Source organism: Paraburkholderia sp. SECH4, from assembly GCF_030511745.1.
GTDB lineage: Bacteria > Pseudomonadota > Gammaproteobacteria > Burkholderiales > Burkholderiaceae > Paraburkholderia > Paraburkholderia madseniana.
In genome coordinates this window covers 1-56,695 of the sequence record NZ_JALOCP010000023.1, presented here as the reverse complement: position 1 = coordinate 56,695, position 56,695 = coordinate 1, and the positions used below count along the sequence as shown (strand labels likewise).

The 56,695-nt window shown below is 61.4% G+C and carries 54 protein-coding genes and 2 pseudogenes; 36 read left to right on the top strand and 20 right to left on the bottom strand.

All coding sequences use genetic code 11. The features are described 5' to 3' along the window. Positions 1-717: 717 nt before the first annotated feature. From M0D67_RS26740 to M0D67_RS26710, 7 genes are all read left to right on the top strand, one after another. Entirely contained in the window at positions 718-1,191 is a 474-nt protein-coding gene (locus M0D67_RS26740; RefSeq protein ID WP_154565208.1) for a hypothetical protein, read from the top strand. Positions 1,192-1,330: 139 nt separating this feature from the next. Further along, entirely contained in the window at positions 1,331-1,693 is a 363-nt protein-coding gene (locus M0D67_RS26735) for a hypothetical protein (RefSeq protein ID WP_266240381.1), read from the top strand. Between the two features lie 92 nt (positions 1,694-1,785). Next, complete coding sequence (locus M0D67_RS26730; RefSeq protein ID WP_266240380.1) at positions 1,786-3,081, top strand: TolC family protein; 1,296 nt, start codon at positions 1,786-1,788, stop codon at positions 3,079-3,081. An 11-nt stretch (positions 3,082-3,092) separates the two neighbouring features. Further along, on the top strand, positions 3,093-4,643 hold the full coding sequence (locus M0D67_RS26725) for an efflux RND transporter periplasmic adaptor subunit (RefSeq protein ID WP_266240379.1): 1,551 nt from the start codon (positions 3,093-3,095) through the stop codon (positions 4,641-4,643). Next, on the top strand, positions 4,640-7,846 hold the full coding sequence (locus tag M0D67_RS26720; RefSeq protein WP_266240378.1) for an efflux RND transporter permease subunit: 3,207 nt from the start codon (positions 4,640-4,642) through the stop codon (positions 7,844-7,846). Before M0D67_RS26725 ends, M0D67_RS26720 begins: the two co-directional genes overlap by 4 nt. After that, positions 7,843-8,193 carry a copper-binding protein gene (locus M0D67_RS26715; protein WP_266240377.1) on the top strand — a complete coding sequence of 117 codons (351 nt, stop codon included), beginning with the start codon at positions 7,843-7,845 and terminating at the stop codon, positions 8,191-8,193. Before M0D67_RS26720 ends, M0D67_RS26715 begins: the two co-directional genes overlap by 4 nt. A gap of 140 nt (positions 8,194-8,333) precedes the next feature. Beyond that, positions 8,334-8,615, top strand: coding sequence for a hypothetical protein (locus tag M0D67_RS26710; RefSeq protein WP_266240376.1), 282 nt, complete (start codon positions 8,334-8,336; stop codon positions 8,613-8,615). Positions 8,616-8,655: 40 nt separating this feature from the next. On the opposite strand, the gene M0D67_RS26705 is transcribed toward M0D67_RS26710, so the two are convergent. Both M0D67_RS26705 and M0D67_RS26700 read right to left on the bottom strand, forming a co-directional pair. Beyond that, on the bottom strand, positions 8,656-10,617 hold the full coding sequence (locus M0D67_RS26705; RefSeq protein WP_266240375.1) for a hypothetical protein: 1,962 nt from the start codon (positions 10,615-10,617) through the stop codon (positions 8,656-8,658). Positions 10,618-10,908: 291 nt separating this feature from the next. Then, positions 10,909-11,064, bottom strand: a complete 156-nt coding sequence (locus M0D67_RS26700) for a glycine zipper 2TM domain-containing protein (RefSeq protein ID WP_266240423.1) — start codon at positions 11,062-11,064, stop codon at positions 10,909-10,911. A gap of 263 nt (positions 11,065-11,327) precedes the next feature. Between M0D67_RS26700 and M0D67_RS26695 the strand changes: the two genes are divergently transcribed. From M0D67_RS26695 to M0D67_RS26675, 5 genes are all read left to right on the top strand, one after another. Beyond that, positions 11,328-11,681 (top strand): YciI family protein, encoded by a 354-nt coding sequence (locus tag M0D67_RS26695; RefSeq protein WP_154565200.1) that lies wholly within the window; start codon positions 11,328-11,330, stop codon positions 11,679-11,681. A gap of 155 nt (positions 11,682-11,836) precedes the next feature. Beyond that, complete coding sequence (locus M0D67_RS26690) at positions 11,837-12,250, top strand: YciI family protein (RefSeq protein ID WP_266240374.1); 414 nt, start codon at positions 11,837-11,839, stop codon at positions 12,248-12,250. A gap of 62 nt (positions 12,251-12,312) precedes the next feature. After that, entirely contained in the window at positions 12,313-12,840 is a 528-nt protein-coding gene (locus tag M0D67_RS26685; RefSeq protein WP_266240373.1) for an SRPBCC family protein, read from the top strand. An 84-nt stretch (positions 12,841-12,924) separates the two neighbouring features. After that, entirely contained in the window at positions 12,925-13,332 is a 408-nt protein-coding gene (locus M0D67_RS26680; protein WP_154565197.1) for a VOC family protein, read from the top strand. Between the two features lie 4 nt (positions 13,333-13,336). Further along, a complete protein-coding gene (locus tag M0D67_RS26675) occupies positions 13,337-14,614 on the top strand; it encodes an RNA polymerase sigma factor (protein ID WP_171928969.1) in 1,278 nt (425 codons plus the stop codon). A gap of 16 nt (positions 14,615-14,630) precedes the next feature. Here the strand turns inward: M0D67_RS26675 and M0D67_RS26670 are convergent. The 6 genes and pseudogenes from M0D67_RS26670 to M0D67_RS26645 form a co-directional block, all read right to left on the bottom strand. Beyond that, positions 14,631-14,711, bottom strand: a pseudogene (locus M0D67_RS26670) (LysE family translocator); the annotation flags it as partial. 67 nt (positions 14,712-14,778) lie between these two features. Beyond that, entirely contained in the window at positions 14,779-15,357 is a 579-nt protein-coding gene (locus tag M0D67_RS26665) for a DUF4337 domain-containing protein (RefSeq protein ID WP_171928968.1), read from the bottom strand. 184 nt (positions 15,358-15,541) lie between these two features. Continuing rightward, entirely contained in the window at positions 15,542-15,718 is a 177-nt protein-coding gene (locus tag M0D67_RS26660; protein ID WP_171928978.1) for a DUF1427 family protein, read from the bottom strand. A gap of 55 nt (positions 15,719-15,773) precedes the next feature. Further along, positions 15,774-16,739, bottom strand: coding sequence for a zinc-binding alcohol dehydrogenase family protein (locus M0D67_RS26655; RefSeq protein ID WP_171928967.1), 966 nt, complete (start codon positions 16,737-16,739; stop codon positions 15,774-15,776). 272 nt (positions 16,740-17,011) lie between these two features. After that, on the bottom strand, positions 17,012-17,851 hold the full coding sequence (locus M0D67_RS26650; RefSeq protein ID WP_266240372.1) for a helix-turn-helix domain-containing protein: 840 nt from the start codon (positions 17,849-17,851) through the stop codon (positions 17,012-17,014). A 109-nt stretch (positions 17,852-17,960) separates the two neighbouring features. Further along, entirely contained in the window at positions 17,961-18,905 is a 945-nt protein-coding gene (locus M0D67_RS26645; RefSeq protein ID WP_266240371.1) for an AEC family transporter, read from the bottom strand. A 127-nt stretch (positions 18,906-19,032) separates the two neighbouring features. On the opposite strand from M0D67_RS26645, the gene M0D67_RS26640 reads away from it, so the two are divergent. Together M0D67_RS26640 and M0D67_RS26635 are read left to right on the top strand one after the other, a co-directional pair. Next, entirely contained in the window at positions 19,033-19,899 is an 867-nt protein-coding gene (locus M0D67_RS26640; RefSeq protein WP_266240370.1) for a LysR family transcriptional regulator, read from the top strand. A 174-nt stretch (positions 19,900-20,073) separates the two neighbouring features. Next, positions 20,074-20,610 (top strand): GNAT family N-acetyltransferase, encoded by a 537-nt coding sequence (locus M0D67_RS26635; protein ID WP_154565187.1) that lies wholly within the window; start codon positions 20,074-20,076, stop codon positions 20,608-20,610. Positions 20,611-20,732: 122 nt separating this feature from the next. Here M0D67_RS26635 and M0D67_RS26630 read toward each other — a convergent pair whose 3' ends face one another. Next, the gene (locus tag M0D67_RS26630; RefSeq protein WP_171928963.1) at positions 20,733-21,473 is read right to left on the bottom strand and encodes a GNAT family N-acetyltransferase; all 741 of its coding nucleotides are present in this window, start codon (positions 21,471-21,473) and stop codon (positions 20,733-20,735) included. 108 nt (positions 21,474-21,581) lie between these two features. Here M0D67_RS26630 and M0D67_RS26625 point away from each other — a divergent pair, with 108 nt between their 5' ends. Next, positions 21,582-23,141, top strand: a complete 1,560-nt coding sequence (locus tag M0D67_RS26625; RefSeq protein ID WP_154565183.1) for a PLP-dependent aminotransferase family protein — start codon at positions 21,582-21,584, stop codon at positions 23,139-23,141. 224 nt (positions 23,142-23,365) lie between these two features. Then, on the top strand, positions 23,366-23,698 hold the full coding sequence (locus tag M0D67_RS26620; RefSeq protein ID WP_154565181.1) for a hypothetical protein: 333 nt from the start codon (positions 23,366-23,368) through the stop codon (positions 23,696-23,698). Positions 23,699-23,886: 188 nt separating this feature from the next. On the opposite strand, the gene M0D67_RS26615 is transcribed toward M0D67_RS26620, so the two are convergent. Further along, positions 23,887-24,693 carry an aminoglycoside phosphotransferase family protein gene (locus tag M0D67_RS26615; protein ID WP_266240369.1) on the bottom strand — a complete coding sequence of 269 codons (807 nt, stop codon included), beginning with the start codon at positions 24,691-24,693 and terminating at the stop codon, positions 23,887-23,889. A gap of 6 nt (positions 24,694-24,699) precedes the next feature. Next, entirely contained in the window at positions 24,700-25,356 is a 657-nt protein-coding gene (locus M0D67_RS26610; RefSeq protein ID WP_266240368.1) for an Asp/Glu racemase, read from the bottom strand. Positions 25,357-25,505: 149 nt separating this feature from the next. Here M0D67_RS26610 and M0D67_RS26605 point away from each other — a divergent pair, with 149 nt between their 5' ends. The 4 genes and pseudogenes from M0D67_RS26605 to M0D67_RS26590 all read left to right on the top strand — a co-directional run bounded on the left by M0D67_RS26605 (position 25,506) and on the right by M0D67_RS26590 (position 31,345). After that, positions 25,506-26,306, top strand: coding sequence for a GNAT family N-acetyltransferase (locus M0D67_RS26605; RefSeq protein ID WP_266240367.1), 801 nt, complete (start codon positions 25,506-25,508; stop codon positions 26,304-26,306). 486 nt (positions 26,307-26,792) lie between these two features. Further along, the gene (locus M0D67_RS26600) at positions 26,793-27,095 is read left to right on the top strand and encodes a hypothetical protein (protein ID WP_266240366.1); all 303 of its coding nucleotides are present in this window, start codon (positions 26,793-26,795) and stop codon (positions 27,093-27,095) included. Positions 27,096-27,576: 481 nt separating this feature from the next. Continuing rightward, a pseudogene (locus tag M0D67_RS26595) lies at positions 27,577-30,670 on the top strand (acetoacetate--CoA ligase). A 90-nt stretch (positions 30,671-30,760) separates the two neighbouring features. Continuing rightward, a complete protein-coding gene (locus tag M0D67_RS26590; RefSeq protein ID WP_266240365.1) occupies positions 30,761-31,345 on the top strand; it encodes a flavin reductase family protein in 585 nt (194 codons plus the stop codon). A 40-nt stretch (positions 31,346-31,385) separates the two neighbouring features. Here the strand turns inward: M0D67_RS26590 and M0D67_RS26585 are convergent, their stop codons facing one another. Continuing rightward, on the bottom strand, positions 31,386-31,871 hold the full coding sequence (locus M0D67_RS26585) for a GNAT family N-acetyltransferase (RefSeq protein ID WP_266240364.1): 486 nt from the start codon (positions 31,869-31,871) through the stop codon (positions 31,386-31,388). A 347-nt stretch (positions 31,872-32,218) separates the two neighbouring features. Between M0D67_RS26585 and thrS the strand changes: the two genes are divergently transcribed. Next, entirely contained in the window at positions 32,219-33,433 is a 1,215-nt protein-coding gene (thrS, locus tag M0D67_RS26580) for a threonine--tRNA ligase (RefSeq protein WP_266240363.1), read from the top strand. Between the two features lie 192 nt (positions 33,434-33,625). Continuing rightward, the gene (locus tag M0D67_RS26575) at positions 33,626-33,850 is read left to right on the top strand and encodes a hypothetical protein (RefSeq protein WP_266240362.1); all 225 of its coding nucleotides are present in this window, start codon (positions 33,626-33,628) and stop codon (positions 33,848-33,850) included. A 770-nt stretch (positions 33,851-34,620) separates the two neighbouring features. Here the strand turns inward: M0D67_RS26575 and M0D67_RS26570 are convergent. Beyond that, positions 34,621-35,220 carry an NADPH-dependent F420 reductase gene (locus M0D67_RS26570; RefSeq protein WP_154562299.1) on the bottom strand — a complete coding sequence of 200 codons (600 nt, stop codon included), beginning with the start codon at positions 35,218-35,220 and terminating at the stop codon, positions 34,621-34,623. A gap of 102 nt (positions 35,221-35,322) precedes the next feature. After that, positions 35,323-36,057, bottom strand: a complete 735-nt coding sequence (locus M0D67_RS26565; RefSeq protein WP_007588950.1) for an SDR family NAD(P)-dependent oxidoreductase — start codon at positions 36,055-36,057, stop codon at positions 35,323-35,325. Positions 36,058-36,187: 130 nt separating this feature from the next. Here M0D67_RS26565 and M0D67_RS26560 point away from each other — a divergent pair, with 130 nt between their 5' ends. After that, the gene (locus tag M0D67_RS26560; protein ID WP_035538937.1) at positions 36,188-36,763 is read left to right on the top strand and encodes a TetR/AcrR family transcriptional regulator; all 576 of its coding nucleotides are present in this window, start codon (positions 36,188-36,190) and stop codon (positions 36,761-36,763) included. A 606-nt stretch (positions 36,764-37,369) separates the two neighbouring features. On the opposite strand, the gene M0D67_RS26555 is transcribed toward M0D67_RS26560, so the two are convergent. Together M0D67_RS26555 and M0D67_RS26550 are read right to left on the bottom strand one after the other, a co-directional pair. Further along, positions 37,370-37,570, bottom strand: coding sequence for a hypothetical protein (locus tag M0D67_RS26555; RefSeq protein WP_233469125.1), 201 nt, complete (start codon positions 37,568-37,570; stop codon positions 37,370-37,372). A gap of 257 nt (positions 37,571-37,827) precedes the next feature. Then, positions 37,828-38,211 carry a hypothetical protein gene (locus tag M0D67_RS26550; protein ID WP_171929349.1) on the bottom strand — a complete coding sequence of 128 codons (384 nt, stop codon included), beginning with the start codon at positions 38,209-38,211 and terminating at the stop codon, positions 37,828-37,830. Between the two features lie 242 nt (positions 38,212-38,453). On the opposite strand from M0D67_RS26550, the gene M0D67_RS26545 reads away from it, so the two are divergent. The 9 genes from M0D67_RS26545 (at position 38,454) to M0D67_RS26505 (ending at position 49,670) form a co-directional block, all read left to right on the top strand. Then, positions 38,454-38,906, top strand: coding sequence for an Hsp20/alpha crystallin family protein (locus M0D67_RS26545; RefSeq protein ID WP_266240361.1), 453 nt, complete (start codon positions 38,454-38,456; stop codon positions 38,904-38,906). A 24-nt stretch (positions 38,907-38,930) separates the two neighbouring features. Then, on the top strand, positions 38,931-39,338 hold the full coding sequence (locus tag M0D67_RS26540) for an Hsp20/alpha crystallin family protein (RefSeq protein ID WP_171929347.1): 408 nt from the start codon (positions 38,931-38,933) through the stop codon (positions 39,336-39,338). A gap of 396 nt (positions 39,339-39,734) precedes the next feature. Further along, positions 39,735-40,298, top strand: a complete 564-nt coding sequence (locus tag M0D67_RS26535) for an Hsp20/alpha crystallin family protein (RefSeq protein WP_266240360.1) — start codon at positions 39,735-39,737, stop codon at positions 40,296-40,298. 890 nt (positions 40,299-41,188) lie between these two features. Further along, positions 41,189-41,656, top strand: coding sequence for a hypothetical protein (locus M0D67_RS26530; protein WP_266240359.1), 468 nt, complete (start codon positions 41,189-41,191; stop codon positions 41,654-41,656). Between the two features lie 365 nt (positions 41,657-42,021). Further along, the gene (locus tag M0D67_RS26525; RefSeq protein ID WP_266240358.1) at positions 42,022-42,447 is read left to right on the top strand and encodes an organic hydroperoxide resistance protein; all 426 of its coding nucleotides are present in this window, start codon (positions 42,022-42,024) and stop codon (positions 42,445-42,447) included. Positions 42,448-42,531: 84 nt separating this feature from the next. Further along, on the top strand, positions 42,532-42,921 hold the full coding sequence (locus M0D67_RS26520) for a potassium channel family protein (RefSeq protein WP_154567449.1): 390 nt from the start codon (positions 42,532-42,534) through the stop codon (positions 42,919-42,921). A 150-nt stretch (positions 42,922-43,071) separates the two neighbouring features. After that, a complete protein-coding gene (locus M0D67_RS26515) occupies positions 43,072-45,576 on the top strand; it encodes a glucose/quinate/shikimate family membrane-bound PQQ-dependent dehydrogenase (protein ID WP_171929343.1) in 2,505 nt (834 codons plus the stop codon). Positions 45,577-45,651: 75 nt separating this feature from the next. Beyond that, entirely contained in the window at positions 45,652-46,686 is a 1,035-nt protein-coding gene (locus tag M0D67_RS26510; protein ID WP_266240357.1) for a porin, read from the top strand. A gap of 227 nt (positions 46,687-46,913) precedes the next feature. Next, on the top strand, positions 46,914-49,670 hold the full coding sequence (locus M0D67_RS26505; RefSeq protein ID WP_266240356.1) for a UPF0182 family protein: 2,757 nt from the start codon (positions 46,914-46,916) through the stop codon (positions 49,668-49,670). A gap of 1 nt (position 49,671) precedes the next feature. Here the strand turns inward: M0D67_RS26505 and M0D67_RS26500 are convergent, their stop codons facing one another. The 3 genes from M0D67_RS26500 to M0D67_RS26490 form a co-directional block, all read right to left on the bottom strand. Next, the gene (locus tag M0D67_RS26500; RefSeq protein WP_171929340.1) at positions 49,672-49,992 is read right to left on the bottom strand and encodes a DNA-binding transcriptional regulator; all 321 of its coding nucleotides are present in this window, start codon (positions 49,990-49,992) and stop codon (positions 49,672-49,674) included. A gap of 109 nt (positions 49,993-50,101) precedes the next feature. After that, entirely contained in the window at positions 50,102-50,950 is an 849-nt protein-coding gene (locus M0D67_RS26495; RefSeq protein ID WP_171929339.1) for an SDR family oxidoreductase, read from the bottom strand. Positions 50,951-50,990: 40 nt separating this feature from the next. Beyond that, positions 50,991-51,731 carry an SDR family oxidoreductase gene (locus tag M0D67_RS26490; protein ID WP_171929338.1) on the bottom strand — a complete coding sequence of 247 codons (741 nt, stop codon included), beginning with the start codon at positions 51,729-51,731 and terminating at the stop codon, positions 50,991-50,993. Between the two features lie 299 nt (positions 51,732-52,030). On the opposite strand from M0D67_RS26490, the gene M0D67_RS26485 reads away from it, so the two are divergent. From M0D67_RS26485 to M0D67_RS26470, 4 genes are all read left to right on the top strand, one after another. Further along, the gene (locus M0D67_RS26485; RefSeq protein ID WP_171929350.1) at positions 52,031-52,939 is read left to right on the top strand and encodes an AraC family transcriptional regulator; all 909 of its coding nucleotides are present in this window, start codon (positions 52,031-52,033) and stop codon (positions 52,937-52,939) included. Positions 52,940-53,181: 242 nt separating this feature from the next. Further along, on the top strand, positions 53,182-53,961 hold the full coding sequence (locus M0D67_RS26480; RefSeq protein ID WP_171929337.1) for an acetoacetate decarboxylase: 780 nt from the start codon (positions 53,182-53,184) through the stop codon (positions 53,959-53,961). 32 nt (positions 53,962-53,993) lie between these two features. Beyond that, positions 53,994-54,776, top strand: a complete 783-nt coding sequence (locus tag M0D67_RS26475) for a 3-hydroxybutyrate dehydrogenase (protein ID WP_266240355.1) — start codon at positions 53,994-53,996, stop codon at positions 54,774-54,776. A gap of 10 nt (positions 54,777-54,786) precedes the next feature. Further along, the gene (locus tag M0D67_RS26470) at positions 54,787-56,040 is read left to right on the top strand and encodes a patatin-like phospholipase family protein (RefSeq protein WP_171929335.1); all 1,254 of its coding nucleotides are present in this window, start codon (positions 54,787-54,789) and stop codon (positions 56,038-56,040) included. A gap of 23 nt (positions 56,041-56,063) precedes the next feature. Here the strand turns inward: M0D67_RS26470 and M0D67_RS26465 are convergent, their stop codons facing one another. After that, positions 56,064-56,666, bottom strand: coding sequence for a transcriptional regulator (locus M0D67_RS26465; protein ID WP_266240354.1), 603 nt, complete (start codon positions 56,664-56,666; stop codon positions 56,064-56,066). Between the last annotated feature and the right edge of the window lie 29 nt (positions 56,667-56,695).

The window sequence follows — 56,695 nt, the reverse complement described above, 5'->3', positions numbered from 1 at the left end:
CTGTTTTCCATGGAGCGACAAGTCACCGAGCCCATCGACGCGGTCTTCCCCCGCGTTGTTTTGAACCGTACCGTTGATGGCAGTTTGCCGCGTTTGACCAACGTGGCAGGGCAGTAAAGCAGTAGGAAGTCGAAGCAATGCAAATAGTGCGCAATCGCAGCAGCCATGCGCACGGCTCAGCAGGGGGTTGCAGCGAGGCGATGTTGATGGCGAGGAACCGAGCTGTAACGCAATACCGCAATACCGCCGTAAAGCAATACCGCCGTAAAGCAATACCGCAGCAAAGCAATAACGCAGTAGCGCAGTAGCAGTTCAGGTAGCAACAGCTTTGGTAGTCTGTGGTGGTTATAAAAGTCGGCAAGCATCCACGCGCCTGTACGACTCCTCCATCCTGTCCGGCCCTGTTCCCTCGCGGGAGCAGGGCTTTTTTTTTTCGTCGGCGCGGCCAATGTGACTTGTATTTACCCGATCCGAACCTATATGGCAGCGTTACGTTTCCTGCCAGCCGTAGCGGAAAATCTGCTCGCGCGCGGCGCGACGCCGCGCGCATTCGAGACTTTGAGTTGTTTAAGTCTGTCTTAATAGTTGCTTGCCATGATGGCTACACAGACTCACATTAAGGGCCTGTCAAGCCGCCGGCGCATCGGCGGCGTTTGCCACCGGAGAGCACACCATTCGGTGGCAAAGCCGAGAGTTAGCGAAGGAGGTTGAATCGATATGTCCAGTAAATCGCGAGTCCGCAAGCACACCCAGCCGGCCATGTCCCCGCTGTTGCGCGCGCTGACCTATAGCCGCACTGCCCACGAGCCAGTCACCGCGGCGATGCTCCTGCAGTGCTACACCGCCCTCGATGCATTCCGGCGCGGTCGAGGCACGCGGGATTTGCACCTGACCTTGAGCCGGCATCTGCTGGTGTCGCAAGAGTTGGCGCGTCTTGGCCTCGGTGAAGACGTTATTGCCGATATCGAAAGCGCGCATGCGGCGATGGTGCAACTCGACGCGCGTGAGCATCAAGACGGCGCCTGGCTGCTCGAAGACAGCGAATACGCACGTCTTTGCACCGCGCTGGCGATTCTGGATGGGCAACTGTCGGTCGCATCGTTGAGCGAGATTGCGAACGCCGAGACGAAGATGATCGAGGGGTTGATGAGATCGGCCCATACGCAAGCGATTGTCGAAGCGACCGTTTAAGCAACGTCGCGCTCTGCCGCAAGCTAACGCTCAAACGAAGAACGCCCCGTATGGGGCGTTTTTTCGCATCAGCGCTGATCCTGCTGTTGTTAGCCAATCCGACGCACCCGGTTAATTTACTGCGGCTATAATCTCCGGCATGAAATTTCTGCGGACTTTGCTCCTTCTGTTGCTATGCGCTGCGCTGCCCATTAGTGGGCTGGCGGCCAGCGGCTTGACGGGAGAATGTCCGATGCAGATGAGCATGAGTGCCGACGAGAGCGATGCGATGTCGGCTGACATGCCCGGCTGCGAGTCGATGCATTCGTCGCAGCCCGAAAAAGCCAAGGGCTTTTTCTGCAAGGTAATGGCTCAATGCCAAATCGGCAGTCTGTATCACCCGGTCTCTCTGACTGGAATAACCCGGCCTGCCGGGTTGTCGAGCACCGTTGTTTTCCACTACGCGCAATCGCTGCCGGTCCGTGAGCCGACCGGACCGTGGCGACCTCCTCGCGCCATCTAAACCCTTGCTGACAGGTTCACCGCATTTGCGGTGAGGTCGTCCTGCGTCCAGGACGTGGACTCCCTTTGGGAGTTCGCCGTTGGGGTTAGAACATGCCATTCATTTTTCGCACGCCGTCAACCCGGCGTGCACCACGGCGCGCGCGCTCGCTTTTCGCAGCGCTGATTTTCGCGAGCGGCGCGGCACACGCTCAGCAAGCAAGCTACACGCTCGATGCGGCGCTTCAGGCCGCCACCGACCGCTCTTCCGCCATGGGAGCCGCACAGGCCTCTGTGCGCGCCAGCTCAGATGCCGCCGTTCGGGCCGGGCAGTTGCCCGATCCGATGCTCAAAGCGGGTATCGACAACTTGCCGGTGAACGGATCGCAACGGTTCACCATCGGTCAGGACTTCATGACGATGCGCCGTATCGGCATCGAGCAGGAATGGGTATCCGGTGACAAACGTCGCCTGCTCTCCGCCCGGGCGAACGATGTGGTGGACCGCGAGCGTGCCGGCTATCTGCTGCAGCTCGTGAACACGCGACAACAAACGGCGACTGCCTGGTTGAACGCCGTCTATGCAAAGCAGGCGCTCGCGTTGCAGCAGGAGCTGGTGCGTCATATGGATCACGAACTGGACGCGACGAAAGCGTCTTGCCGGGGAGCCAAGGCAAGCGCAGCCGACGTCGTGCAAGCGCAGGCGATGCTTGCGCAGACGCAGGATCAGCTACTCAAAGCACAACAGACATTTCAAACCGCGCTGATCGGCCTGTCCCGCTGGACTGCTACGCCTGTTCTCGATGTGAGCGGCGATCCGCCCGCGCCGCAATCGTATGTGTCGTCTCTGCCACCCGACGAGCTTCGCGACGTTCAGCCGGTGCTTGTGGCCGCTTCGCGGGACATCGCCGTCGCCGATGCCGATACGGCTGTCGCCAACAGCAACCGCAGTCCCAACTGGACGTGGGAAGTCTCTTATCAACAGCGTGGCGGGCAGTACTCGAACATGGTTTCGGTCGGCGTCAGCATTCCGCTGCCGATCAATCGCAAGAATCGCCAGAACCGCGACGCCGACGAGAAGGCGGAACTCGGCACCAAAGCGCGGCTGATGTACGAAGACACGCAGCGGCAAGTCGAAGCGGATATCCGCACGCAGTCGGCGACGCTTGCCAGCGGCCGCGAGCGCATCACCCATCTCACCGACTCCCTGCTGCCCGCTGCGGACCGGCGCGTCCAGCTCGCGGCCGCGGCCTATCAGGCGGGGAGCGGGTCGCTTGCGGACGCGTTTGCTGCCAGACGTGCATTGCTCGACGCTCAGTTACAGGTGCTCGACCTTCGGCGCGAGGTGTCCCTGACCTGGGCCCAGCTCGAATACCAGGTCGTGCCCGCGTCGATGTCCATCAGCCAGTGAAGGAGCACACCATGCAAAAGAAACAACTGGCACGCGCGGTTCTCGTTGCGTTCGCCGCCGCCGCTTTGTTAGGCGCAGGCTACCTGGCCGGCGTGCGCCATTCCACGCAAGCGGGTTCGGCTTCTGCCGCCACGATGCCCGCCACGACATCTGCGGCAGGGGACAAGGCCGACCCGAAGACGGGCCGCAAGGTGCTGTACTGGCACGACCCGATGGTTCCGAATCAGCATTTCGACAAACCGGGCAAGTCGCCTTTCATGGACATGCAACTCGAACCGGTCTTCGCCGATGACGCAGGCACGAGCGGCGTCAAAATCGATCCGGGCTTGCAGCAGAACCTCGGCATCCGCTACGCAACGGCGCGACGGCAGGAGGTCAGCGAAGGATTCGACGCCGTCGGGACCACGCAATTCGACGAATCGCACGCCGACGTGGTGCAGTCGCGCGTCACGGGCTACATAGACCACTTGTACGCGGACGCACCGATGCAACGGATAGCGAAAGGCGCGCCGATCGCGTCGCTCTTCGTGCCGGACTGGCTGGCGCCGCAGGAAGAGTACCTCGCGCTCAAACGCAGTGGTATGGACAGCGGCATGCTTGACGCGGCTCGCGCGCGCATGCGGGCGATGTCGATACCGGACGGCGTCGTTGCGAATCTCGACCGGAGCGGCAAGGCGCAGACGCATGTCGTGCTGACCTCGCCGGAAACGGGTGTTGTCAGCGAGCTGAACGTCCGCGATGGCGCGATGGTGACGCCCGGGCAGACGCTCGCCAAGATCGCCGGTCTCTCGACGTTGTGGCTCATCGTCGAAATACCGGAATCCCTTGCGCTGACCGTGCAGCCTGGCATGACCGTGGACGCGGCGTTCGCGGGCGATCCCACTCAGCACTTCAAAGGGCAGATCCGCGAAATCCTGCCGGGTATCAGCACCGGCAGCCGCACGCTGCAGGCGCGTCTCGAGATCGACAACGCCGCGTTCAAGCTGACGCCGGGCATGTTGATGCGCGTGCGGGTCGGCGCGCAGAAACCGGCCTCGCGTCTGCTCGTTCCATCCGAAGCGGTCATCACGACCGGCAAGCGCACCGTGGTTATCGTCAGGAACGGTGATGGCCGTTTGCAGCCGGTGAATGTCACCGTCGGCAAAGATGCTGGCGACGAAACCGAAGTGTTGAGCGGTTTGACCGATGGCGATCAGGTCGTGGCGTCCGGCCAGTTTCTGATCGATTCGGAAGCCAGCCTCAAATCGGTTCTTCCTCGCCTCGCGGGGAGCGCAAACGCAGACCCGAGCGGGCCCGCGCCCGCATCCGCACCCGCCGCGACCAGTGCATCCCAAACGTACGAGACCACCGGCAGGATCGAAAAGGTGACCGCCGAAGACATCACCTTCTCCCATCAGCCGGTCCCGGCTTTGGGCTGGGGCAAGATGACGATGGCATTCGGTAAACCGTCGCCCACGGCCTTTCCGGACGCAAAACCCGGTGACGTAGTGCACTTCGCATTCCGGCAGACGGACGGCGGCTACCAGTTGACGACAGTCGAACCGGTAGGAGGCGCCAAATGATCGCGCGTCTTATCAGATGGTCGATTTACAACCGCTTTCTGGTGCTGCTTGCCACCGTGCTCGTCACGGCATGGGGCGTCTACTCGGTGATGCAGACGCCGCTCGACGCGCTGCCTGACTTGTCCGACACGCAGGTCATCATCAAGGCGTCGTACCCGGGCAAGGCGCCGCAGGTCGTCGAGGACCAGGTCACCTATCCCCTCACCACGACGCTGCTGAGTGTGCCGGGGGCGAAAACCATTCGCGCGTATTCGTCATTCGGCGATGCGTTCGTCTACGTCCTGTTCGACGACAAAACCGACCAGTATTGGGCCCGTTCCCGTGTACTCGAGTATCTGAACCAGGTGCAAAGTAAGTTGCCTCCTGGCGCAACGGTATCGCTCGGCCCTGATGCAACCGGTGTCGGTTGGGTCTACGAATATGCACTCGTCGACCGAAGCGGACAGCACGACCTGGGACAGCTTCGCGCCCTGAACGACTGGTTCCTGAAGTTCGAACTGAAGTCGGTACCGGATGTGTCCGAGGTCGCGAGCATTGGCGGCATGGTGCGTCAATATCAGGTCGTCCTCGACCCGGACAAACTGCGCGCTTACGGCATCACGCAGGCGATGGTCGCCGACGCGTTAGGCAAGGCGAATCAGGAATCGGGCGGGTCAGTCGTCGAGATGGCGGAGTCCGAATACATGGTGCGCTCGTCCGGTTACCTGCGCACTATGGATGACTTTCGCAACGTCGTCCTGCGTACGAACGAAGCCGGTACGCCCGTGCTGCTGGGCGACGTCGCGCGTATTCAGATCGGACCCGAGATGCGGCGCGGCATCGCAGAGCTGAACGGGCAGGGCGAAGTTGCGGGCGGCGTCATCGTGATGCGTTCCGGCAAGAACGCGCTGACGACGATCGATGCGGTGAAGGCAAAGCTCGCCGAGCTGAAGCGTTCGCTGCCCGCGGGCGTGGAAGTCGTGACGACGTACGACCGCTCACAGTTGATCGAACGCGCGGTGGATAACCTGAAGGACAAACTCGTCGAGGAATTCATCATCGTCGGGCTCGTCTGCGCTGTCTTTTTGTTTCATCTGCGCAGTGCGTTCGTCGCGATCCTGTCGTTGCCCCTGGGCGTGCTGGCCGCCTTCATCGTGATGCGGTATCAAGGCGTGAACGCGAATCTGATGTCGCTCGGCGGCATTGCGATTGCCATCGGCGCGATGATCGACGCGGCCATCGTGATGATCGAGAACGCGCACAAACATCTCGAAGCGTACGAGCACGCGCATCCCAGCAAGGCGATCAGTTCGGCTGAACGTTGGGAGCTCATCGCCATGTCGGCCGCGGAGGTCGGGCCGGCGCTGTTCTTCTCGCTGCTCGTCATCACGCTGTCGTTCATTCCGGTGTTCTCGCTCGAAGGCCAGGAAGGCAAGCTGTTTTCCCCGCTGGCGTTCACGAAGACCTACACGATCGCAGCGGCGGCGGGCCTGTCGGTGACGTTGGTGCCGGTGTTGATGGGTTTGCTGATCCGCGGCCGTATTCCGCACGAGAACGCGAACCCGATCAACCGCGTGCTGATCCGGCTCTATCGCCCATTGCTGGAGGCGACGTTGCGTCGGCCGTGGGTCGCGATCGGTCTGGCGGTGGTTGCGCTTGCGGCGTCGGCGATTCCGCTTTCGCGGCTTGGCGGCGAATTCATGCCGCCGCTCGACGAAGGCGATCTGCTGTATATGCCGACCGCGCTGCCGGGCATCTCGACGGAGAAAGCGAGTGAACTGCTGCAGCAGACCGACCGGCTCATCAAGACCGTCCCGGAGGTGCAGACCGTGTTCGGCAAGTCCGGCCGCGCTGATTCGGCGACCGATCCCGCGCCGCTCGAGATGTTCGAGACCACGATTCAGTTCAAACCACGCAGCCAGTGGCGGCCGGGCATGACGCCGGAGAAGCTGGTCGACGAATTGGACCGCACCGTCAAAGTGCCGGGGCTCTCGAACGTGTGGGTTCCGCCTATCCGCAATCGGTTGGACATGCTGTCGACGGGCATCAAGACGCCGGTCGGCGTCAAGATTTCGGGCCCCGACCTCGGGCAAATCGACAAGGTGGCAACGCAGGTCGAAGCGGCGGTCAAGACCGTGCCCGGTGTGACGTCCGCACTTGCCGAGCGCCTGAACGGCGGCAGATACATCGACGTCGATATTGACCGGCTGGCAGCGGCACGTTACGGCCTCGCGGTTGCCGATATCCAGTCGATCGTGTCCACCGCGGTCGGCGGTGAAAACGTCGGCGAGGTCATTGCCGGCCGGGAGCGCTTTCCGATCAACATCCGCTATCCACGCGAAATTCGCGATTCACTCGAGAAGCTGCGCGAGCTGCCGGTCGTGACCGAGCGTGGCGCGCAAATCCAGCTGGCTGACGTGGCGCACATCACGATTGCCGATGGCCCGCCGATGATTCGCAGTGAGAACGCGCGGCTCGCCGGTTACGTGTACGTCGATATCCGCGACACGGATCTGCATTCGGCCGTGCAGGCCATGCAGCGCGCGGTCGCAGAGAAAGTGACACTGCCCGCGGGCTATTCGATTGCGTGGTCCGGTCAGTTCGAATATCTGGAGCGAGCGGCGGCGAAGTTGCGCACCGTTATTCCCGTGACGCTGGTGGTCATTTTCGTGCTGCTTTTTCTGACGTTCAACTCCGTGGGTGACGCGCTGCTGCTGATGTCGACGGTGCCCTTCGCGCTGGTCGGCGGTTTCTGGTTTATCTGGATGCTGGGGCATGCCGTGTCTGTCGCGACCGCCGTGGGATTCATTGCGCTCGCGGGGGTGGCTGCGGAGTTCGGCGTCGTGATGCTGCTTTACCTGAAGGGTGCGTTGAATCGCAGACTCGACGCAGGCGAGCCGCTGACCGAAACGCTGCTTCTCGATGCGATTCGAGAGGGGGCAGTGCAGCGTGTGCGTCCCAAGGCGATGACGGTTGCGGTCGTGCTTGCCGGTCTCATACCCATCATGGTCGGGCACGGCGCCGGCTCCGAAGTCATGCAGCGCATCGCCGCACCGATGGTCGGCGGGATGATCACGGCGCCCATTCTTTCGATGTTGGTCATTCCCGCAGCGTGGTTCCTGCTGCAACGCCGCCGCGCGAAGCGTTTGCCCGACGCGCGGCTTTCTCACGCAGTACCTTCCGGCACAACCGTGCCAACTACTCAAACTGGAGAACTTCAATGAAGAAATGGATTGTTGCGTTTGCTGCTCTCGGCGCCATTGCTGCGGCCCCCGCGTTTGCGGGCGACGATATGGCGGGGATGAACATGTCTATGAAGCCGGCGGCTTCAAAGGACTTACCGAATGCGGCGCTCACGGATGCGGAGGTGAGAAAAGTGGACCCGACCTCCGGCATGGTCACGCTGAAACACGGCGCGCTGCAAAACGTCGGGATGCCGGCCATGACCATGGCCTTCAAGGCGAAGGATGCCGCGATGATCAAGCGGATTCACGAAGGCGACAAGGTGAAGGTGCGCATTGAAGACGTCGACGGCACGATGACCATCGTGAAGCTGGAAAAAGCGTCGTGATGCGTTGTTGATGCAAACTCGCGGGCTTGTTGCTTGGGCCTGCGAGTTTGCAGGACTACGGCTGGGCCGATGGCCGATTGAGCTCCTGCGCTAAACTCTTAGAACGCCCGGTGACGGCGACCCACAAGGAGACAGGTGTCATGGAACGCTCTGAATTCCTCGCAGTCACGCGGCAACTAGCCGCCGCCGCTGAGCTTCTAGCCAAGGCCGGTCCAGAGGACTGGCGATTCGACGCGTTCCAGATGCTCGCGTTCTTTCGCCGATACGACCAGCCGGGTTCCGGTTCGAACGCAGTCGCAACGTCCAACGACGAACTGTTCGCGCGCACCGGCCACGCCGCACTGACGATGGCGGGACGCAACGAGTTTGCTGCGTCCCACGCACTTCTCGAGCAGGCCCGGTCGCTGTTGCCTTCGGCATGAAAGCCGCCACGATGCACCGGCGTTTCTTGTTTGTCCTGCTCTAGTCGTTGTACTTCGTCAAGTCGTAGTACGTGATCCCATTCTGCCCGCCACCCAATTGCACGAGCCGCGAACCACCGGACGTCAACGCCGGGAACGGGCAGTTCGTGCAAGTCTGTACGCCCCCGGCATTGACTCCCGCAAAGACGGTGGTTTGAAACTGGCCGACCGATGTGTTGTTCGGCGCGCTGATCGAGAAGCCATCGATTGCAGTCGTCGAGCCGGAGCCCGTTCCAGGGGAGGCCTGAATCTGCACTGACGTCACCGGATACGCGAGATTCTGTCCGTTCACGAGGCTCGACCACGTCACGCTCATCGCGTACTGCGCGCCGGCCAGCGACCCGGCTGGCGTGAGGAACTGGGTCGCGAAGTCCGGCAGTAGCGTCGGCCACGCAACCGCGCTGCCCGCCGCCGCGTTCAACGGGCTGCCCGGATTGATGATCGACGACTGGCCGAGCTGCACGCCGTTCTGGTCGTAGAACGTCACGGTGTAGGTCGAGTAGAGGGGCACGGTGCTCGCGTCGATCGATTGCGCCGAGTAGTAGCCGCTCGAAGCCGCCGGCGTGAAGTTCGCGGTCGACGACAGCGATTGCCATGACCAGCGATACAACTCCGTATTACTGCTGGTCGTCGCCGGCGAAACCGGCGCCGAGCTCAACGGCAAATCCGACAGACCCAGCGAGCTGATGCCGAGCGCATTGCGCTGCATCAGCCAGACCGGCGCAGCGAGGCCAGGTCCCGTGACGGAAGCCGAATACACCGTCGGATTCGAAGTCGTCGGAATCGCAATCTTAAGACCCGACTCGTACCGGTTCACGTCGTTCAGCTTCGAATCGAGGAAGGTGCGGCGCTGGATTTGCGACATGATCGATACAGCGAATTGCGACTGATTGCCGATCAGATCCCAGCCGAGCTGCGTGCCGTTGGCGAGCGTGACGGGCGTGGAGAGCTGTTGCGCAATGGTGTAGAGCACACCGGCTGCCGTGCCGCTCGCCAGCGTGACCGGCAACTGCACGAGCGCAAGCTGCTTGCCGTTGCGTGTGAAGAAGGCAAGCGTCTTCGGCGAACCGAACACCGCACCATTGAAGATCGCTTCCGTCAGACCGTGGGCGACGGCCAGATCGGTCGAGCCGTTTTCGAGGTAGGCAGAGTCGATTGCCGGCGAGCATGACGTGTTGAGCGTGCCGGTCGCCGCGCAGGCAGTCAGCACCGACGCCAGCGGCTCCAGATAGTTGGCCGCCGCGGGCGGCGCTGCCAGCGTGACCGATTGGGCAGTCTGGTTGTTCAGCGCGACCGTCGTGCCCGGCGTCGCGTTCGATAGCAGCAACAGGCCGCCGTTGGCCGCCGACACGACCGACACCGTGTCGATCACCGCATCGGCGCCGGTGTGGTTCGGCGTAAAGGCCACGCCGATGGGATCGAAGCCCGCCGTCTGGATGCCGTTCTGCGCGAGGATTTTCGTCAGTATCGCGTCGAGCGTGATGGTGGCGATCTGCACGGACGGCAGCGTCACCTTGGCCAGCGCCGTGGTGGAGGCGAGGTCGAGCGGGTTGCCCGAAGCGGTCAGCATGGCGGCAATCGCCGTGGTCAGCGTGGTGACGTTGGCGACTGCCGGCGCCGTGCCATTGGGCAGTTTGGCGAGCACGGAGACGAGCGGGGTAGAGATGCCGGTGGCGTCGGTGGCGACGATCAGGAACGGCGCGGTCATGCCCTTCACCGAGATCGTGTACGCGCCCTGGGTGTTGGTGGTTGCCGTGGCCTGAGCGCCGGTCGCATCGGTCAGCGTGACGGTTGCGCCCACTACGGCGCTGCCGGTGGCGACCGTGCCGTTCACCGAGGTAGCCGTGACCGTCGGCGTGCTCGACGATGTTGAACTGGAACCGCCGCCGCCACAACCGCCGAGTTGGAACAACGCAAAGGCCGCGGCGGCCGCGACGCCGCTACGCACTAACGATCGATGCATGAATTTCCCCGATGCCCTGTTTATATGATTCGTTTGTTACGTCGGCAGATTATGCCGATAAATTTAATTGCATTTGTCGCGCCGGTTTATTGGATTGAAAGCAGATTATTTGCCGCCTTTAATCCACGCGTAATGCGCTCACGACGCGTTTAAACGCGTTGGGAGAATACTTCAAAGTGGCGTTGTTGTGTCACGTGAGAGAGCGGCTGAATAGGAGAATATGAAGGGTGGTCGCGTTTGCGAACCCGTCATATTCTCTGATCGAATTGCTTCAGGCAGTTCAGACTCAAATTACTTGCCCAACTCGTGTCCGATAATCCCGCCGGCTACTGCGCCGCCGATCGTGCCGACCGCGCTGTGATTGGTCGCCTCGTTGCCGATGACGCCACCTGCTGCCGCACCGCCAAGGGTGCAGCCGGCCGTCAATGTCAGTAGCGCCAATGCCATTGCAATGACGCCCAGAATAGATCGATTTCGCATGATGTCACCTCGGATGTGTATCGATACAACCGAAGCAGCAATCCACGTGCCGCATCTGTATTACGAGTCTCCGTAGGGCTTGCGATCCGCGGATGCCCGAGGAGTGAAACGGGTTTGCTGGAGTCATCCGCGCTTGCTAGACTGGCTTTCGCAACCCAACTGTAAGCGCGTTATTGCCGTCGTACGCCTCGCTGGCGTTCACGTCCACGGCGCGATCAATCGGAGACGCCATGTCTTACATGCTGCTTATCGTCGAACCCCCGAATCAACGCGTCGAACGTGGTGAGCAGGCGGGGCGCGAGGTTTATGACCAGATGGTGCGTTTCGCTACCGGCCTCAAAGAGCGCGGCAAGCTGGTCGCAGCCGAAGCGCTGACCTCAACGAATGACGCCGTGCGCGTGCAGGTGCGCGATGGTCAAGCGAAACTGCTCGACGGTCCGTTCGCCGAAGCCAAGGAAATGATCGGCGGCTTCTACCTGCTCGATTGTGAAACCCGTGAAGAAGCGGTGGCGATCGCGCAGGCCTGCCCGGCGGCGTCGTGGTGCACCGTCGAAGTCCGCAAGCTCGGGCCTTGTTTCCTATAAGCAGGTTCGCCCATTCATGGCTATTTTCTTGGGGTTTTCCCTAGGCTGACGACAAATATGTCGATCCGGCCGCGCATCGCTCGTCGTGTGAGTAAGGAGCCAGCAAACAGATAACGGCTCTCCACCAACTACACACCACCCTAGGAGCGATTGCGATGCGATTCATGATCATAGTGAAGGCGACGGCCGTCAGCGAAGCCGGCGGCCCGCCGGACGAAGCCCTGATGGCTGCGATGGGCACCTACCATGAAGAACTGGCCAAGGCCGGTGTGCTCCTCGACGCAACCGGCCTGAAACCGAGTTCGAAAGGCTGGCGCATCCACTACAGCGGAGGCAAGCGCACGGTGATTGACGGCCCGTTCGCGGAAACCAAGGAATTGATCGCCGGCTACACGCTGATTCAGGTTCGTTCCCGCGAAGAAGCCATGGAATGGGCGCGGCGCTTCCCGGCGCCGTTCGGCGAACAAGCCGAAGGCGAAATCGAAGTGCGGCAACTGTATGAACTCGAGGACTTCGAACCGGGCCCGGAAGTGGACCGCTTCCGCAAGCTGGACGCAGCCAAACATTAATCGCGACGCCGATCCGACCGCGCGAACGAGGCGCCGATCCGGCCACATCGAGAGGATTCATCATGCTCAAAGTCATTCTGATCAGCGTCGTCGCGGCGGTGGGTTTGCTGCTCATCTATGCGGCGACGCGCCCCGACAACTTTCGCATCGAACGCAGCGTGCGCATCGAGGCGCCGCCTGAGCGGGTTTACGGATTAATCGACGATCTGCATCAGTTCAATCGCTGGAATCCGTTCCTGCGCAAAGATCCCGCGGCGCAGGGCACCTATAGCGGCACGCCGAGCGGCAAGGGTGCGCGCTATGCGTGGCAAGGCGAAAAGGTTGGGGTGGGGCAGATGGAGATCGTCGACACGGCGGCGCCGGCGAACGTGACGATGAACCTCGATTTCATCAAGCCGTTCGAAGCTCATAACATCGCCGATTTCACGTTGAAGCCGGAGGCCGGCGCGACTCAGGTCACCTGGGCGATGCATGGGCCTGCGCCGTTTCTGTCGAAGCTGATGCAGGTGTTCGTCAGCATGGACCGCATGGTCGGCAAGGATTTCGAAGACGGCCTGGGCAATCTGAAAACGCTGGCCGAGGCAAGCTGAATACGCGGGATCGCTGTATGCGTGACGCAGTGCGATGCACTGCGACGTCCCGGCGAGCCCACAACCCGATCACTGGATTTCATCATGCATAAGCAGATCTACGTCAATCTCGCTGTCGACGATCTCGAACGGTCGAAGGCATTTTTCAGCGCGATCGGTTTCAGCTTCGAGGCGCAATTCACCAACGAACAGGCCGCGTGTCTGATTCTCGGCGAGAACCTCTACGCGATGCTGCTGATCAAGGACCTGTTCAAGTCCTTCACGCGCAAGTCGCTTTGCAATCCGAAGGAAAGCACCGAGGCGTTGCTGGGCCTCTCGTGCGAGAGCCGGGGCGAGGTGGATGCGCTGGTTGCGAAGGCGCTCGCCGCCGGCGGCACGGTGCCGCGCGCACCGCAGGACTACGGTTTCATGTACGGGCACGGCTTCGAAGATATCGACGGACACATCTGGGAGCTGATCTACATGGATCCGAACGCCAAGGCAGCGGGCTGATCCCGTGACAAAACCGGCCACCCATCGTGCCATCGAGGCAGTCTGGCGGATCGAATCCGCCAAGGTCATCGCCCACGTCGCGCGGATCGTGCGTGACGTGGGGCTCGCCGAAGAGCTGGCGCAGGACGCGCTGGTCTCGGCGCTCGAACATTGGCCCGACGCTGGCGTGCCCGACAACCCGGGAGCGTGGCTGATGGCAACCGCGAAGAATCGCGCCCTCGACCGCTTGCGCCAGGAGGCGCTGCATGCCCGCAAGCGTGAGGAGTTGGGCCACGATCTCGACGCAATGGAGGCGCACCTCGTGCCGGATTTCGTCGATACCCTCGATGCCGCACGCGCTGACGATATCGGCGACGACTTGTTGCGCCTGGTGTTCACGGCATGCCACCCGGTGTTGTCCACCGACGCACGTGTCGCGCTGACGCTGCGCCTGCTCGGCGGCCTCACTACGGACGAAATCGCGCGCGCGTTTCTCGTGCCTGAGCCGACCATCGCGCAGCGCATCGTGCGGGCCAAACGCACGCTGTCAGCGGCCAAAGTGCCGTTCGAGGTGCCGCAGGCGGATGCGCGTGCGCCGCGGCTCGCGTCGGTGTTGCAGGTGATCTATCTGATTTTCAACGAAGGCTATTCGGCCACAACCGGCGACGACTGGATGCGTCCGGCGTTGTGCGAGGAAGCGCTGCGGCTTGGGCGGGTGCTGAGTGGGCTCGTGCCGGACGAAAGCGAAGTGCATGGCCTCGTCGCGTTGATGGAAATCCAGGCGTCGCGTACGCATGCGCGCACCGATGCCGAGGGCCGGCCGGTGCTGTTGCTCGACCAGGACCGCAGCCGCTGGGACCCGCTGCTGATCCGCCGCGGGTTGGCCGCGCTCGGCACCTCGCACGCGTTGGGCGGTGCGAGTGGGCCGTATGCATTGCAGGCGGCGCTGGCCGCGTGTCATGCGCGTGCACGCCGTGCCGAGGAGACTGATTGGGCGCAGATCGTCGCGTTGTACGACGCGCTCGCGCAGGTGACGCCTTCGCCGGTGGTGGAGTTGAATCGTGCGGTGGCAGTCGGCATGGCGTTCGGACCGGCTGCGGGTCTGGAAATCGTCGATGCGCTCGCCGCCGATGCGGCGCTCGCGAACTATCACTGGTTGCCGAGCGTGCGCGGCGATTTGCTGGAGAAACTCGGCCGCGTGGAAGAGGCGTGCGCCGAATTCGAACGCGCTGCCGCCATGACGCGCAATGCGCGCGAGCGCGAGTTGTTGCTCGAGCGTGCTGCGCGCGGCCGCGCGCATTGAACCGTACGTAAGTAACTTACCGGATCAACTGACGCACACCCAACGCGACGATCAGGCCGCCGCACACGCGATCGATCCACGCCTTGCAGCGCCGGTACTGCGGGGCTGCAGTGTGCGCAACCGCGACGAAGTTCGGGCCGGGGATCACCACGCCGTTCGCGTAATCACGCCGAAAAGAACGCCACAGCGGCAGTGATCACACCCGCAGCCGCAATCCCAAACGACAGATTGCGCAGCCATTTCTTGCGAGTCAGCAACGTGATCGCGCAGAGGGCGATGGCCACCTGAATCAAGGTCGTCGCTTGCGCCCAGCGATGATGGCCATGCAGCAGCGCTTCGCTTTTAGCGTCGTTGTCTACGACTTCCTTTTCGATCGCTTCAGCCTTCGCGCGGATCGGCTCTTTCTGCTGCTTGTACTTGTCGACGTCGGCGGCGAACTTCGCGTGCGCGTCGGCATTGCCGAGCGACAGCGCCGCACCGAGTTCAGCGAGATTCTCTTTCTCGCCCTTGGCCTGGTAGTAGTTCCATTGATTCGCCGCTTCGGTCTTTTTAATGGCGGCTTCGTTCTTGTAGTACAGCGCCAGGTTTTCGCTGTTGCCGCTCTGGTAGGCGCACAGTGCGCCGATCGTCGCGAGGATCGCCGTCATCACGGCCATGCGGCTCGCAAAGGGATCCGAGTCATGGTGGCCGGCGTGTTCAACCGCATGGTCGTGCGGACCATGCACTTCATATTCTTCAGACATCTGACTCTCCGAGTGAAGCTTTTCTTGTGATCTCCGGGCAGCGCGCATGGCGATGGTACATGCGCGGGCGATGCTGCAAGCGCGGCTCTCCGGCCCGGCGGGCTCCATCTTAGCGTGTGGCGCCCGGTGATGGAAAAGCTATCGGCGCGAAGAGATGTCGATGACAGACGTTAATGAGAGGACGTCAGTGAATACCGACGGCCAGCCACGTCCGCACGAACGGGATCATATGCTCGCCGGCCAGCATGCCGAGCAACCCGGCCAGGGCGATGGTCGGCGGCGCGGGCGACTTCACCTGCATCACGCTGTAGATCAAACCGACCACGACGCCGGCCACGAGCGAGATCAAATACGCTTTCATGTTGTTCATAACCATCTGAAATGCGGGCAGCCACGCCCGCCGGTCGTTTCGGCAATTACATCGTGATGACGACGCGGCCGCGCGTGCCGGCGGCCACCGCCTCGTAGGCCTCGCGTGCCCGTTCGAGCGGGAATGCCTGCGCGATGGCCGGCCCTTGAAGCTTGCCGCTTTCGAAGCCTTCCACCAGCGCCGTCATCAACGGCGCCGATTCGGCGACGACCAGCTTGGCGCTGTCCACGCCGAGCAGTTGCGTTTCGTTGTGATAGAAATCGATCAGGTCGAATTCCACGCGGCGTTTGCCCGTGGCGCTGATTTCCAGCACCCGGCCGCGGCGCTTGACGAGACTCAGTGCGGTCTCGAAGGCGACGCCGCCGACCGTGTCGTACACCACGTCCGCGCCGGCGCCGCCGGTCAGCGCTCTGACAGCCGCGGCTGCGCTTTCGTCGAACGGAATGTAGTCGTCGATCAGTCGGCCTGCGGGCGTGTCGGCGGAAAGCGGATGACGGTCGACCCCGATCACGCGAGCCCCCCGCGCTTTTGCAATCTGCACCACTGCGCCGCCGACGCCGCCGCCCGCACCGATCACGGCAATCGTCTCGCCCGCTTGCAGGTTTGCGTACTCGACCGTGCCGAGCCACGCGACCACGAAGTTCACGCCGATCGCGGCGGCCTCCGTGTGGCTGAGCGTGGTGGGCTTGCGCGACAGGGCGGCGAGCGGAATCTTGATGAACTCGGCGTGCGTGCCGTCGCGTGTGAAGCCGATATCGCCGCCGGTACCCCAGACTTCTGCGCCGAGCCATTCGGCGGGGCCGGCGGTCACGACGCCGCTGAAGTCGCGGCCGGGCGTGCGCGGCAGGACGGTGTGTTCGAAATGGCCGGACACGTTCTTGACGTCGCTTGGATTCACCGAGGCCGCCTTGACCTGCACGACGGCGCTGCCTGCGTCGGCTTGGGGCGTCGGCAGATCGACGTAGTCGAGCACCTCGGGGTTGCCAAAAGTCTTGAACTGAATCGCTTTCATTGCGTGTCACTCCTGTTGGGTCTTGCGCTGCGTCGTGCAGCCGATGAGCGTAGTCTAAGTGGCCGGTACGGAGGTGTTGAGACAAAGACTTTCGAATTTCGGACAAGGCGTGCTGTGCGGCGGCTTACTGGCCTCGCTGGGCGTCGTTAGGCCGGCAACGCAAACGGCTTGGCCGACGGTGGAGGGCGCGGCTGTTAGCACGATTCGTTAAGCCGCCAGCGAGCGCTGGCTTAGCTGCAAGGGCGAATCTTGCTACCGTCAGCGCGTATAACTTACCCGTCAGTGGACAGCTTGTCTCGCGCCTGCTCCGGCGAAGCTTCAGAAGCCGCCTTGCCGAGCGTACCGCTCGGATCGAAGCCGGTTGGCGGCGCGCCTAACTCGCGCCGGAACATGTCGCTGAAGCTGCTCGGCTGGAAGCCCAGCGAACGCGCGATGCTGCTGACCGGGCGCCCTTCGGCGAGACCTGACACGGCCACTGCCAACTGCACCTGACGCCGCCATTCGGCAAACCCCACTCCCAACTCACGCGTGAAGAGACGGGCCAGCGTGCGCACGCTTGCGCCGACCGAGGCCGCATGCTGTTCGAAGCTGATCGCGATCGAGGGGTTGTCGATCACCGCGCGGCACAACGCATCGAGCCGCCGGTCCGAAGCATCGGGCAGCGCGATGCGCAGTGACGAGCGCGGCGCGTGCCCCAGCTCCAGCATTGCGAGACGGTACGCCGCTTCAAGATAGGTTTCGTCGCGCGCGAGCGAACTCTCGTGCTCCGCAATCGACGTGATGAGTTCGCGCAGCAGGCCGTTGATCTCGAACACGTCGCTGCGCCGGCTCAGATGGCCGACGTTGCGCTCGTGGAGATAGAGATTGCGCATCTCCACCTCGCTCATCATGTGGATGGAGTGAACGGTGCCGGCCGGCAACCAGACCGCGCGCTGCGGCGGCACCACCAACGCCTCGCGGCCGACTTCCACCCACATCACGCCCGACACCGCATAGAGCACCTGCGCCCACGTGTGCGAATGCGGGTCGATGCGCAGCCCACGCGGATAGCGCCGCGCGAGGGAGTGGGCGTCGGCGTCGTCGTGAAGTTCGGGTGGGCGGGCTTGGGGCACGGCGGTTCGGTTCGCTGTTTGCTCTTTGTGGATGGAGAGCGGGGACCTTGGTGGTCCGTGTGCGAAGCATAGCGCGAGCCACGGAGCGGCGGATATTCTCTAGTTCCGCTTACGTGCGATGCCCCATCACCAGCAGCAATAACGACAAGGTCACCACCGACCCCACCGTCGACAGCAAAATCGTGCGCGACGTGATGTGCGCCTCGCGTCGGTAGAACTCGGCCAGCATGAATGGGCCGGTGCCGGTGGGCAACGCGGCGAGCACAACAGCCATCTCGACCAGCGTGGATGAAAGCCCAAACACACGCGCCGCGAGCCACCAGGTCAGCGCTGGCTGTCCCAGCAGCTTGACGCCGGTCAGCAGCAGCGAGATGCCGCCCGCGCCGGCCTCGGACGGACGCTTTTCCGCGAGGAACAAGCCGAGGCTGACCAACGCACACGGACTGGCGGCACCGCTCAGCAGCTTCAAAAACGTCTCCGCGCTTTGTGGCAAAGCGACATGGGTACTCGCGAGCAGCACACCCGCAATCGGCGACACGATCAACGGATTACGCGCCAGCGATCCCAACACCTTCAACCCCAGCTTGTGCGGCGTGCGTTCGGTCTGCAAGCCGACTTCGATCAGCACGATGGCAAGCGCAAAAAGCACGCACGCGACGAGGATCGTGGCGATCGTGGTCGGTGTCAGGCTGGCCGAGCCGAACGCGATCATGCCGAGCGGGAAGCCGATGTAGCCGGTGTTCGGATACGACGCTGCAATCGCATCGACGCTTGCGTCGGCCAGATGCCGGCCGCTGATCATACGCATGGCGAGAATCGGCAGAAACGCGCCGATGCACCCGATCGAAAACGCCGCGACGAAGGCCGGCTGATAAAGCTGTTGCCATGTGGCATGCGCCATCGTGTCGAACAGCAGCGCCGGCAGCGCCAGCCAGACGACGAAGCGGTTCAGTTCGGACGCGGAGTTCGGTCCGAGCACGCCGCGTCGGCGGCATGCAAAGCCCGCGAAAATCAGGCCGAACACAGGAAGCAGAATCTCAAGAGTAGCTAACATCGATTAGAAAGAAAGCGTGGGTGCAGGGAGCGATGCGCCAGCGTAGTGGCTTGCATTGATACAATCCAATACTGTTTTCTGCCACCAACAATACCTTTTCTGCATCGTCATTCAGCTTGAGGACGTTGTGATCGATATCAAGCCGCTACGCTACTTCGTGACACTCGCCGAGACGCGCCATTTCGGCCGCGCGGCGGCGCGACTGAATCTGTCGCAGCCGCCGTTAAGCCGCCAACTGGCGGCACTGGAGGCGAACCTGGGTGTGACGCTGCTCGAACGCAGTCCGCGCAGTGTCACGCTGACCGCGGCGGGCGAGCGCTTTTACGCCGATGCGAAGGCGATCCTTGCGTCGGTGGAACAAGCCGTCAGCAATGCCCAGGCGGCGGCGCATGGTGACGCCGGCAAACTCGCCATCGGCTTCACGATGTGCGCCGCGTACAACGTCGTACCCGGCTATGCGCGCGCGTTCGGCGCCGCGTTTCCCGAGGTCGCATTGAACCTGCGCGAGGTCGTATCGAACGATCTGGCTGTGCAGGTGCTGACCGGCCAGATCGACGCCGCGATCATGTTTCCAAACGTGCCCGACAAGGGCATCGTGACCCGGACGATCCTCCGCGAGCCTTTGTGTGTGGCCCTGTCGCGCAGCCATCCGCGCGCACGCGCGCGGCGTCTGAAGATCGCGCAACTGGCGGGCGAGCCATTCGTGCTGGCGTCCGAGGAAGTCGCGCCGAGCTTGCGCACGACCATTCTCGAGCATTGCCGCTCAGGCGGCTTCGAACCGGATATCCGCTTCGAAGTGCAGTTACAGCAGACCGTGCTCAGTCTCGTCGATGAAGGGGTGGGGGTGGCGCTGGTGCCGGCCTCGATGCGCAAAGCGCAACTCGCGGGCGTGGTGTTCCGGCCGCTGGTCGATGCGCCGCTGATCGAGCAGGTGCTGGCGTGGTCGCCGGCCAATCGCAATCCGTGTCTGGCGCGGTTTCTCGAGATGGCGTGAGGGGCGGGTTCATGAATTCGCCAGACGGTCGGCGGTGTTCGCAGGATCGGCTGGATAGCGCTTGGCGTCCTGCTTTTTGGCGGCGAACCTGGCGCGCAAAAAATCTGCGATCATCCCAGGCACTCTTCAACGCTTCTCAACCTCATAGCGTCTACGCCAACCACCCGCCCGCCTATGTCCAACCGCCCCACGCTTCTCACCACCGACCGCCTGATCATGCGTCCGCACGCGCGCGACGATTTCCTCGAGAGCTATGCGATGTGGTCCGATCCCGAAGTGATCCGCTACATCGGCGGCAAGCCGTTTACGCGCGAAGAAGTCTGGGCGCGCCTGCTGCGCTACGCCGGGCATTGGGCGATGCTGGGATACGGATATTGGGTGGTGCGGGAAAAGAACAGCGGCCGGTTCCTGGGCGAAGTCGGCTTTGCCGACTACCACCGCGAGATCGAGCCTTCCTTGCTGGACACACCGGAAATAGGTTGGGCGCTGGACCCTGCCGTCCACAACCGCGGCTACGCGACCGAAGCCGTGCGTGCGGCACTGGGTTGGGCCGATGCGAATTGGCCTGGCGGCGAGACGGCCTGCATCATCGCGCCGGAAAACCAGCCTTCGCTGAACGTCGCGCGCAAGTGCGGTTACCGTGAGCAGCTTCGCACGACGTACAAAGGCAACCCGACCATCGTGCTGCGGCGAACGGCAGGCGTTGCCTGAGCCGCTGCGCCGCACGACGCCTGACGTCTTGTCAGGCTCTTCAGTCTACGAAGCTACGGAATCGCAGAGCCGACGCATGCCGGCCCCTTGGCCGGCTCGCAACCAGCCCGCAACGGGCTACCTCATTGACCGCTTTCGCCCGCCGCTGCCCGCTGCCGCGCGATCAGGTCCACCAGCCGCTCAACCTGCTTACCCTGCGCATCGAAATTGCCTGCATCGAGCCAGAGTGCATAGCTCGGACGCAGCGCAGGCCATTCGCTATCGATGATCGAGAACCACGCGGTATCGCGATTGCGTTCGCGATAGACGATCGCCTGCCGGAAGATCCCTTCGAACGTAAAGCCATAGCGCAACGCCGCTGTGCGCGACGGTTCATTGAGCGAATCGCACTTCCATTCGAAGCGGCGATAGCCGAGGTCGCCGAACACATGGTTCATCACCAGGAACATCGCTTCGGTGGCGATGCGTGTGCGCTTCAGGCGCGGTGAATAGGTGACGTGCCCGACTTCGATCACGCCGTTCGCGCGGTCGATGCGCATCAGCGCGAGCGTGCCGACCGCCTTACCGGTGGCCAGATCGATCACCGCGTAGTGCAGCGGATCAGGCGATGCGGCCATGCGCGTCAGATGCTCGCGATACGCGGCAAGGCTTTCGAATGGTCCAACCGCCAGATAGGTCCAGTCGCGGCCATCGGGCGCCGAGCTGTAGGCCTCGTACAGGTCGGCCGCATGGCGTTCGACGTCCACCGGTTCGATCCGGCAATATTGGCCCACCAGCGGCTCGCGGCCGGGCGCCTGGGCGCCTTTCCAATCCGGCACGGGGACGCCAATCGGTTGCTCGAACGCGTTACGTCTGGGTTCCATGTCTGCTCTCCTGTCGATAGTGGGTGATGGTTGCTTATGGAGAACGATACGGCAAACGTGGTATGTTAAAAAGATCCAGCAGAACAGCATTTGATAGGTCCAGCCAGGATGATCGAAATCATTGGCCCACTCGCCAACCCGGCCGCCGCGACCACCGCCGGCAGCGGCGAAAAGTCCGTGCCGCTGCAAAAGCAACTGATCGAACGCTTGCAACAGGCGATCCTCACGGGGCGTTTGCCGGCTGGGTCGCTGCTGCCGTCGTCGCGCTTGCTGGCGGCGGAGATGGGCGTGTCGCGCAACACGGTGGTGATCGCGTACGAGCATCTGGCCGCGGTCGGCTATGTGGTGGCCGATAAAAAGGGCACGCGCGTGAGTCCGCTCTCCAGCCCTTCGGCACGCGGTGAAACGCGGACGCCGCCGGCCGCTCCGGAGGTCGCCTACGCGGCGCGGGTCGAGCAATTCGCGGCGACCCGCACCCATGCCGACAACACCTTGCCGCTGACACCCGGCACGCCCGCGCTGGACCGTTTTCCACTGGCCGCCTGGCGGCGCGCGCTCGAACGTTCGATGGAGCGCGCGTTGCCGCTCGCGCTCGGCTACGGCGACCCGGCTGGCGAGCCGGCGCTGCGCGACGCGATTGCCGCGCATTTGCGGATGGCGCGCGGCGTGCGCTGCGAGGGTTCGCAGGTGGTCATTACCGAAGGCGCGCAGGAAGCGCTGAACCTGTGCGTGCGGCTGTTCACCAATCCGGGCGACATCGCGTGGGTGGAAGATCCGGGCTATCGCGGCGCCAAAGCCGCTTTCAATCTCGGCGATCTGAGCATGCTGCCGATGCCGGTTGATTCCGAAGGCATCGCAGTGCCGCCTGACGCGTGGCGCGCGCATCCTCCCAAGCTGATCTACACGTCGCCCGCGCATCAGTATCCGACCGGTGCGGTGTTGTCGGTGGCGCGCCGGCTGGAGCTGATCGCGCGGGCGCGCCGCTGTGGCGCGTGGCTGATCGAAGACGACTACGACGGCGAATTCCGCCATACCGGCGAGCCGATTGCCAGCATGCAAGGGCTGGTCGAGGACGCGCCGGTTCTGTACGTCGGCTCATTCAGCAAAACGATGTTTCCGGCGCTGCGCATCGGCTTCGTGGTGTTGCCGCGCGCGATCGCCGCGCACACGGCCGTCGCGTTGCAGGAGATGCTGCGCGGCGGGCATCGTCTGGAGCAACTGGCGCTGGCGCATTTCATCGATAGCGGCGAATTCGGGCGGCATCTGGGCCGCATGCGGCGGTTGTATCGGGAGCGCCAGCAGGCGCTGCGCGATGCGCTCACCGTGCATTTCGCGCCGTCGCAGATTCTGGGCGGCAATTGCGGCATGCATCTGACGCTTCGGTTGCCGCCGCATATTTCCGATCGGACCCTCGCCGAACGCGCGCTTGCCAGGCGGCTCAATCCTCGTGCGTTGTCGGGTTTTGCATTGCAGCAGCGCGAGGAGACGAACGGCCTCGTGATCGGCTACGGCAGCACGTCAGCCGAACAACTGGCGCTCGCTGTCCGCGTATTGGCCGAGTTGGTGCGGAAGATGACGGGCGAGTCGAGTGGCGAGTCGGAAAACGGGGCAGCAAGCGGTTCGATAAGCGTGCCAGCGAGCGGTTATGCAACCCGACGCGCTGTGTAAGTTTTTACGTTTGTCCACGCGGCCCATGTCGCGCTATCGTGTCGTTTATGCGCGGCGAATTCGAAGTGTGCGACGTCGACGAATCGCCCGCAGGTCATGCCCAGCGCACCGCCCTGCAGCATCGTGTGACATGCGGCGCGCACCTGCCAGGCCGCTACCGGGCTCGGGCATGAAGAATGCCTTGCTTGTGGTTATCTTTGACGATTTATCCGACCGGAGACGACATGAAGGAAATCGAACCGACCGCCTGGTTTGAGCTTGCTGCCCATACGCCTGTCCATGAAGGCTGGTACGAGGTGCAGTTGACGAGCGGCGACACGGCATTTGCGAAATATGGCGACGGCGTATGGACCGAGAAACCGCTGCTGGTGTTCACGCACTGGCGCGGCCTCTCCGCCGACCCGTCGAAAGCTGCGGACGGCGAGGCAGAATCGATTGGCGCGGAGGCCACCGCGGCTCAGGGCGTGCGCGCCGCATGGAACGCGTTCTTCCCGGGACTCGGCGAAGAACAGCACAAACCGCTGGACGCCCTGCCCAACGGCAAAGCTCCCCATTGACTGACGGATTGCCTGGGCGGCGGCTCACCCGCTGCCGCCTGATGGCCTGTGCATTCGCCGACAGGGATAGGGATCGAGACGCGAATGCAAGGCGGCTGTATTCAACTGCGGTTTAGCGGTTGCGTTCGGCTACGATCGTCTCCTCTGCAGCTCCCAGTAGCCACTTCCCAGCAGTCATTTCCCTGCCGTCACTTCCGCTTCAGCGCTTCGGCCGCCATTCTGCCGATGCTCATATCGATGTCCGGCGTCTCGCCCGTTTCGAGAATCCACGCCGCGGACAAACCCGACCACGCGAGGATCCATTGCAGCAGACGGTGTCGGTCGATCCCGGCGATGTGCGCCACGCGTTCGACGCGACGCTCGAACCGTCCTGGTGCCAGCGCGGACGCCTCGTCCGGATTGCAGAAGATGTTCGCGTAGTCGAAGCCGCGTTCGCCGTAGAGACCTTTCGGGTCGATCGCCAGCCAGCCACGCGCGCCGAAATCGAGGACGTTGCCGTGATGAATATCGCCGTGCAGCACGACCGGGTCTTGCGGCGCGGCGAGTAGGGCTTGTGCTGTCGCGGCACTGTCGGAGAGCCAGCCGCCGTATTGCCGCGCGGCGGGCCAGAGACTCTGGAACCAGCGTGGCAAGCCGATCAGTTCGGGCAACGGTTTGTTGCGCGGTGCGTGGAGTCGTGCCGCGGCGGCGCAGAGGATGTCGATGGCGTGGTCGTCTGCTTCATCGTCACCCGTGCGGGCCAGGTCCGCTAACGCGTGATTGCTTTGGGCGCGCTCCAACAGCAGGGCGTCGGCATCATGCGCGAGCACGCGGGCCGTGCCGTCGCCGTCCCACCACACCATCAGTTGCGCGCCGAATTTCTCTTCGGGTTCCTGAGCAACTTTCAGCATCGCGGCGACGCCATGCTGGCGCACCGGCAGCAGACGGCTGCTATGCGTGCGAATCGGCTCGCCGTCCGGTAGCAAGTCCCATTTGACGAGGTACTCGGCGAACATCGCGCTTCAGGCTGCAAGTGTGGCTGCGTGGACTGCGGCTGTGAGGGCGATGGCCGGTGTGGCCAGCGGTTTCGCCCCGGCCGTGACCAACAAGGCCGCGCCAGCCATCGATGTTTGTGCAAATGCCACGACGTCCGCGCCGTTTTCGTAGGCCGCATCGGCAGCGATGGCGATCATGGACAGGTAGCCTGCCGTGTCGTCTGCTCTGAAATGGTCCCATGCGCCGCTTACCAACTGGACATCGACATCCGCGCCGGTATGCGTGGCGGCTTGAGCGAACACGCGGGTGGTCGGGTCGAGTGTGGTGGATACGGTGCATAGCACGACAACCTTGCCGCCATCTTCCACCGCGCGTTGAGCCAACGCGGCATCGGCCCGTAAAATGGGTACCGGTGCGGCTTGCGCGGCTAGGGCTTCATTCACTGATGGGCCGAGCGTCGAGCAGTTGAGCAAAACGGCGTGGGCGTTGTCCTTCAGCGTAAGGAGCACCTCTCGGGTTTGCGACGCGATTGCGTCGGTCAAGCCACCGGCTTGCTCAGCGGCTGCGAGCAAGTCGGCGCGGACCACGTGCGTCAACTCGAGTGCCTCGAATCCGGCGGCGCGGGTGGCTGCATCGAACAAGGCGATGTTGCTGTCAGCGGTGTGCAAGCAGACGATGCGCACGGTGTCTCCAACGGGTTGCGGTGGTTTTGCATTCTCGCCTGAAAATGGCTGCCTGTCGTGCCGGATGCCGGCATTCGATCGGCGCTTGGACCATTGATAATCTTCCCTGCAGGCTCAAACCGTTGCACCTTGTAGATAACGATACTGAAATGCTCAATTTATCCGATAACCTGGGTCTAGCCACTGACCTGTTGTTGCACGCAGAAACCGGTATGGTCGAGTCGCAGGATGACTACGTCGTCGTCCGGACACCGGACGCACCAGAATATTTTTTTGGCAATATGCTCGTCCTGGAGCAACGACCTTCAGAAATCGATCTAAAACGGCTGGAGTCTGACTTTGCCGAATTTGTCGGGATCCCACCGCTGATCGCACACCGCACGTTTGCCTGGCCGGAAAGAGCGGACAGTGTTGTGAACCTCGACGCATTCGTTGAGCAAGGTTACGACGCAACGGTTTGTCGTGTGCTGGCTGCGCATCCAAATGACATACGACCAGTTGCGACAAACTCATTGGTCGAAGTCCGCAAGTTTGGCACGCAGAGGGATTGGGACGATTGGTCTCGAATGCAGTTCGCCGACATGCCAAATCCGTCGAACATTACCTCACAGCGATACTTGGCACATCTACAGACCGCCTACAGGACCCTAATTGCCCGCGGTCTTGGAAACTGGTGGGGAGCGTTTATCAATGGTGAACAGGTGGGAAGTCTGGGCTTATTCTTCTTCGGCGGCATTGGGCGTTTCCAATCGGTTCTTACCGCGGAACAGCATCGAAACCGAAATATTTGTAAGACCTTGGTGAGCGAGGTTATCAAACTGACGGCCGGACAATCGGACCGGCTCGTCATGGTTGCAGATGAAAGTTACCATGCCGGGGCGCTATACGAGGCAATGGGTTTCCAACTGCAAGGGCGTGTCGCAAGCTTGTGCCAGGAGCCGCGTAATTGAGTTGATGCAGAACGATTTGACGCATACGAGGATACCCGCTAGACGATAGTCCGTAGACGCCCGAGATGCTTCTGGAGGGGCCGCATGAGGGCGCTGATGCATACAGGTTCGGGGGGTTTCCGTCGGCAAAGTCGGCGGCTCCGTATGTTATTCACTCGCCGGCTTTTGGGGAACGGTTGTCTACTACTCGCCCCAGCGTGCCATTGCCGTAGCAAGTTTCACCACCGTTCGTAACGCTCGACCTGGCCCGCTAGATGATTTTCAATCAGCGCATGTTCGATTGGGACGCGAGCTGAGGTCATCGTGGTGTAGATGGTGGGGCGAACGCAAGCTGTTGCGTGACGTTTGGTTCTAAGGGTTTGTACTTACTTTTACAACATTGTTTTGTTCGGCAAGTACTTAATTGCGAGCACGCCCCAGCCTACACTGCAAGCACTGAAACGCAAACGGGCGTTTGCGGACAAACGAAGTCGAGAGGTAAGCATCATGAAACTCGTTCAATCGCTCATCGTCGCAGCTGCTCTTGCAATTCCGGCTGCCTCATCTTTTGCTCAATCCAACGAAGCGGTCGCTCCGACCAATGTTCAGGCCGCACAAACTAGCGTGAATCAAGGAAGTGGCGCTGCGACCGATTTTGGCGGTGTTGCTGACGGTACTTCAGCGTCGGGGGGCCATCATGAACTGCGTTCGTTCGGCACCGCCGTCTCCCACTTGGGACATAAAATTCAAGGCTCTGTTCGCCCGGACCCGAATGATGGAATGAAGCCCGTGTTCTTCGGCGGCGCGTAAATTGACTGGATTGATTGCAGCCTTGTGTCGTTGATTGAGTGGTGCCTAGACGTCCTTGGTCTGTTGAGGGAATGACGTTGAAACGCGCAGATAGATCTGCGCGTTTTGCTTTCAGGAATCTGCCCGTGTATTGCAGACTTTCATGTCAGGTCGTGAGCGTGAGCCTGTTGTGGCGCTGGTCACGTCGATGTGTGCCGCTTCTGCTTCAACGAGGCCCGATTGCGAGACTTGGTGGTGCCGTGAGACCCGACCGAACGGCGCACAGGAGCGCGACGGAGTTTCCCGGTCTGTCAAAAGAATGTTCGATGCCGTACGGAGAGTGTTAAACCCACCAGCTAGGCTACGTTGGTACGGTCGCCTGCCGCAGACATTTCAACGCCCGGACGTAAGAGCCACGGTTGCCTCCTGGCGGTCGGCAAAAGTATCGCAATCGAGGTGCTGCCGCCCCTGAATCATGTCGTATGCCATACGTGGAGATTCGATGGATCGCTTCGCCCCCTCAGTGGTGTCGCGTGCACACAGCGACCTCACGGGACGCACACCCGTTTACACAAGCACGCCCGAACGGATCGGCGCGTCGCAGTTGACCGCGTTCACCGCCTTCCTGCGGATCTGTACCGGCCAGCCCCTGCCTGACTACGAAGCGCTGCACGATTTTTCCGTGCGAGAGTTTCGAACATTCTGGCAATGCTTCGTGCAATGGTCATTGGGACTCAACTGGTCAGGCAACGCTGAGCCAGTCTGTATCGGCGACGATTGCGAACACGCGAATTTCTTCCCGCAGATGCAACTGAACTATGCGGACAATCTGCTTGGGCTGTCGGTGGCATCTCCCGACGCGCCCGCGCTGACTGCCTGCCATGCCGACGGGCGTCGCGTGCGTCTGACCCGCGCCGAACTGCGTGAGCGGGTGGCGCGTCTCGCACACGCGCTGTCTGAGTTGGGACTAGGCGAAGGGGACCGCGTGGTGGGCGTGATGCGCAACGACGCGGATGCGGTCGTGACTGCATTGGCCGTTACCGCCCTCGGCGCAACGATGTCGACCGCCGCGCCCGAGATGGGCGTCGATTCGATCCGCGATCGCTTCGAACCGCTCGCACCGCGACTGCTGTTCGCGCACACGGCGGCGCGGACATTCGACACCGGCAGGTCGGTGGCGAGCAACGTCGCCGATCTCGCTGCCGCGTTACCGTCTCTGCAAGGTGTCGTGTGTCTCGACGACGGGACTTTGCCGAGCACAGTCACGCAGTCTATCTATTCGCTCGGCGAGTTGCTCGATGCCGGCGACGCGGACCGTTTTGTGTGGCGGCACTTCGCTTTCAACCATCCGCTTTTCATCATGTTTTCGTCGGGCACCACCGGCAAGCCGAAGTGCATCGTGCATGGCACCGGCGGCACCCTGATCGAGCATCTGAAGGAGCATCGGCTGCACAGCGACCTGGGACCGGGCGATCGAATGTACTTCCACACCAGTTGTGCGTGGATGATGTGGAACTGGCAGTTGTCGGCGCTTGCTTCCGGCGTCGAGATCGTGACGTACGATGGTCCGATCTCGACGGTCGATACGCTATGGCGTCTTATTGCCGAAGAGCGCGTCACCGTGTTCGGCACGAGCCCCGCTTATCTGAAGATGTCCGAGGATGCAGGCGTGGAACCGAAGGCGCAGTTCGACCTCGGTGCACTGCGCGCGATACTGTCCACCGGTGCGGTGCTGTACGACGCGCAGTTCGAGTGGGTGCGCGATCACGTGAAGCCGCTGCCGCTGCAATCGATCTCGGGCGGCACCGACATTCTCGGCTGCTTTGTGCTTGGCAATCCGAACCTGCCGGTCTACGCGGGCGAAGCGCAGTGCAGGAGCCTTGCGCTGGATGTAGAGGCGTGGGACCAGGGATCGCGGACCGGCGGCGTTGGCCAACTCGTCTGTGTGAATCCGTTTCCTTCGCGTCCGCTCGGCTTCTTCGGCGACGCGCAGGGCGATGCCTTTCATGCCGCCTATTTCGCCAGCAATCCAGGTGTCTGGACGCATGGCGATCTCATTTCGTTGTCGCCGGAGGGGGCCGTACGAATGCATGGTCGTTCCGACGGCGTGCTGAACGTGCGCGGCATCAATGTCGGTCCAGGTGAAATTTATCGTGTGCTGAACGACATCCCCGAAATCCGCGAGGCGATGGTCGTCGAGCAGAAGGTGCGGGATGCGTCCGCCGGCCACGCGGACCCGGAGAATGTCGAGTCGCGTGTCGTGCTGCTGCTGGTGCTGAATGATGGCGCGGCGTTGAGCGGCGCACTTGCTGCCCGGGTACGCCGTGATCTCGCGCGTCGCGCGTCGCCTGCGCATGTGCCAGACCGGATCATTGCGGTCGATGCTTTGCCGGTCACGCATAACGGCAAGCTTTCCGAAGCCGCGGCGCGCAGCGCGGTCAACGGACTGCCGATCGGCAACGCGGCGGCATTGCGCAATCCCGAGTGCCTCGATGCAATCCGGCGTCATCCAGCGCTGAATCTGGCTACACGCGAGTTGCCGCCGGTTGGCGAGGGCCGCGAACAACTCGAGCGGTATTTGCAGGCGTATTGGGAGAAGCTGTTCGGCGTCGCACCGATCGGTCGCGACGACAACTTCTTCGACCTCGGCGGTCATTCGCTACTCGCGACACGCTTGCTCGCTGACGTACGCCAGTCGACCGGACGCACGATTCCACTCAGCGATGCTGATGATCGCGCCGACGATCACGCGACTCGCCGCGCTGATTTGCGACGACGCGCTGCCGCCGTCTTCACCTACGCTCGTGCGAGTGCGCGCCGGGACCGGTATGCCGCTATTCCTCATCCATAGCGCAAGCGGTTCGGTGATGGAATGCCTGGCGTTGATCGGCTCGCTGAAGAGTCCCCGCCCGGTTTACGGATTGCTGGCACGAGGTCTCGACGGCGAGCAGCCGGCATTGTTGCGCGTCGAAGATATGGCGGCCAGCTACATCGAGCAGATGCGTACCGTCCAGCCGAAAGGGCCGTACGCGGTAGCCGGCTATTCGTTCGGCGGTCTGGTTGCGTTTGAAATCGCGCAACAACTGCGCCGTGCCGGCGAACGGATCGAATTGCTTTTCCTGCTCGATACCTACGTGGACGAACATTGCCGGCCTTGGACGGCGCGGTTGCGGCGCCGCGCCGGCTCTGTCCGCGCACATTGGCAAACGGTGCGTGAGCTGCCTGCGGCGCGGCTTCCCGGTTATGTGAAGGACAGGTTCGCCGGCGTGGCGGATCAAATTCGGATGCGTGTTGGCCGTATGGCGCTGCGGCCCGAGGGCTACACCGCAGTGCTGCCACCGGCGATGCAGCATATGCGCGAAACGATGCGGGTTGCGATGACGACCTATCGGCCTAAGCCTTACGATGCGGGACCGATTGTCTATGTGCGTGCGGCAGTCTCACAGAGTGCGTATGGCGATCCGATGCTGCTTTGGCGGCGTGTCGCGCGAGCCGGGCTGGTGGTGGCGGAGGTGTCCGGTGGTCATGCCGACCTGATCGTCGAACCGAATGTGCAGTTCGTTGCGGCGGCGCTCGACCGCGGGTTGGGGGAGTGATGACTTCGGCAAGCGCCATGCGACACGTTGCACCCGTTTTGCGTGTCCCCGCTACAATCTGCCAGATCCATTTGACGCGGAAGAGCACGTATGAAAGTCACCCGGGAGCCTGTCGCATTGTCGCGGGCCACGCAGCTGCTGAATCATGGCCCTGTCACGATCATTACCAGCGCGCACGGCGGCCGCTCGAATGTGATGGCCGCATCGTGGGCGATGCCGCTCGATTTCACGCCGCCAAAGGTGGTCGTCGTGGTAGACAGCCGCACGCTCACGCGGCAACTGATTGAAGCGAGCGGCGTGTTCGGCCTGCAACTGCCGAGCCGCGGATTTGCTGCGCAGACGCTGGCGGTGGGAACGAACGCAGGCGCTGAACTCGACAAATTCTCCGCCTTCGACCTCGAGACTTTTCCCGCACAAAAAATCGATGTGCCGATGCTGGCGGGCTGCATCACGTGGATGGAATGCAAGGTGATTCCGGACGATAGCCAGCGGCACGATCTGATCATTGGCGAAGTGGTCGCCGCCTATGCGGACAGCCGCGTGTATTCGAACAACCGCTGGCACTTTGGCGATGATCCGGATCTGCGTACGTGCCATTACGTGGCGGGCGGGACGTTCTTCGCGACCGGCGACGCGTTTGAAGTCGAGCCGGTGGCGAGTGGCGCGGGGGATTAGTCGGTTAACGGCTACGTTCCTGTTCGGGGGCAAGCGTGTCTCATGTATTGCCATCGGCAAACGCAGTGAGTGCTTCGCCCGCCAGCCGGTAGCGAACCCATTCGCTTTGCGCGCTCGCGCCGATCGATTCATAAAAGCCGATTGCAGGTTCGTTCCAGTCCAGCACGCTCCATTCAAAGCGCCCACAGCCTGTTTCGCAGGCAATTTGTGCGAGGTGGCGAAGCATCTGTTTGCCCGCGCCGCTGCCACGCGATGTCGGCGATATGTACAGGTCTTCCAGATAAAGCCCCTGTTTGCCGAGCCACGTCGAATAGGAGAAGAAGTAAACGCAAAAGCCGATCGGCTGGCCATTCATTTCGCAGATCAAAGCCTTCGCGGTTGACGTGGTAGAGAACAGGCTCGTTTCGATGTCTTTAACGGTGGCGACAACTTCGTGCTCCGCCTTTTCGTACACCGCGAGTTCGGTGATGAAGCGGAGAATCAAGGCGGCGTCGGGCGCGTGGGCGGGGCGGATGTGGATGGTCAAGGTGAGGTGCTCGGTCGGTTGGATGGTGTGTCGAAGTTTAGCGAAGATGCGGCGGCTTCGGATCAAACATCCATCGTATCGCTTATCCAGATTGCGATTGACGCGTCGCCACAAAATCGTTTACTGTCGATCCATGGACTTCCACTCGATTCCCTTCGCTGCCGTCACCACCACGACGACCACCTTCACAGGCGGGTCGTCTGGAGGTTGCGCGCGCTAGAAGCAAGAAGCTGTGGCAGACCACCAAAGGCCCCGCCGGAAACGGACGGGGCCTTTGGCGTTTCTGGACCTCCGTTTGCGGCATCGATCCTCAGTATCTGCAAGATCAAATCAAACGGAGTGTCATCGTGAACGACATCGACCATCGTGTACTGGGCAATAAACTCGACCTCTTCCATCAGCAGGAAGAAGGCGCCGGCATGGTTTTCTGGCACCCACGCGGCTGGGAGTTGTACCGCGTGCTGGAAGACTACATTCGTGCCCGCATGCGGCGCGCGGGCTTTCGCGAGATTCGTACGCCGCAACTGCTGGCGCGCTCGTTGTGGGAGAAGAGCGGTCACTGGGAGAAGTTCAGCGCGGCGATGTATTCGTTGGCCGATGCGGACGAAGGGCGCGCGCTGTGTTTGAAGCCGATGAGTTGTCCGTGTCACGTGCAGGTGTTCAACCAGCGTGTGCGGTCGTATCGCGAGCTGCCGGTTCGGTATAGCGAGTTCGGCGCGTGTCATCGTGACGAACCTTCGGGATCGCTTGAAGGGCTGAAGCGTACGCGTGCGTTCGTGCAGGACGATGCGCATGTGTTCTGCACGGAGGCGCATATCGAAGCCGAAGTGGGCCGCTTCTGCTCGCTGCTGCGTGCTGTCTATGCGGATCTCGGTTTCCCTGACTTCAAAGTGGCGCTCGCCACGCGGCCTGCGATGCGCGCGGGCAACGATCAAACGTGGGATCGGGCGGAAGAGGCGCTGGCCAATGCTGCGCGTGCAGCGGGCCTTGAATTCGACTTACGCGAAGGAGAGGGCGCTTTTTATGGGCCGAAACTGGAGTTTCATTTGACGGATAGTCGAGAACGTAGCTGGCAGTGCGGCACGATTCAGCTCGATTTCGTGCTGCCGGATCGGCTTGACGCGGAGTTCGTCAACGAGGGCAACGAACGCGAGCGGCCGGTGATGATTCATCATGCGGTGCTTGGCAGTATGGAGCGTTTCATTGCAATGCTGCTCGAACATCACGAAGGGTGGTTGCCGGTGTGGCTTGCGCCGGAACAGGTCGTGGTCGCGACGATCAGCGATGCGAACGCGGCTTATGCGCAGGAAGTGATGCAGGCGCTCGACGACGCGGGCATAAGAGTGCTGCTCGACGGCAGACCGGAGCGATTGGAGAAGAAGATCGTCGACGCAAGGGAAAAGCAGGTGCCGATTTTCGTCGCAGTCGGTTCGCGGGATGAACGCGATCGGACGATCAGTATTCGTATGCGCGACGGGCAGCAGTCGACGCTTGCGCTCGCGGAGGGTGTCGAGCGTTTGCGGTTGGGTGCGTTGCCGCCCGCCATGCAAATGAAGCAATGAAAGCGTCACCAGCTTAATGACGCACGGACCTGCGCCTTTAAGCTATCGTTCTCACTCAACCGTTCAATTTCATTGCAAACTAGACTCATCCAGTCTGCTCTCTAGGTCGCCATGTTTTGAAATAAGAACCCAGAGTTTCGTCGTCCGACGGTGGGGCCGCACCGGTCCGGGTCGCCCTACCGGCTGGCCGAATTGTTCTTCGTTCTGGTAGCGAAAGCGACGATGGCTCTTGGCGTGTTGGTTGTTGTTATTCTGGCAATTCTCGGCTTGGCCACGGGATCGGCCGACGGTTTTACCGATATTCCGACAACCCGCAAAGGATGGAGGAATTTACTTCTCGTGATTCTTGCGCTCGCGATCGTTGTCGCGTTGGGTGTCTATTTTTTCGTTCCCAAGATGCATCATCCGCATCCTTGAATTCGGCGCGTTCAATCCACTTCCCCAAACAATCTGCCCTCCCATTTTCCCAGAGCGGACGTTCAACACGACGAGTCAGCCATTGAACTCATGGTGCCAATAGTGATTTCGACCAATGAAGTCAAATGCTTCTGGCCACGAGGGCTCGTGGTCTGCCTCTATGTGAAACGCCGCGCCGCCTGAAAAACAAAGGCAAAGTACGTAAGCATCTGTCCGTGTGACAGTGACCACGCACTGACCGATCAATTTGACGAGCTTGTCGCAAAACCCTGTTGTTCCCTGCCAAATCAGATTCTCTCCATCCGCGACCGCTGCCCGGTTGTAGACCGTGAACCGCTCTTCTTGGAAAACAAGCTGGAAATAGTCGTGAATGAATGCGACCTACGACAGCGGTTCAAGCGGTATTAGCCTGTTGTCCATGCACCCGGCTCCCTTCGTCGTGGTTGTGGACAATTTACCTCGATGTATCGAATGTCGGATAGTGGCCGCTCACTGCCTCATGCAAACCGCATCGGCGACTCGACCTCCCTCGGTCTCGATCGACAACACGCGACCCCGAGCCGTCATTCGGGTCACTGTGTTGGCAACGGCCGCTTTCCAATTCCGAACGGACATCCGTCCGCATCACGTCTGCAGTACGGGCGCTCGCGGCCGACGGGTCGCGAGCGGCCATCATGCACTCGCTCAGAAGCGCCAACGGAATCTCGGTCAAATCACCAGCAAGCGTTTAGCGATGTGCGTGGCCGCTGTGACTTCGTCGTGAGGTGCCGCTATTTGAACTTGACGAGATCCTTGAAGATCAGTTGACCCCAGGTATTCCCCCTGCCTTGGACAAGCAAGCCGCCATCCTTGAGCGGTCCTAGCGCAATCGGCGCGAAACCGAGTTGTTCGGCCAAAGCAGCGACCGGTGCCACCGCATTTTCGTCATCGCTCGACAAAAAAACGACGCGGCTTCCGCCATTCACGCTCGGATCAGCGGCCAGGGCGGCAGCAGGCAGATGGTTAAAGCCCTTTACGAACCTGGCGCCGGTAAACGCCTTGGCGACAACCGCGGCCGGCGGCTGACCCTCCAGGTCTTCAACAGGAACACCAAAAGCATTTGTCGTGTCGATGATCGTCTTGCCCTGCCAGGTTGTGATCTGCTTCGCGACTTCGCGATGTTCCCAAAACGGAACCGCGAGGAAGATCGTGTCGGACGCGATTGCATCCTGCAGCGTCCCGGGGACAACGGTGGGGCCGATCGCTCGTGCCTGTTGCATCAACGTCTCGGGAGGGCGCCGGCTGGCGACGGTCACATCGATGTTCTTTCTTGCAAACGCTCGGGCGAGCGCCTGGCCTACCGCGCCAAAACCAATAATCGAATAGTTCACGCGAACTCTCCATTCAGTATTGTAAGGAATCCGTATCTATCGACATAAATCAGATCACCTTCGTCGAGTTGAAAGATCCTTCTACACGCTTTCGGCGCGATTTCAGATGGCCGAGAAGCCGCCGTCGACAGACAACTCCACCCCATTCACGAAGCTCGAATCGTCTGAAGCAAGAAACAGCGCGACCGTCGCAATTTCCTCAGGACGACCCATCTTTCCCCGCGGGATCAGGGATTCGAACATCCGCTTCGCCTCCTCGGTGAGAACCTGGTCCTGCATCGGCGTGGCGATCGGCCCCGGGCTCAGCACGTTCACCCGGATATTCCTGCCCTTCAGTTCGTTAAGCCAAGTGCGTGCGAATGAGCGCAACGCCGCCTTGCTCGCCGAATACACGCCATAACCAGGAAAACCTTTCACCGACGCAACTGACCCGGTCATGAAGATCGATCCGCCATCGTTGAACAGCGGCAACGCCTTCTGAACCGTAAACAGCGTTCCGCGCGTATTCAGACCGAAGGTCGCATCGAAGTGCTGCTCGGTAATCTCGCCCAGAGGGACGGCTTCGCCCGTGCCTGCGCTCGCGAACAGGATGTCGATCTTGCCCTTTTCCCGCTTGACTGTATCGAACAGGCGGTCGAGGTCGTCTAGATTGGCCCCGTCGCCGCGCACGCCGGTCACGTTCCGGCCAATCAGCTTGACGGCCTCGTCGAGCGCCTCCTGCCTCCGGCCCGTGATGAAAACATAGGCGCCTTCTTCAACGAACCGCTTGGCGCTCGCCAGCGCCATGCCGCTCGATCCACCCGTGATGACTGCAACCTTACCCTCAAGCTTTCCCATGACATCTCCTTTCGTGGTGTCGTACTGCGCCTCTGTTCCCATCTGCACAAATGTGCTGTATCTTGTGGATCACTGATCCGGATACAGGTTCATTATATTCGGATCACTGATCCGCTTGTCAAGGCAATTTATGCGAGCTGACGCCAGAAAGAATTACGACCATCTCCTTGCAGTCGCGCGTGACGTCGTCACCGAGCATGGTGCCGAGGCGTCCATGCGAGATATCGCCCGCCGGGCCGACGTCGGGTTGGCGACACTATTTCGCCATTTCCCGACACGAGAAGCCTTATTCGAAGCGTTGCTGCGCATGAACGTGGACGAACTGATACAGCAGGCGGCCGAACTCGAAACGTCGAATCCACCTGACGAAGCGCTGGTGTCCTGGTTTCGCGATGGGGTGGCATTCGTTCGCAGCTATAGCGGTATTTGCGCCTTGTTTGCGACCGCGCACGCGGACCCGGACTCCGCGCTTCATGCTTCGAGCACAGCGCTGCGTTCGGCGGGCGCGCGACTACTGCTCCGCGCTCAAGCCGAGGGGACGGCGCGCGCCGATATTGATGGGGTCGACCTGTTCGCCCTGATGTCGGCGCTCGGCTGGCTCGTCGGCCAGCCCGGATTCGCGCCACGGGGGGATCATCTCTTTCACGTTATTACGAGCGCCATCCTGACAAATCGGCCTGGCAACGATATCAAGAAGGCAACGTAACCGAGTCCAACGAATTGTTGTCTGCATTGCGTCGGATGGCGTCCTCTATGACCGACGCCGGCGACACTATGCGCAAAAGTCTTGGCAAAGGTGACGAATGCAACTGATCGTGTCGGGAGTTTTGAGCGGCTGCTGACGAAGGCGATAAGACGCTGGAGCGGCTGAGCTGTCGCACTACCCAGCGACCGCACATGGCCGCGTACTGCCTCATGCATGAGGCATCGTTTCCCGCAGCCGCTTAAAGCGGCGATCGACAGCGGGCGACCCGGAGCGGCCGCCGAGCTTTCTGCAAAGCAGCCATTCGGAATCAAGACGGGCTCGCCCAGACAGCAAGACCGCCGGCATTACGTCAGGTCGTCGCCGGCTGAACGGAGGAAAACGGGTGTCGCGTCCCGGACCTTGTTATGGTCCGGGAGGTCCCGCGAATGCCGTCAGTAGATCGGAAACACGAAGTCCAGCATCGGCGTGAACCGGATACTGGAATCCGGACAGATGACGCGTCCCCTGACCGCGACCCGCTGCCCCAAATAGGGCAGCCAGAAGCAAACGATCCGGTACGCCGGCCATTCCGAGCACGATATCTGTCACAACCATGTCGTTGCAGGGCTAGGTTGACGGACGGTCCAGCCGGAGCGACGTATGTTCACCCGGCGCGTACTGCCCGTTGCCCCGCTGGATCGTGCCAGTGATCCAAATGTCCTGTTGTGACGGCAGTGTTTTCAGGGGCGGCTCGGCGGCCACCGCAGCAGCAGCTGAGCCAACGGCCAGGACGGCCGATGCCAGCAGTGCCTGCGAGCGTTCTTTCATGATGCTGCTCCCATCCGGCTTGTGAACCGCCTGGTTTTCCAGAGGCTGGCTGCTTTGGGTCAGAGGCGGTTCACAGCACACCCGTCAGCCAGCCTTCCCGTTCTTATGCATCGCTTCGCGGGCTTTGGCGGGGTAAGCGCTACGCTCGTCATGAACAGGATCTTCATTTTAGTCTCCTGTTTCCTGATGATTCAGGGTGTAGCCTCTGACCTGTTTCGTGGAGGCTGCTCCTGCGGCTAAGCGCAATCGCCCGAAGATCACTGGATTGGCGGCACCACGCCCAGTTTCTCGGCCAGCATGCGCTCATACACGCCGAAGTGCAGGTCGACTTCCTCCTGACTTACTGTCGTCACGATGATGTTCACCTGATCCGGCAGCAGGCCGAGCACCACCGCAATCGCCGCTTCCAGTTGCGGCGCACAAACGCGGTCTTCGGTCAGTGTCGTGCCGACAGCGATATCGTAGGTTTGTTCGTGCTGGAAGACGATCTCGACCAGCCGCGCGCGGGCGCTCATGTTGTTGTCGATCGCGAGTTGCACGACCTCCGCCACGCTACGCATCAAGTCCGTCGGAAAGCCTCTGGTCGAGCGCAGCCGGACGCGGTGTCTGCCAAGCGTGAGCCAGTCCGAATCGAATTCCATGGTGTCCTCCGGTTCCGTTGCAACGCACCGCGATAATAGGATTTGGCAGGCGATTTTCAAGACCGGAATTTCACCACCGCCCCTTGAAATTTTCACCGTAGGTTCTATCTTTGATTTCGCTCAGGCAGATGCGCCGGTCACATCCGGTGCGCTGCGTGTTTCGATTTGTTTGCCAGCGGCCTGGCAGGCGGACTGGAGCGCGTAGGCCCGTTCGCCTCCTCGCTGCATCGAAGGAGGATACGATGAGTGATCTCTTTTCCGGAACCGACCTGTTCAGTGAGTTTGACCGTCTGCAGCGGCAGATGGACAGCCTGTTCGGCGGTTTTCCGTCCAGCATCCGCTCGGGCCGCTTCGGGGCCTTTCCGCAGCTGAACATCGGTACGACCGACGACTCAATCGAAATCGTCGCGTTCGCGCCCGGTCTGAAGCTGGCCGAACTCGACGTGTCGATCGACAAGGGCCTGCTGACAATCAGCGGTGAGCGCAAGCCCGCCCAGACCGGCAGCGATTACAAAACCCGGGACGACACCCGCACCTATGCACAGGAGCGGTTCAGCGGCAGTTTCCGGCGCGTGATCGAGCTGCCGCAGAATGCGGACCCCGACAAGGTGCAGGCGCGCTACACCAACGGTTGCCTGTCGATCAGCGTAGGCAAGCCTGAAGCGTCGAAGCCGCGAGCCATTACCGTCCAGTAATGTCAGCCATTCAAGGAGCAAGCCATGAACGACAGGACACAGGTCGCTGAGCGCGACCAGAACGCGGTAGCGCGACGCGAGGGTGATCAGCCGGCGCGGCGGATGACGCTCGCACCGGCAGTCGACGTGTTCGAGGACAGCCAGGGCATCACGCTGTGGGCGGACCTGCCAGGCGTCACAAAGGACAAACTCGACGTGAAGGTGCACGACGGCAATCTTTATATCGAGGCCGAAGCAGTTGTGCCGACGCCCGCCGGTCTGCGGTTGCAGCACGCCGAGATCCGGGAACCGCATTTCGCGCGCGCGTTCTCGCTGAGCCCGGACTTCGATACATCGAAGATCGATGCAAACCTGCAGGACGGCGTGCTGAAACTGACGATTCCGCGTCGAGACGAAGCACGCCCACGCCGGATCGAGGTGCAGACGGACTGAGCCCGGCAGAGCCGCAACGACGACAGGAGAAAAAACCGGTGGCGGCCGCGAGGTCGCCATCGCCCGTTCGTGGAGGTGCGGATACAGAACGTCATGGAGGAAGGGTGATGCGGATAAACGATCAGCATATGGGCCGTGCCGGTGCGTCAGTTCGCAAGCGGCCCGGCCCTCGCAGATGGTGGATATATCGGCTTGGTCACGAGCGGGCGCGATGCCCGTCTGCTTGCCGACTGGCATCTGCCGCGTCACACCCGGGCGGTAGACGCAGCGCGACGTCCCGCCGCACCCCGTCAGTCTGACTGCAGACGGTGTGTCCATGGACGTCGGCAGAAACGTGGCAGTGTGAACGCAATGATGCACATCCGGTTCTCCTGTCAGACCATCGAGGAGCATACGATGAACACCGACCTGAAAAAGTGGAACCCTTTCAAATTTCTCCGCGGTTCAGGACGCAAGCCCGAGGCGGACAGTGCGCAAAGCCCGCCCGACAGCGAACCGTCACGTGTTCCGTGGCCCGACATTTCGCGACTTTTCCCCCGTGATTCGTGGCGTGCGATGGAGGATTTCTTTCATGATCCGTTCGCGGCGCGCGGCGCGCTCGAACGATGGTTTGGCGACTTCAGTTCATCGCGTTTCCAGCCGCGCATCGACGTGGTCGACGAGGGAAAGATACTGCGCGTGACCGTCGAACTACCAGGCATGGAGCGGGAGGACTTGACCGTTAGCGTCGAGGACGGAGCGTTGGTATTGCGTGGCGAAAAGAAACAGGATGTGCACAGTGAGGAGGACGGCTGTTACCGGCTTGAGCGTGCATATGGAGCCTTCACGCGCACAATCCCGATGCCGGAAAATGCCGATCCCGACCACGCTCTCGCAAAGTTTGACAAGGGCGTCCTGACGTTGACGGTGCCGAAACAGGAGCAGCAGCGATCCACGAGCCGCACGATCGATATTGGCTAGCCGTACTCTAAATCGCAACGATACCCATGTTCTGAAGGTCGCGACCGGATGAAACACCAACCTATTGGATGCTTTGGCCTTGGCGTTGCCATCTTGCTGAATGACAGCTTTGTGGTTGTTATCTGGATGACGGGTCTGGGTCGCAAGTCCGCATCTGTTTGCGGTGAGCCCGGTCATTCGCGTCCGTCGACACGCGAACGACAGGAAAGCGACCCGTAGCCGCCTGACCAACGCCGATACTCGTATGACGGCTGAGGCCGATGACCTGCCGCTGGGAATTCCGCTCCGTATCGGCTCTTCATCGGCTACTGCGTACGATAATGGCACCTCTTCGACCTGAGCCTAATTTCCAAGGTGTGGTGTGTGCCGGTTGGTGCGGATCAGGCGATCGATCCACAGCACGAGGCGCTCCAACGACAGCGCGTATGCCTGAGCTTTAGTGCCGATGGCCGGTCGGTATTGCTCGCGACGCAACGTAGTCGAGTGCTGCGATTCGAGCGTAGCTGAGCCTCGGTCTGTCGACGCGGACGGGCGAGTGACGGCCTCGGCGGAAGACCGCCCGCCCTCGTCCTATCTCTCCTTATCCGTTCGGCCAAATCAAACATTTAGCCTACAAGATTGAAGTCAACAGCGGTCGCCTCCCTTATAATTACCAAGTCGTCAGGAGACACCCGGCGACCAGGTTTGACAGCCTGATTGTTACGTCCGCACCCCGCTTAGGCGGGAGTGCGTCTGCTGCTGCACGTCTATATTCTATGGGCGGGCTGTAGTGGGGGAGCCGCAAGGCTCGCCGGCTTGACGTAACACCGGTCTGTCAACCCTTCTACGTGCCCGCTCACCCCTTCCAGCGAGTGTCGGGCGATCCAAGAAGTAACAGGGAGATCGTCACCATGAGCAAGTCCAACAAAAATCAACCCGCTTCACGTCCGCCTGTCGACGCAATCCAGTACGAAAAGATTGCACTGTCCGCCTTCGATTTATGCGACCGGCACCTGGGTCAACTGGATACCTTGATCACACTTGCGTCCTCGATATGTAGGAATCCTTCCATCACGCTTGAGGAAAGACGACGTCGTCAGACGCTTCTTGAATTGCTGGTGGACACGGCTGAGCAATATCAGCAGGAACTCGAATGCGACCGCGAGTTGTACAAGGTGATTGCGCTCGATGCGAAGGGCGTTCCGCAAAGCCGCATCACGGCGCGCCACGCAGCGAACCTGCTTGCAGAAGAGGTGGCGCAACGAGCAGGCGAACCGACAGCCACCGCAAACGCGCCACAACGCCAAAGCACGGCAGAGAAAACTGCCGCAACGTTAAGAACCGACGCTGCGCAGCAACCGGTCGTCGCGCAACACTAGGCGATCGGGAAGGGCCATCGGCTGGCAAGGCGGTGCAGCCGAAGAATCGTTCGGAAACCGCCCGCACTGAGACGGTCATCGTCCGTCTCAGTGCTGTCACATAACCCAGACCTTCGGCAACCCATGCCACACACACCGCAACCTCACCCGCAGACCAGCGCGCCTACCTGGAATATGTCATATCAATCTCATAGTAGAGCGCTTAAAGTAGGCGAAAGCACCTCCGTCCCGGTTGCCGGTCCGAGTCGACCCGACTACTATGCGTGTTAGCTTTGGCATCAACGTTTCGAGACCTCATGTCGCAGAACGTGAACAGAAAGGGCGGCGTAAGGCGTCGATCATCCTGGCACACAAAGGAGTCTTGAATGTCGATTGAAAAAGTCTTATATCGTGCTCATGCGCACGTCACCGGCGGTCGCGACGGACGCGCGACGATTCCCGAAAGCAACCTCGATCTCAAGCTGACCACGCCGAAGGAGCTCGGCGGCGGAGGCGGCGACGGAACGAACCCCGAGCAACTCTTCGCGGCGGGCTATAGCGCATGCTTCATCGGGGCAATGAAGTTCGTTAGCGCGCGCGACAAGATTGCGCTGCCAAAGGACGTCGCCATTGATGGCAATGTCGGCATCGGACAGATCCCCAATGGCTTCGGTATTGAAGTCGAACTGAAAATCTCGCTGCCGGGCATGGACCGCGCAGAGGCGGAAGCGCTGATCGCCAAGGCGCACATTGTCTGTCCTTATTCGAACGCCACACGCAGCAACATCGACGTCAAGCTGACGCTGGTCTAAGCCGCGCGTCGTCACGCGCTATTTCGAGTGCAAGCAGCGGATGCCGTGTCGCGCACAGCGGCGCGTATCTCTGAGGTTCATGACATGGACAATGCCGCCGAAGACGCTGCTCGCACCAGAATCCAGCCGCAACGGGCAATTGCCGAGTTTGCCAGGGTTCTCTGGCATCTGCGCGCCATTCTGGCGATGTTGCTGATACTTTTCCTCATTTTGTCGGTCGCCATGTATTTCGTTGGGGGGGCCGTCGATGTAGCCACACGCACGCACGCATCGCTAGGCCACACTTTCTATTTCTGCGCGGTCACGGCGCTGACTATCGGCTACGGCGACGTGGTGCCGACCACCACACCTGGTCTGATCGTCGCGGTTTTGCTTGGACTGCTCGGCGTGTTGATAACGGGTGTGATAACTGCTTCCGCTGTTTATGCCATCCAGGTGGCTGCGCATCTGACCGGGCGACGCGAAGCGCAGTAGCCGGCAACAACGAATATGTCATTCCAGATGGTCGCTACGTCTCCTAATATGTGTAGTTAGCGTTCTGATATGCTTTTTTCCGTGCGCCGACATGTGAATTCGATGTCGGTACCACTGGCAGGCGGTATCCACTCAAGAGGGTAGAGATCCATGACCAGTCAATCGAATTCGCGGGGCGTGATCGGCGTCATCACCTTGCTCTTTACGGTGCTGACCGCGCTCTATCTGTTGATCGGTGGCGTATGGCTGCTGGCGGTCGGCGGCTCAGCGTACTACGTCATCACAGGCATCGTGCTGTTGGGCGTGGCCTGGCTGCTTTGGCGACGCAGTCCAGCCGCGCTCGTGCTTTATGCACTCGTGCTGATCGGCACGGCGATCTGGGCACTCTACGAGTCGGGTCCGGACTTCTGGGCACTCGCGCCGCGCTCCGGTGTACTCGTTATCTTCGGCGTATGGTTGCTGCTGCTTGTGAGCTGGCGGCTGGAGGGCGAGCGCAAGCTGGGTGTCGCGTCGCTCGTCATCGCACTCGTGGCATGGGCGGGCATACTCGTGTACGCCAACTTCAACGATCCGCAACAGGTCAACGGCACACTGAACGCTTCCGCGCCCGCGAGCGTCGCCAGCACCGGGATCGACGCCTCCGACTGGCCCGCCTATGGTCGCACCCAGGAAGGCACGCGCTACTCGCCATTGCAGCAGATCACGCCTGACAATGCGAAGAATCTCCAGGTGGCCTGGACCTTCCGCACGGGTGACGTGAAGGGGCCCAACGATCCTGTTGAGATTACCAACGAAGTCACGCCGATCAAGATCGGCGACCTGCTTTACCTATGCTCGCCGCATCAGATCCTGTTCGCGCTCGACGCGAAGACGGGCACGCTCAAGTGGAAGTTCGATCCGCGACTGAAGAACGATCCGTCGTTCCAGCACGTGACTTGCCGCGGTGTGTCGTATGTCGATCTGTCGGCCAGTGCCACGGCGGCCGCACCCGCGGCGGCGCCGGCGAGCGATGTAGCCGCACCCGCTGCAGCGTCGGCCAGCGATGCCGCCGCAGCTACAGACGCCTCGGGCGCTGCTGCCACGGCTGCCTCGGGCGTCGCAGTCGCAGACGCCTCAGGCCCCGCTACGGCCGCCTGTACGCGCCGCATCTATCTGCCGGTCAACGACGGCCACCTCTACGCCCTCGACGCGCTGACGGGCCAACGTTGCGCGGGCTTCGGCAACGACGGCGACCTCGACCTTCAACACGCCCAGCCTGTCACAACGCCGGGCATGTATGAACCCACGTCGCCGTCGATCATCACCAGCAAGGTGATCGTCGTGGCGGGCGCGGTGGAGGACAACTTCTCGAACCGCGAGCCGTCGGGCGTCATCCGCGGCTTTGACGTGCGCACGGGCGAATTGCTCTGGGCCTTCGATCCGGGCGCGAAGGACCCGAATCACATTCCGGGCCCGGGCGAACATTACACGTGGAATTCGCCCAACTCGTGGGCACCCGCCGCCTACGACGCGAAGCTCGACATTGTCTATCTGCCGATGGGCGTGAAGACGCCGGATATCTGGGGTGGCGACCGCACGCCGGAGCTGGAGCAATACGCTACCGGGCTGCTCGCACTCAACGCCTCGACCGGCAAGCTCGCCTGGTTCTACCAGAGCGTGCACCATGATCTGTGGGACATGGACCAGCCGTCGCAGCCCACGATCGCCGACATCACCGGCAAGGATGGTAAGACCGTGCCGGTCGTGTACGCGCCGGCCAAGACCGGCAACCTGTTCGTGCTCGACCGCCGCACCGGTGCGCTAGTCGTGCCGGCGCCCGAAACGCCCGTGCCGCAGGGCGCGGCGCCCGGCGACCACGTTGCGCCGACACAGCCGTTCTCACAGCTCACGTATCGTCCGTCGAAGAACCTGACCGACGCCGACATGTGGGGCGCGACGATGTTCGACCAGCTTATATGCCGTGTGATGTTCCACCAGCTGCGGTACGAGGGCACGTTCACGCCGCCGTCGCTACAGGGCACGCTCGTGTTCCCGGGCAACCTGGGCGTGTTTGAGTGGGGTGGTCTCGCCGTCGACACCGACCGCCAGATTGCCGTCGCGAACCCGATCGGCTTGCCGTTCGTCTCGCGCCTGATTCCGCGTGGCCCGGGCAACCCGCTGGAACCGGAGCCGGGTGCCAAGGGCAGCGGCACGGAGTCAGGCATCCAGCCGCAGTACGGCGTACCGTACGGCGTGACGATCAATCCGTTCCTCTCGCCGCTGGGTCTGCCGTGCAAGCAACCGGCATGGGGCTACATCTCTGCGATCGATCTCAAGACCAATGAGATTGTGTGGAAGAAGCGCATCGGCACCGTGCGCGACAGTTCGCCGATTCCTCTGCCGTTCAAGATGGGCATGCCGATGCTGGGCGGTCCGAGCGTCACTGCGGGCGGTGTCGCGTTCATCGGCGCGACGGCGGACAACTACATCCGCGCGTTCAACGTGAACAACGGCGAGCAGGTCTGGGAGGCTCGCCTGCCCGCAGGCGGTCAGGCCACGCCGATGAGCTATTCGATCAACGGCCGTCAGTACGTCGTGATCGCGGCGGGCGGCCATGGCTCGTTCGGCACAAAACTCGGCGACTATGTGATTGCCTACGCGTTACCGCCGCAATAAGCGGCACGCGCCGCGCATGCGGTTTTTCTTGTCCCTTACGCGGCGCATTGAATGCGCCGCTCTCTATATTGTCGAATGAACCATTCACGCTTTGCGCCGCGAGCCTGCGTCGTGCTGGCCTCGATCGCGGTGCACGCCACGTTTGCGCATGCGCAAAGTGCCGTCACGCTCTACGGCGCACTCGACACGAGCATTGAAATCACCAATCCGGGCGCGGGCTACGTTGCTCGCATGGATTCCGGTGCTTATCGTGGATCACGCGTCGGCCTGCGCGGCGCCGAGGACGTCGGCAATGGCGTCAAGATCCTGTTCACTCTGGAGAACGGTTTCAGTTCCGCCGACGGCACCTTTGCCGTCGCGAACACGGTCTTCAACCGGCAGGCCTGGATCGGATTGGATACGCTTTACGGCACCGTGCGTGTCGGCCGTCAGTACTCGCCTATCTATATTCCGTTCAAGGGCGGGCTTGATGCTTTCGACGCAGGCACGATCGCTTCCGGTCTCGACAACCTCTCCAAGATCACACCCTACGAGAGCAATGCGATCACCTATCTCTCGCCGGAATTCCACGGATTCTCCACGACCATCATGGCATCGCTGCGCGACGGCGACAGCAGCAACGACGGCAACGGGCTCGCCGCCCACATCGAAACCTTCGCATGGCGCGAGGGACCGTTCCGCATCTCGTACGCGCATCAACAGACGCACGGTAACGGCGCGCTGCGCGCCAACCTGGGCGGCGTCTCGTACGTTTTTGGTGCCATCACGGGTTTTCTGTCGTTCTTCAACGGCGATGGCGGTACGCCGCGATATCACAACGACGGTGTATCCGTCTCCGCGCGCTATGTCGTGAATTCGTTTTTTCGCGCCTCACTCGGCTACACCTATCTGCGTGACCGCTCGGGTGGCGACAACAACGCCGATCAGTTCAGCGCGGCATGCGAGTACGACCTCTCTAAGCGCGCTTTGCTTTATGCGAGCGCCGGCTGGTTGCGCAATCGCGGGCAGGGTGAGTTCACGTTGCGCGGGGTTAATGTGACGGGCCTCACGCCGTCGTGGCCAGGGGCCTCCGTGCGAGGCGTGCAGTTCGGCATGATCGAGCGTTTCTAACGATGCGCTGTAGGAGCTTGTCCGTTCATCCCTGCGTGGATCGGGCGAGCATACGCCCGCTGCCTCACCGGACTACAATCAGTTACGTGACCCTAATCATTCATTGGCTGCGCGCCGGCTTCGACGGGCGCATTGATAAACCGGTCAACCAGGTTCGCAGCAGAGTAGCGGTTTAAGCAGACCTGATCGCAGTCAGCCACACGTGGCGTCCCGGCAAAGGAGGGGCGATGCATTGGCAACCGAGCTCCGGCGTGAACGTCAGACGCATCGCAATTATGGTTGCGGTTGTCGTGGGCGTCCTGATCGTCGCCGGGCGCCTCACTGGCGTCGTGGTCGACTGGCTGTGGTTTGCTTCAGTCGGTTACGTCGACGTTTTCTGGACGACGGTCTCCGCCAAGGCGCTCCTCTTTGCCGCCGTGTTCGTAGCGTCGGCGAGCGTAATAGCTGCATCGGGGTTTCTTGCGCATCGTTACGCGCGGCGTCCCGGTAGCTGGCAAGTCGAAACGGCTCGTCTGTCAGGTACGCCGGAGTTCATCAGTGAACTGGCAGACCAGCTCGCACCGCGCATTCCCTGGCGCGCCAGCATTGCCGGCAGCGCTATTGTCCTGGCGCTGATCATCGCTGGCGGCGAAATCTCCAACTGGGATCTGGTGCTGCGCTTCCTGCATCAGGTGCCCTATGGCGACCGCGATCCTGTTTTTGGCCAGGACATCAGCTTCTATCTGTTCTCGCTGCCCACCTATCTTGCGTTCAAGAACTGGCTGCTGCAGTTGATCTTCTGCAGTGCGCTCGTTGCGGCCGCGGTTTATGGGGTTCGCGGCGACGTCACGTTCGAGCGGGCGCCGCGCGTACTCTCAGCCGCTGCCACCGCTCATGGTTCAGCGCTGCTCGGTGCGTTCTTTCTCCTGAAGGCGTGGTCTTACACACTCGACCGCTTCTTGCTGCTCTACGGCGATAACGGCGTCGTGGTCGGCGCCGGCTATACCGACATCCACGTCGAGCTCCCGGTCTTGTGGGTGCTCGTCGGCTTTGCTGCTGTTGCAGCCGTCGCGTCGTGGGTCAATATGCGCCGGCAGGACTATCGGATTCCTGCCGCCTCGGTGTTACTGGTGTTCGGTACCTCGTTCGTGTTCGCCTTGATCTACCCGGCGCTGTTCCAGCGCCTCTATGTCAAGCCGAGCGAACTGCAACTGGAGATGCCCTATATCAAACACAATATCGCGTTAACGCGAATGGCCTACGGCCTCACACAGATCGCGGTAAAGCCGTTTCCGGCCGAGCAGGAATTGAATCTCGCCTCGCTCGAGGCTAATCGCGCGACCATCGACAACATCCGCCTATGGGATGTGCAGCCGCTGATGGATACCTACGCGCAGTTGCAGGAGATCAGGACGTACTACAAATTTTTCTCCGTCGACATCGATCGCTACCGGCTCGACGCCGGATATCGGCAGGTGATGCTGTCGGCCCGCGAGCTGGAGTCTTCGATGCTCCCCGCGAACGCTCAAACCTGGGTGAACCTGCACCTTCTGTTCACACATGGCAACGGTGTCGTGATGTCGCCCGTCACCGAAAAATCGACGGAAGGTTTGCCGTCCTTCTATCTGCAGGATATTCCGCCTGTCGCGCACGGCGGGCCTGCCATTCGCGAGCCGCGTCTGTATTTCGGTGAAGGGGGTGAAGGTTACGTCATCGTAAAAGGCAGTGTCCCCGAGTTCGACTACCCCAAGGGTAAGGACAACGTCTACACCGCTTACAGCGGGAGCGATGGTATTGGCATCGGCAGCACCACGCGCCGCAGCCTGTTCGCCTGGCAGTTCAACGATCCGAACATCCTGCTAACCGACTACATCACGAACGGTAGCCGCATTCTGCTGCACCGTAACATTCAGGATCGGGTGCGCACGATCGCCCCGTTCCTCAGGCTCGATCATGATCCCTACCTCGTCACAAGTAACGGGCGTCTTTTCTGGATGCAGGACGCGTACACGACGAGCAGTTGGTTTCCCTACGCACAGCCGGGCTTCGACGATGGCGCCAACTACATCCGCAACGCAGTCAAGGTGGTGATCGACGCATATAACGGTACGGTCGATTTCTATGTCAGCGATCCTAACGATCCGATCATACGGACTTATCAGCGCATTTTCCTGGGTCTGTTCAAGTCTCTCGCGGCGATGCCGCAAGATCTACAGAAACATATCCGCTACCCGGAAGAACTGTTCCTGATCCAGTCGCAACTTTATCGGGCCTACCACATGGATGCGCCAGAGGTCTTCTACAATCGCGAGGATCTCTGGCAGTTCCCACGGGAATTGATCGGCATTGATGGCGCGAATAGTCCCGGCACGCCGATGACGCCTTACTACATGATCATGCGGCTGCCCGAGGAACCGCGCGAGGAGTTCGTCCTGATGCTGCCGATGGTGCCCAGCCAGCGCGACAATATGATCGCGTGGCTCGCCGCGCGTTGCGATCCGCCTAGCTACGGCAAGCTTGTCGTCTACTCGTTTCCGAAGGATAAGCTCGTCTATGGGCCGTTCCAGATCGAGGCGCGCATCCAGCAGAACACCGAGATTTCGCAACAGATTTCGCTGTGGAACCAGATGGGCTCGCGTGTCATTCGCGGCCATCTTCTCGTCGTGCCGATTGAGAATTCGATCCTTTACATCTCACCGCTCTACTTGCGTGCAGAGTCGGGGCAGTTACCTGAGTTGAAGCGGGTGATCGCTGCGTATGGGGATCGGGTGGTGATGAGGGAAACGTTGGGCGAAGCGTTGGCGGCGCTTTTCAAGGAAAGTGGTCCGCTTGGAGCGCAGCCTCAGGGCACGGCGGATGCGCGTGCTCGCGAGGCGCTTGCACACTATGACCGTGCGATCGAGCGATTGAAGGCGGGGGACTGGAGTGGGTTTGGCGTGGAACTGGATGCGCTGCGGCCGCTGCTTGAGGCGCTGGGTGGGGGACGGTCGGAGGGGAAGAAGTGATTCAACCGAAAATCTCGAGACCGTTCTTCTGTACGAGCTGGAGCATACGAGCTGCGATTCCGCTGGGCTTCTTGTCGCCCTGTTCCCATTGACGAATGGTTGACGCAGTTGTGTTGAGGTACAAGGCAAACACACCTTGACTGACGTTCACGCCTTTACGGATGCGGGCGATTTCTTTCGCATTGAATTCCGGTGCCTTTTCGATGCACAGATCGTCATACTCACGCATCGTCTTTTTGTCGATGACCTTTGCCCGATGCAGACCGGACGCTGCGCTATGAATTGCTTCCGACGCATCGCTTCTGATGTGTGCCTTAGCCATTGCAAATCCCCACTAGATTCTTCGACTCCAACATTCGATCATATTTCCTCCAACATTGGAATTCTCCCGCAAGGCAGCGCCCATCACTGGACGTTGCCTGGTTTTGAAGTTAATCAACAAAGTCCGTCGCTTCGGATGAGCCTTTCCACGCATCAAGATCGCGTTGGACCGCCGCGGCTTTTTGCGCCGCCAGTTCGTTGGCGATCTTGCCGGCGAACAGGTGCAATGGCGGTTCAGCGACATCAACAGCCTGCATGATCAACATGGCCAACTTGTCCGGATCGCCGGCCTGATGACCGTGCAGCGTGCCCAGGTGCAGATCGAGCGATGCCTTCGCTTCGGTGTATTCGTCGATCTGTCGTTTGGCCACCGCCAGCGCGCCGCTCGACAAAAACTCCGTGCGCACCGGCCCGGGGTAAACCACCGTCGCCTTGATGCCGAACTCGGCCACCTCGGCCGCGAGCGACTCGGTCAGGCCCGCGAGCGCGAACTTGCTCGCCACATAGCTGCCCCAGCCCGCGTAGCCGCCCTGATAGCCGACGATCGAGGCGATGTTGATAACATGCCCGCCGCGCTGCTCGCGCAGATGCGGGAGCGCATGACGCAATACCAATAGCGGCGCGAACAGGTTGACTTCGAAATTTTGCCGAAGCTCCTCGTCCGAGAGGGCTTCGACGGTTCCCTGTTGTGCGTAGCCGGCGTTATTGACGATCACATCGATCTTGCCGAATGTCTTGACCGTTTGCGCGATGGCCGACTGCACGCTCTGGTCGTTGGTAAGATCCACTTGGAGAGGAAGAAACCGCTCCGCAGCGGGGCCGATCGCTTCCGTCAGCGACGCCACGGTTCGCGAGGTCGCGGCGACGTAATCGCCACGCGCGAGGAGTTGCCGTACGAGTCGTTGGCCGACGCCTTTCGATGCGCCAGTGACAAACCAGATTTTCGCAGACTTGTTCATGATAATTTCCTTGATAAATAGGTAGTGCAAAAGAGAATCGTTAGAAAGGGCTCGCCGTCGGACGCACAACGATTTCGCTGACATCGACATCCGCCGGCTGCGCGATTGCGTAGGCGATCGAGCGCGCAATAGCGTCCGACGTAAGTGCAATGCGGCGGAAGTCACGCATCGCTGCACGCGCGGTGTCGTCGGAGATCGAATCGGCCAACTCCGACTCCACGACGCCCGGGCAGATCACGGTCACGCGAATCTTGTCGGTTTCCTGCCGCAGACCGTCCGAGATGGCGCGCACGGCGAACTTGGTGGCGCAATACACGGCGGCCGTCGGCGAGACAGAGAGGCCGCCGATCGAGGAGATATTGATGACCTGGCCAAACCCCTGGCGCTCCATGGTCGGCAGGACCGCGGCGATGCCGTGCAGCACGCCGCGGATATTCACGTCGATCATGCGATTCCATTCGTCCACCTTTGTCGCGCTCAAGGGCGACAAAGGCATCACACCGGCGTTGTTGACGATCACGTCGATGCGGCCGAAGGCGTCCAGTGCGGACTGGGCGAATGCGTTGACGTCGTCGGCGGACGTGACGTCGAGTGCTTTGTAACGAACCGAACCGCCGCTTGCCTGGATTTCCTCGGCCAGCGCCGCGAGTCGTTCTGTGCGCCGCGCGCCGATCACGAGCTGGTGCCCTTGGGCGGCGAGCAGCCGAACTGTTGCTTCACCGATACCGCTGCTTGCCCCGGTGATGAGGATGACTTTGGGTTGGTTAGATTGCGTTGTCATGTTGCGTTCTCCGTGCAGATAATCTGTGCAGGTTTGTCTGAGGGAGAGGCTACGAAGTCTGCGCACGAGGCGGCAAGGCAATCGCGGCGCGGTCTCCCGAGCGCTTCGGCTGCACCGTGCAACCGATAACCCATCTTATGAGGCGGGCACCTGCACGCGAATACACGTGACAATCGCGGTATTGCCTATTCCTATTGAAGTGGGTTCGGGCCGCCGATCGTATCCGGTAGAATTTATTCACCCGATCTGGCGAAAGAGGAGTCTTCGTGACAGTTGCCGACAACCCGGTTTCCGCAAAGATGGTGAGCCTGCTTGAGCGTCTGGCGCCGAATGAGGGGTACACCCAGTCCGCGCTTGAGGGCGTGCGGTTCATGCGCTCGAACCGGCCGTTAGGGCGCACGCCGGTGCTGTACGAGCCAAGCATCGTGATCGTGTGTCAGGGGCGCAAGCTGGGGTTTCTGGGCGAGGAGGTGTATGTCTACGACGCCCAGCACTATCTGATCCTGTCTGTGCCCCTGCCGTTCTCGACTGAAACCGAAGCGAGCGAGTCCGAGCCGATGCTGGCCGTGTCGTTGCGCCTCGATCTGATCGAGTTGACTGATCTGATACTGGCGATCGATCGCAGCGGAAGCCACCAGGAAGGCACGCCGCTAGGGATCGTATCGACGCCGCTCGAGGGAGACCTCGCCGAAGCGGCCCTGCGCCTGCTGCAAGCCCTGACGTCACCTCTGGACGCCGAGGTACTCGGGCCTGCAATCGTGCGGGAAATCTGCTACCGGGTATTGATCGGGGAACGAGGCGCAGCGATGAGGGCTGCGCTCGCGCATCAGGGCCGCTTCGGCAGGGTCGCGAAAGCATTGCGGCGAATTCACACCGACTATGCGCAACCGTTGGATGTCAGTCGTCTCGCGGAAGAGGCGGGGATGAGCGTTCCCGCGTTTCATGTCAACTTCAGAACAGTCACGCTCACCTCGCCGATCCAATACATCAAGTCAACGCGTTTGCATCAGGCGCGGCTGCTGATGATTCGCGACGGTTTGACGGCAGCTTCAGCCTCGGCGCGCGTCGGTTACGAAAGTCCCTCGCAATTCAGTCGCGAGTTCAAGCGGTTTTTCGGACGCTCGCCAGTCGATGAGGCTCGAGATATGCGGGCATCGTTCGCGCTATCTCCGGCTGCAATGATTGACGATTTCGCTGCTTCTCACTGACATCAAAATGATGTGGGCGCCTGGTGCTACGGATCGGGCTCGCGCGACCTCTATTTGGGGCCGGTGTGTTTCGCTCCCTTCTGGCGTATTTGAACATGCACTGAGTTGCATGGCGTGGCCAAAGTTCCAGCGGCAATGTTGCGGTGTGGTTAACGGTCTATTGACAAATGGTGGCTCTTATCGCGCGAGGTTTGCCTCTACCATTGCACCGGTGCTGCATGCGCCAGTCATAAAGGAGTCTCATGAACCTCGCTTCGATCCGCAAAGACGCCTTTGCGATGCCCGTTCACAATCCAGCCTACCCCCGGCCGCCGTATCGCTTCATCAATCGGGAATACTTCATCATCTCGTATGAGACTGATTTCGATGCGTTGCGCGCCATCGTGCCGGAGCCGTTGCATCCGGAAAACGACCTCGTGCATTACGAATTCATTCGCATGCCGGATTCGTCGGGCTTCGGTGACTACACCGAAAGCGGTCAAGTCATCTCGGTGCGAGACCAGCAAGGGCGCCTCGGCAACTACACGCATTCGATGTACCTGGATGACGAAGGTCCGATCGCCGGCGGCCGCGAGATCTGGGGCTTTCCGAAGAAGCTGGCCAGGCCGACCTTGAGCGTCGATGGCAACGACACGCTGCTCGGCACACTCGACTACGGCACACAACGTATCGCAACCGGCACGATGGGCTTCAAGCATGTGCCACTCGACATCGAGGCCGAGCGCAAGAAGCTTGCGGACACACCGAATTACCTGCTGAAGGTGATCCCGCACGTTGACGGTTCGGCGCGCGTGTGCGAGCTCGTGCGTTTCTATCTGCGCGACGTGAGCGTGCTGGGCGCGTGGTCGGGTCCCGCCGCGCTCGAACTGCATCCGCACGCATTGGCGCCCGTCGCCGATCTGCCGGTGAAGCGGGTGGTCGGCGCGCGGCATGTGATCGCCAATCTCACACTGGATATCGGCGAGGTTGCGCTCGATTATCTCGCCACAACCGAGAGCGTGAAGCTCGCAGTCAATCAATAACGGTCTGTGAACCGATAAGGAAGGAACACAACATGTCGTTGAACAATAAAGTCGCGCTTGTGACGGGCGCAGCAAGCGGTATTGGTGAGCAGTGCGCACGCAAACTCGCTAGCCTCGGCGCCGCAGTGGTGATTGCCGACTTGAATCTCGAGAACGCGCAGAAGGTGGCCAGCAGCATCGTCGCGGCGGGCGGTAAGGCGCTGGCGGTTGCAATGGATGTGACGAATGAAGAAGCGGTCAATAGCGGCATCGAACGCGCGGTGCCGGAGCTCGGCAGCATCGATGTGCTCGTGTCGAACGCGGGTATCCAGATCGTCGCTCCAATCGAGGAGTACGCGTTTTCCGACTGGAAGAAAATGCTGGCGATCCATCTGGACGGTGCCTTCCTCACCACCAAGGCTGCCATCAAGCACATGTACGCGGGCGGCAAGGGCGGCTCGATCGTCTACATGGGTTCGGTACATTCACACGAGGCGTCGAAGCTGAAGGCCGCCTATGTGACAGCCAAGCATGGCTTGCTGGGACTGGCCCGAGTGGTTGCGAAGGAAGGTGGGCCGCGCGGCGTGCGGGCGAACGTAGTGTGTCCGGGCTTTGTGCGTACCCCGCTCGTCGACAAGCAGATTCCCGAGCAGGCCAAGGCGCTCGGTATCTCCGAAGCCGAAGTGGTAAAGAACGTGATGCTCAAGGAAACCGTCGACGGTGAATTCACCACGGTTGAGGACGTCGCCAATACGGTTGCGTTCCTTGCAGGCTTCGAATCGTCTGCGCTCACCGGGCAGTCGGTGATCGTTAGCCACGGCTGGTCAATGCAATAAGGGGTCGCGCATGCGCAGCAGCACAAGAAAAATCAACGGGCAGCCGGATGTGTTTGTGCTGCCGCGCTACGACGAGATCGCCTTGGTGCTTCAGGGCGGCGGCGCGCTCGGGTCTTACCAGGCCGGCGTCTACGAAGGCCTGGCCGAGGCCGGTGTGCAACCGAACTGGATCGCCGGCGTCTCGATCGGTGCTCTTAACACGGCCGTCATTGCCGGCAATGCACCGGAAAACCGCGTGGAAGCGTTACGAGGTTTCTGGAGTTCGATCTGCCATCCGCTCGACTGGGTCGGTGGTCTGGGTGAATGGATGCTGCCTGGGTTCGGCGCGCACGACCTGTCGCGCAAGTGGGCAAGTTTGTGGGCAGCCAGCCGCGCGTTGACAGAGGGTCAGCCGGGTTTTTTCTCGCCGCGCAGCCCGTTGCCCATGGCAGGTTTCGGCAAGCAAAGCCCCAACGCGGTCAGCTACTACGACACGGCCGCCCTGAGGGAAACGCTGTTGAAGTTCGCCGATTTCGACCGCATCAACGATGGTGACATCCGCGTTTCAGTGGGCGCGGTGAACGTGCAGACCGGCAACCTGGTGTACTTCGACAACACGAAAATGCGTCTGGAGCCGGAGCATTTCATGGCGTCAGGGGCGTTGCCGCCAGGTTTTCCGGCGGTGGAGATCGACGGCGAGTACTACTGGGACGGCGGCCTGGTTTCCAACACACCGCTGACCGAGGTGCTTCGCGATTCGGACCACAAAGATACGCTGGTTTTTCAGGTCGATCTGTGGAGCGCGAGAGGCAATGCGCCCGGAGATTTTCTCGACGTGTCCGAGCGCGCCAAAGACATTCAGTACTCCAGCCGTACGCGGGCGATTACCAGCATGCTGGCGGATCGTCAGAAGCATGCCCGTTTCATCAAGGAACTGCTCGCGCATGTTCCATCCGATCTGCGCAGGGCCGATCCACTATTCCGTCTCGCTGAAGAAGCGGCCGACGGCAGCGCAATCAATGTGGTGCATCTTATCTATAAGAACAAGCCATATGAGGGGCATTACAAGGACTACGAGTTCAGCGTCGACACGATGCACGAGCATTGGGAAAGCGGTCTCGACGACATTCGCGATTCGTTTGCCCATCGGGAGTGGTTCGATGTGCCGAGCCGCGAACAGGGCTTCGTGACGCATGACGTGCATCGCCGGCCCGGCTCCGTGCCGCAGTCCGATCGCGACATGCCCGAACTGCCCCTGGGAGCGGAACGAAAAGTCGCTGCATGAACCGGCGCTGGGCCCCATTGATCCTAGGCCGTAGGCGGTCGCCGGAATTGTTGAAACACCGTCGGCTCCCATTCCTGACTCGCCAATAACAAGCCGGTCCCGCGTCGCTGGTTCAAAGGAGCGGCCGCAGATTCCTTATGCAAGGCGGCGAACCTGCTACGCAGCCGCCTTAGCTCAAGCTGGAGCTGCGAGAACGCAGCTTCTGTCAGCATGCCGTGAGTGAACTCCAGCGTTTCATTCGGTTGGTCGAAGCGCCCGGCCAAGAAATCGCGTAGACCTTCCCGTCGGAAGAATTGGCGAATTGGCCCGTTTGGCAACCAGTCAAAATCTCGCGCGATGCGGAGTCGAATCCGGTCCCCTGGGAGCAGCGCGATTACGCCCATACGATCGAGTACCAACAGTCGCTTTAAGCATTCCGCCTTGCTCATCTGGTAGGCCGCCACGATGTCCGTGACTGACCAATGGTTAAACGCACAGACAGCCACAAGCAATAACTTGCTGTTCGATACGAGTTGTGTCTCCTGATGCTCCGTCAGCGTGGATAGCTGAGGAACCGAAGACGACGCTTCCTGTAAGAGTTCGGTCAGCGTGAATCCGAAGTGTGAACGGCTGTGAGAAGCCGACACTAAACGGCGGCGTCAATCAGAGATACGAA

Excerpts from the sequence above, each read along its gene's own strand:
- M0D67_RS26710 (WP_266240376.1), top strand. The coding sequence starts at position 8,334 with ATGGAACGCTCTGAATTCCTCGCAGTCACGCGGCAACTAGCCGCCGCC.
- M0D67_RS26520 (WP_154567449.1), top strand. The coding sequence starts at position 42,532 with ATGGACAATGCCGCCGAAGACGCTGCTCGCACCAGAATCCAGCCGCAA.
- M0D67_RS26645 (WP_266240371.1), bottom strand. The coding sequence starts at position 18,905 with ATGTTAGCTACTCTTGAGATTCTGCTTCCTGTGTTCGGCCTGATTTTC.
- M0D67_RS26490 (WP_171929338.1), bottom strand. The coding sequence starts at position 51,731 with ATGACAACGCAATCTAACCAACCCAAAGTCATCCTCATCACCGGGGCA.
- M0D67_RS26620 (WP_154565181.1), top strand. The coding sequence starts at position 23,366 with ATGAAGGAAATCGAACCGACCGCCTGGTTTGAGCTTGCTGCCCATACG.
- M0D67_RS26655 (WP_171928967.1), bottom strand. The coding sequence starts at position 16,739 with ATGAAAGCGATTCAGTTCAAGACTTTTGGCAACCCCGAGGTGCTCGAC.
- M0D67_RS26705 (WP_266240375.1), bottom strand. The coding sequence starts at position 10,617 with ATGCATCGATCGTTAGTGCGTAGCGGCGTCGCGGCCGCCGCGGCCTTT.
- M0D67_RS26470 (WP_171929335.1), top strand. The coding sequence starts at position 54,787 with ATGCGCAGCAGCACAAGAAAAATCAACGGGCAGCCGGATGTGTTTGTG.
- M0D67_RS26475 (WP_266240355.1), top strand. The coding sequence starts at position 53,994 with ATGTCGTTGAACAATAAAGTCGCGCTTGTGACGGGCGCAGCAAGCGGT.
- M0D67_RS26505 (WP_266240356.1), top strand. The coding sequence starts at position 46,914 with ATGCATTGGCAACCGAGCTCCGGCGTGAACGTCAGACGCATCGCAATT.
- M0D67_RS26715 (WP_266240377.1), top strand. The coding sequence starts at position 7,843 with ATGAAGAAATGGATTGTTGCGTTTGCTGCTCTCGGCGCCATTGCTGCG.
- M0D67_RS26625 (WP_154565183.1), top strand. The coding sequence starts at position 21,582 with ATGATCGAAATCATTGGCCCACTCGCCAACCCGGCCGCCGCGACCACC.
- M0D67_RS26550 (WP_171929349.1), bottom strand. The coding sequence starts at position 38,211 with ATGGAATTCGATTCGGACTGGCTCACGCTTGGCAGACACCGCGTCCGG.
- M0D67_RS26700 (WP_266240423.1), bottom strand. The coding sequence starts at position 11,064 with ATGGCATTGGCGCTACTGACATTGACGGCCGGCTGCACCCTTGGCGGT.
- M0D67_RS26495 (WP_171929339.1), bottom strand. The coding sequence starts at position 50,950 with ATGAACAAGTCTGCGAAAATCTGGTTTGTCACTGGCGCATCGAAAGGC.
- M0D67_RS26525 (WP_266240358.1), top strand. The coding sequence starts at position 42,022 with ATGTCGATTGAAAAAGTCTTATATCGTGCTCATGCGCACGTCACCGGC.
- M0D67_RS26680 (WP_154565197.1), top strand. The coding sequence starts at position 12,925 with ATGCATAAGCAGATCTACGTCAATCTCGCTGTCGACGATCTCGAACGG.
- M0D67_RS26600 (WP_266240366.1), top strand. The coding sequence starts at position 26,793 with ATGAAACTCGTTCAATCGCTCATCGTCGCAGCTGCTCTTGCAATTCCG.
- M0D67_RS26740 (WP_154565208.1), top strand. The coding sequence starts at position 718 with ATGTCCAGTAAATCGCGAGTCCGCAAGCACACCCAGCCGGCCATGTCC.
- M0D67_RS26695 (WP_154565200.1), top strand. The coding sequence starts at position 11,328 with ATGTCTTACATGCTGCTTATCGTCGAACCCCCGAATCAACGCGTCGAA.
- M0D67_RS26555 (WP_233469125.1), bottom strand. The coding sequence starts at position 37,570 with ATGAAAGAACGCTCGCAGGCACTGCTGGCATCGGCCGTCCTGGCCGTT.
- M0D67_RS26535 (WP_266240360.1), top strand. The coding sequence starts at position 39,735 with ATGAACACCGACCTGAAAAAGTGGAACCCTTTCAAATTTCTCCGCGGT.
- M0D67_RS26720 (WP_266240378.1), top strand. The coding sequence starts at position 4,640 with ATGATCGCGCGTCTTATCAGATGGTCGATTTACAACCGCTTTCTGGTG.
- M0D67_RS26530 (WP_266240359.1), top strand. The coding sequence starts at position 41,189 with ATGAGCAAGTCCAACAAAAATCAACCCGCTTCACGTCCGCCTGTCGAC.
- M0D67_RS26540 (WP_171929347.1), top strand. The coding sequence starts at position 38,931 with ATGAACGACAGGACACAGGTCGCTGAGCGCGACCAGAACGCGGTAGCG.
- M0D67_RS26605 (WP_266240367.1), top strand. The coding sequence starts at position 25,506 with ATGCTCAATTTATCCGATAACCTGGGTCTAGCCACTGACCTGTTGTTG.
- M0D67_RS26515 (WP_171929343.1), top strand. The coding sequence starts at position 43,072 with ATGACCAGTCAATCGAATTCGCGGGGCGTGATCGGCGTCATCACCTTG.
- M0D67_RS26735 (WP_266240381.1), top strand. The coding sequence starts at position 1,331 with ATGAAATTTCTGCGGACTTTGCTCCTTCTGTTGCTATGCGCTGCGCTG.
- M0D67_RS26685 (WP_266240373.1), top strand. The coding sequence starts at position 12,313 with ATGCTCAAAGTCATTCTGATCAGCGTCGTCGCGGCGGTGGGTTTGCTG.
- M0D67_RS26615 (WP_266240369.1), bottom strand. The coding sequence starts at position 24,693 with ATGTTCGCCGAGTACCTCGTCAAATGGGACTTGCTACCGGACGGCGAG.
- M0D67_RS26630 (WP_171928963.1), bottom strand. The coding sequence starts at position 21,473 with ATGGAACCCAGACGTAACGCGTTCGAGCAACCGATTGGCGTCCCCGTG.
- M0D67_RS26725 (WP_266240379.1), top strand. The coding sequence starts at position 3,093 with ATGCAAAAGAAACAACTGGCACGCGCGGTTCTCGTTGCGTTCGCCGCC.
- M0D67_RS26660 (WP_171928978.1), bottom strand. The coding sequence starts at position 15,718 with ATGAAAGCGTATTTGATCTCGCTCGTGGCCGGCGTCGTGGTCGGTTTG.
- M0D67_RS26560 (WP_035538937.1), top strand. The coding sequence starts at position 36,188 with ATGCGAGCTGACGCCAGAAAGAATTACGACCATCTCCTTGCAGTCGCG.
- M0D67_RS26480 (WP_171929337.1), top strand. The coding sequence starts at position 53,182 with ATGAACCTCGCTTCGATCCGCAAAGACGCCTTTGCGATGCCCGTTCAC.
- M0D67_RS26565 (WP_007588950.1), bottom strand. The coding sequence starts at position 36,057 with ATGGGAAAGCTTGAGGGTAAGGTTGCAGTCATCACGGGTGGATCGAGC.
- M0D67_RS26510 (WP_266240357.1), top strand. The coding sequence starts at position 45,652 with ATGAACCATTCACGCTTTGCGCCGCGAGCCTGCGTCGTGCTGGCCTCG.
- M0D67_RS26730 (WP_266240380.1), top strand. The coding sequence starts at position 1,786 with ATGCCATTCATTTTTCGCACGCCGTCAACCCGGCGTGCACCACGGCGC.
- M0D67_RS26500 (WP_171929340.1), bottom strand. The coding sequence starts at position 49,992 with ATGGCTAAGGCACACATCAGAAGCGATGCGTCGGAAGCAATTCATAGC.
- M0D67_RS26590 (WP_266240365.1), top strand. The coding sequence starts at position 30,761 with ATGAAAGTCACCCGGGAGCCTGTCGCATTGTCGCGGGCCACGCAGCTG.
- M0D67_RS26665 (WP_171928968.1), bottom strand. The coding sequence starts at position 15,357 with ATGTCTGAAGAATATGAAGTGCATGGTCCGCACGACCATGCGGTTGAA.
- M0D67_RS26545 (WP_266240361.1), top strand. The coding sequence starts at position 38,454 with ATGAGTGATCTCTTTTCCGGAACCGACCTGTTCAGTGAGTTTGACCGT.
- M0D67_RS26485 (WP_171929350.1), top strand. The coding sequence starts at position 52,031 with ATGGTGAGCCTGCTTGAGCGTCTGGCGCCGAATGAGGGGTACACCCAG.
- M0D67_RS26635 (WP_154565187.1), top strand. The coding sequence starts at position 20,074 with ATGTCCAACCGCCCCACGCTTCTCACCACCGACCGCCTGATCATGCGT.
- M0D67_RS26690 (WP_266240374.1), top strand. The coding sequence starts at position 11,837 with ATGCGATTCATGATCATAGTGAAGGCGACGGCCGTCAGCGAAGCCGGC.